This window comes from Pseudomonas fluorescens (genome assembly GCF_902497995.1).
Classification (GTDB): Bacteria; Pseudomonadota; Gammaproteobacteria; order Pseudomonadales; family Pseudomonadaceae; genus Aquipseudomonas; species Aquipseudomonas fluorescens_BK.
In genome coordinates, this window is record NZ_CABVII010000029.1 from 1 (window position 1) to 57671 (window position 57671).

At 56.0% G+C, this 57671-nt stretch carries 49 protein-coding genes, 1 rRNA gene and 11 pseudogenes (1 of these 61 running past the window's edge); 36 read left to right on the forward strand and 25 right to left on the reverse strand.

Translation table 11 applies throughout. The features are described 5' to 3' along the window. The 4 genes from rrf to recD form a co-directional block, all read left to right on the forward strand. Positions 1-103: ribosomal RNA gene (gene rrf, locus F8N80_RS26335) — 5S ribosomal RNA — on the forward strand; the annotation flags it as partial. 149 nt (positions 104-252) lie between these two features. Continuing rightward, positions 253-3705, forward strand: coding sequence for an exodeoxyribonuclease V subunit gamma (gene recC, locus F8N80_RS26340; RefSeq protein WP_150785011.1), 3453 nt, complete (start codon positions 253-255; stop codon positions 3703-3705). Beyond that, entirely contained in the window at positions 3702-7391 is a 3690-nt protein-coding gene (gene recB, locus F8N80_RS26345) for an exodeoxyribonuclease V subunit beta (protein WP_150785012.1), read from the forward strand. Before recC ends, recB begins: the two co-directional genes overlap by 4 nt. Continuing rightward, positions 7388-9493, forward strand: coding sequence for an exodeoxyribonuclease V subunit alpha (gene recD / locus F8N80_RS26350; RefSeq protein ID WP_150785013.1), 2106 nt, complete (start codon positions 7388-7390; stop codon positions 9491-9493). Before recB ends, recD begins: the two co-directional genes overlap by 4 nt. 34 nt (positions 9494-9527) lie before the next feature. On the opposite strand, the pseudogene F8N80_RS26355 reads toward recD, so the two are convergent. After that, a pseudogene (locus F8N80_RS26355) lies at positions 9528-9665 on the reverse strand (LysR family transcriptional regulator); the annotation flags it as partial. Between the two features lie 43 nt (positions 9666-9708). On the opposite strand from F8N80_RS26355, the gene F8N80_RS26360 reads away from it, so the two are divergent. The 9 genes and pseudogenes from F8N80_RS26360 to F8N80_RS26400 all read left to right on the forward strand — a co-directional run bounded on the left by F8N80_RS26360 (position 9709) and on the right by F8N80_RS26400 (position 18937). Then, the gene (locus F8N80_RS26360; RefSeq protein WP_224790762.1) at positions 9709-11106 is read left to right on the forward strand and encodes a tyrosine-type recombinase/integrase; all 1398 of its coding nucleotides are present in this window, start codon (positions 9709-9711) and stop codon (positions 11104-11106) included. Between the two features lie 146 nt (positions 11107-11252). Further along, positions 11253-11489: pseudogene (locus tag F8N80_RS26365) on the forward strand (site-specific integrase); the annotation flags it as partial. A 160-nt stretch (positions 11490-11649) separates the two neighbouring features. Then, the gene (locus F8N80_RS26370; RefSeq protein ID WP_150785014.1) at positions 11650-12357 is read left to right on the forward strand and encodes a recombinase family protein; all 708 of its coding nucleotides are present in this window, start codon (positions 11650-11652) and stop codon (positions 12355-12357) included. A gap of 531 nt (positions 12358-12888) precedes the next feature. Next, positions 12889-13443, forward strand: a complete 555-nt coding sequence (locus F8N80_RS26375) for a phage antirepressor KilAC domain-containing protein (RefSeq protein ID WP_150785015.1) — start codon at positions 12889-12891, stop codon at positions 13441-13443. Between the two features lie 313 nt (positions 13444-13756). Next, positions 13757-14398 (forward strand): ATP-dependent Clp protease proteolytic subunit, encoded by a 642-nt coding sequence (locus F8N80_RS26380; RefSeq protein WP_150785016.1) that lies wholly within the window; start codon positions 13757-13759, stop codon positions 14396-14398. A 57-nt stretch (positions 14399-14455) separates the two neighbouring features. Beyond that, complete coding sequence (locus F8N80_RS31265; RefSeq protein WP_191632985.1) at positions 14456-15262, forward strand: KilA-N domain-containing protein; 807 nt, start codon at positions 14456-14458, stop codon at positions 15260-15262. A gap of 248 nt (positions 15263-15510) precedes the next feature. Continuing rightward, the gene (locus F8N80_RS26390; protein ID WP_150785017.1) at positions 15511-16386 is read left to right on the forward strand and encodes a helix-turn-helix domain-containing protein; all 876 of its coding nucleotides are present in this window, start codon (positions 15511-15513) and stop codon (positions 16384-16386) included. A 1003-nt stretch (positions 16387-17389) separates the two neighbouring features. Beyond that, complete coding sequence (locus F8N80_RS26395) at positions 17390-17830, forward strand: hypothetical protein (RefSeq protein WP_150785018.1); 441 nt, start codon at positions 17390-17392, stop codon at positions 17828-17830. A 480-nt stretch (positions 17831-18310) separates the two neighbouring features. Next, entirely contained in the window at positions 18311-18937 is a 627-nt protein-coding gene (locus F8N80_RS26400; protein WP_150785019.1) for a recombinase family protein, read from the forward strand. 593 nt (positions 18938-19530) lie between these two features. Here the strand turns inward: F8N80_RS26400 and F8N80_RS26405 are convergent. Then, the gene (locus tag F8N80_RS26405; RefSeq protein ID WP_150785020.1) at positions 19531-20787 is read right to left on the reverse strand and encodes an esterase/lipase family protein; all 1257 of its coding nucleotides are present in this window, start codon (positions 20785-20787) and stop codon (positions 19531-19533) included. A 315-nt stretch (positions 20788-21102) separates the two neighbouring features. On the opposite strand from F8N80_RS26405, the gene F8N80_RS26410 reads away from it, so the two are divergent. From F8N80_RS26410 to F8N80_RS26440, 6 genes are all read left to right on the forward strand, one after another. Beyond that, positions 21103-21318: a hypothetical protein gene (locus F8N80_RS26410; RefSeq protein WP_150785021.1), complete on the forward strand. Its 216-nt coding sequence runs from the start codon at positions 21103-21105 to the stop codon at positions 21316-21318. An 807-nt stretch (positions 21319-22125) separates the two neighbouring features. After that, positions 22126-22668 (forward strand): hypothetical protein, encoded by a 543-nt coding sequence (locus F8N80_RS26420; protein WP_150785022.1) that lies wholly within the window; start codon positions 22126-22128, stop codon positions 22666-22668. A gap of 139 nt (positions 22669-22807) precedes the next feature. Then, entirely contained in the window at positions 22808-23212 is a 405-nt protein-coding gene (locus tag F8N80_RS26425) for a hypothetical protein (RefSeq protein ID WP_224790763.1), read from the forward strand. A gap of 405 nt (positions 23213-23617) precedes the next feature. Next, positions 23618-23836, forward strand: coding sequence for a hypothetical protein (locus tag F8N80_RS26430; protein WP_150785023.1), 219 nt, complete (start codon positions 23618-23620; stop codon positions 23834-23836). Between the two features lie 227 nt (positions 23837-24063). Then, a complete protein-coding gene (locus F8N80_RS26435) occupies positions 24064-25380 on the forward strand; it encodes a serine/threonine-protein kinase (protein ID WP_150785024.1) in 1317 nt (438 codons plus the stop codon). 2 nt (positions 25381-25382) lie between these two features. Beyond that, a complete protein-coding gene (locus F8N80_RS26440) occupies positions 25383-26075 on the forward strand; it encodes a PP2C family protein-serine/threonine phosphatase (RefSeq protein ID WP_191632986.1) in 693 nt (230 codons plus the stop codon). Between the two features lie 733 nt (positions 26076-26808). Here F8N80_RS26440 and F8N80_RS26450 read toward each other — a convergent pair. From F8N80_RS26450 to F8N80_RS26465, 4 genes are all read right to left on the reverse strand, one after another. After that, positions 26809-28761: a hypothetical protein gene (locus F8N80_RS26450; protein ID WP_150785027.1), complete on the reverse strand. Its 1953-nt coding sequence runs from the start codon at positions 28759-28761 to the stop codon at positions 26809-26811. A gap of 35 nt (positions 28762-28796) precedes the next feature. Beyond that, the gene (locus tag F8N80_RS26455) at positions 28797-29147 is read right to left on the reverse strand and encodes a hypothetical protein (protein WP_150785028.1); all 351 of its coding nucleotides are present in this window, start codon (positions 29145-29147) and stop codon (positions 28797-28799) included. Positions 29148-29339: 192 nt separating this feature from the next. Further along, positions 29340-29681 carry a hypothetical protein gene (locus F8N80_RS26460; protein WP_224790764.1) on the reverse strand — a complete coding sequence of 114 codons (342 nt, stop codon included), beginning with the start codon at positions 29679-29681 and terminating at the stop codon, positions 29340-29342. Between the two features lie 398 nt (positions 29682-30079). After that, a complete protein-coding gene (locus F8N80_RS26465; RefSeq protein ID WP_150748563.1) occupies positions 30080-31027 on the reverse strand; it encodes a LysR family transcriptional regulator in 948 nt (315 codons plus the stop codon). A gap of 162 nt (positions 31028-31189) precedes the next feature. Between F8N80_RS26465 and F8N80_RS26470 the strand changes: the two genes are divergently transcribed. Beyond that, positions 31190-32716 carry a CoA-acylating methylmalonate-semialdehyde dehydrogenase gene (locus F8N80_RS26470; RefSeq protein WP_150748564.1) on the forward strand — a complete coding sequence of 509 codons (1527 nt, stop codon included), beginning with the start codon at positions 31190-31192 and terminating at the stop codon, positions 32714-32716. Positions 32717-32726: 10 nt separating this feature from the next. Beyond that, the gene (gene mmsB, locus F8N80_RS26475) at positions 32727-33614 is read left to right on the forward strand and encodes a 3-hydroxyisobutyrate dehydrogenase (RefSeq protein ID WP_150785029.1); all 888 of its coding nucleotides are present in this window, start codon (positions 32727-32729) and stop codon (positions 33612-33614) included. Between the two features lie 180 nt (positions 33615-33794). Here the strand turns inward: mmsB and F8N80_RS26480 are convergent, their stop codons facing one another. Next, entirely contained in the window at positions 33795-34139 is a 345-nt protein-coding gene (locus tag F8N80_RS26480) for a cupin domain-containing protein (RefSeq protein WP_150785030.1), read from the reverse strand. A gap of 237 nt (positions 34140-34376) precedes the next feature. Further along, positions 34377-35261, reverse strand: coding sequence for a LysR substrate-binding domain-containing protein (locus F8N80_RS26485; protein ID WP_150785031.1), 885 nt, complete (start codon positions 35259-35261; stop codon positions 34377-34379). Positions 35262-35497: 236 nt separating this feature from the next. Here F8N80_RS26485 and F8N80_RS26490 point away from each other — a divergent pair, with 236 nt between their 5' ends. Continuing rightward, positions 35498-36262, forward strand: a complete 765-nt coding sequence (locus F8N80_RS26490) for a sulfite exporter TauE/SafE family protein (protein WP_150785032.1) — start codon at positions 35498-35500, stop codon at positions 36260-36262. Here F8N80_RS26490 and F8N80_RS26495 read toward each other — a convergent pair. After that, positions 36252-36566: a putative quinol monooxygenase gene (locus F8N80_RS26495; protein WP_150748567.1), complete on the reverse strand. Its 315-nt coding sequence runs from the start codon at positions 36564-36566 to the stop codon at positions 36252-36254. The two genes, F8N80_RS26490 and F8N80_RS26495, sit on opposite strands and share 11 nt — an antisense overlap. Positions 36567-36727: 161 nt before the next feature. Between F8N80_RS26495 and F8N80_RS26500 the strand changes: the two genes are divergently transcribed. The 6 genes from F8N80_RS26500 (at position 36728) to F8N80_RS26525 (ending at position 41682) form a co-directional block, all read left to right on the forward strand. Beyond that, on the forward strand, positions 36728-37318 hold the full coding sequence (locus tag F8N80_RS26500) for an NAD(P)H-dependent oxidoreductase (protein WP_150785033.1): 591 nt from the start codon (positions 36728-36730) through the stop codon (positions 37316-37318). A 57-nt stretch (positions 37319-37375) separates the two neighbouring features. Next, the gene (locus tag F8N80_RS26505; protein ID WP_150785034.1) at positions 37376-38287 is read left to right on the forward strand and encodes a LysR family transcriptional regulator; all 912 of its coding nucleotides are present in this window, start codon (positions 37376-37378) and stop codon (positions 38285-38287) included. Positions 38288-38390: 103 nt separating this feature from the next. After that, positions 38391-39284, forward strand: coding sequence for an NAD-dependent epimerase/dehydratase family protein (locus tag F8N80_RS26510; RefSeq protein WP_150785035.1), 894 nt, complete (start codon positions 38391-38393; stop codon positions 39282-39284). A gap of 219 nt (positions 39285-39503) precedes the next feature. Continuing rightward, the gene (locus F8N80_RS26515; RefSeq protein WP_150785036.1) at positions 39504-40949 is read left to right on the forward strand and encodes a SulP family inorganic anion transporter; all 1446 of its coding nucleotides are present in this window, start codon (positions 39504-39506) and stop codon (positions 40947-40949) included. Between the two features lie 71 nt (positions 40950-41020). Further along, on the forward strand, positions 41021-41266 hold the full coding sequence (locus tag F8N80_RS26520; RefSeq protein WP_150748572.1) for a FitA-like ribbon-helix-helix domain-containing protein: 246 nt from the start codon (positions 41021-41023) through the stop codon (positions 41264-41266). After that, positions 41263-41682 carry a type II toxin-antitoxin system VapC family toxin gene (locus tag F8N80_RS26525; RefSeq protein ID WP_150748573.1) on the forward strand — a complete coding sequence of 140 codons (420 nt, stop codon included), beginning with the start codon at positions 41263-41265 and terminating at the stop codon, positions 41680-41682. The genes F8N80_RS26520 and F8N80_RS26525 overlap by 4 nt, the downstream gene beginning before the upstream one ends. Before the next feature lie 49 nt (positions 41683-41731). Here F8N80_RS26525 and F8N80_RS26530 read toward each other — a convergent pair. After that, a pseudogene (locus tag F8N80_RS26530) lies at positions 41732-41911 on the reverse strand (hypothetical protein); the annotation flags it as partial. A 320-nt stretch (positions 41912-42231) separates the two neighbouring features. Between F8N80_RS26530 and F8N80_RS26535 the strand changes: the two are divergent. After that, positions 42232-42903 carry a histidine phosphatase family protein gene (locus F8N80_RS26535; protein ID WP_150748574.1) on the forward strand — a complete coding sequence of 224 codons (672 nt, stop codon included), beginning with the start codon at positions 42232-42234 and terminating at the stop codon, positions 42901-42903. A gap of 26 nt (positions 42904-42929) precedes the next feature. Beyond that, a complete protein-coding gene (locus tag F8N80_RS26540; RefSeq protein WP_150748575.1) occupies positions 42930-43760 on the forward strand; it encodes a phosphatase PAP2 family protein in 831 nt (276 codons plus the stop codon). Between the two features lie 136 nt (positions 43761-43896). On the opposite strand, the pseudogene F8N80_RS26545 reads toward F8N80_RS26540, so the two are convergent. Beyond that, positions 43897-44091, reverse strand: a pseudogene (locus F8N80_RS26545) (DUF6124 family protein); the annotation flags it as partial. A 526-nt stretch (positions 44092-44617) separates the two neighbouring features. Between F8N80_RS26545 and F8N80_RS31270 the strand changes: the two are divergent. From F8N80_RS31270 to F8N80_RS26555, 3 genes are all read left to right on the forward strand, one after another. Then, positions 44618-44758, forward strand: a complete 141-nt coding sequence (locus F8N80_RS31270; protein ID WP_191632987.1) for a hypothetical protein — start codon at positions 44618-44620, stop codon at positions 44756-44758. Positions 44759-44923: 165 nt separating this feature from the next. Beyond that, complete coding sequence (locus F8N80_RS26550) at positions 44924-45172, forward strand: helix-turn-helix transcriptional regulator (protein ID WP_150748577.1); 249 nt, start codon at positions 44924-44926, stop codon at positions 45170-45172. Next, positions 45173-46372 (forward strand): type II toxin-antitoxin system HipA family toxin, encoded by a 1200-nt coding sequence (locus tag F8N80_RS26555; protein ID WP_150785037.1) that lies wholly within the window; start codon positions 45173-45175, stop codon positions 46370-46372. It abuts the gene before it with no gap. 163 nt (positions 46373-46535) lie between these two features. Here the strand turns inward: F8N80_RS26555 and F8N80_RS26560 are convergent, their stop codons facing one another. The 9 genes and pseudogenes from F8N80_RS26560 to F8N80_RS26600 form a co-directional block, all read right to left on the reverse strand. Further along, a complete protein-coding gene (locus tag F8N80_RS26560; RefSeq protein ID WP_150785038.1) occupies positions 46536-47144 on the reverse strand; it encodes a hypothetical protein in 609 nt (202 codons plus the stop codon). Positions 47145-47175: 31 nt separating this feature from the next. After that, positions 47176-47274 (reverse strand): annotated as a pseudogene (locus tag F8N80_RS26565) (IS66 family transposase); the annotation flags it as partial. Positions 47275-47511: 237 nt separating this feature from the next. Next, the gene (locus tag F8N80_RS26570; RefSeq protein ID WP_150785039.1) at positions 47512-48207 is read right to left on the reverse strand and encodes a hypothetical protein; all 696 of its coding nucleotides are present in this window, start codon (positions 48205-48207) and stop codon (positions 47512-47514) included. Between the two features lie 87 nt (positions 48208-48294). Beyond that, a pseudogene (locus F8N80_RS26575) lies at positions 48295-48519 on the reverse strand (isochorismatase family protein); the annotation flags it as partial. 148 nt (positions 48520-48667) lie between these two features. After that, complete coding sequence (locus F8N80_RS26580; RefSeq protein WP_150785040.1) at positions 48668-48916, reverse strand: hypothetical protein; 249 nt, start codon at positions 48914-48916, stop codon at positions 48668-48670. A 36-nt stretch (positions 48917-48952) separates the two neighbouring features. Continuing rightward, a complete protein-coding gene (locus F8N80_RS26585; protein WP_150785041.1) occupies positions 48953-49336 on the reverse strand; it encodes a DUF6124 family protein in 384 nt (127 codons plus the stop codon). Between the two features lie 336 nt (positions 49337-49672). Continuing rightward, a pseudogene (locus F8N80_RS26590) lies at positions 49673-49882 on the reverse strand (isochorismatase family protein); the annotation flags it as partial. Between the two features lie 85 nt (positions 49883-49967). Continuing rightward, the gene (locus tag F8N80_RS31275; protein WP_191632988.1) at positions 49968-50138 is read right to left on the reverse strand and encodes a hypothetical protein; all 171 of its coding nucleotides are present in this window, start codon (positions 50136-50138) and stop codon (positions 49968-49970) included. Between the two features lie 332 nt (positions 50139-50470). After that, positions 50471-50931, reverse strand: a pseudogene (locus F8N80_RS26600) (isochorismatase family protein). Positions 50932-51386: 455 nt separating this feature from the next. Between F8N80_RS26600 and F8N80_RS31765 the strand changes: the two are divergent. After that, a pseudogene (locus F8N80_RS31765) lies at positions 51387-51545 on the forward strand (GFA family protein); the annotation flags it as partial. A gap of 103 nt (positions 51546-51648) precedes the next feature. On the opposite strand, the pseudogene F8N80_RS26610 reads toward F8N80_RS31765, so the two are convergent. The 5 genes and pseudogenes from F8N80_RS26610 to F8N80_RS26630 form a co-directional block, all read right to left on the reverse strand. After that, positions 51649-51798, reverse strand: a pseudogene (locus tag F8N80_RS26610) (transposase domain-containing protein); the annotation flags it as partial. A 39-nt stretch (positions 51799-51837) separates the two neighbouring features. After that, positions 51838-52062, reverse strand: a pseudogene (locus F8N80_RS26615) (recombination directionality factor); the annotation flags it as partial. Then, positions 52063-53232: a Na+/H+ antiporter NhaA gene (gene nhaA, locus F8N80_RS26620; protein WP_150785042.1), complete on the reverse strand. Its 1170-nt coding sequence runs from the start codon at positions 53230-53232 to the stop codon at positions 52063-52065. A 157-nt stretch (positions 53233-53389) separates the two neighbouring features. Then, the gene (locus F8N80_RS26625) at positions 53390-54448 is read right to left on the reverse strand and encodes an AbrB family transcriptional regulator (RefSeq protein WP_150785043.1); all 1059 of its coding nucleotides are present in this window, start codon (positions 54446-54448) and stop codon (positions 53390-53392) included. A 39-nt stretch (positions 54449-54487) separates the two neighbouring features. Further along, positions 54488-55708 carry an OprD family porin gene (locus F8N80_RS26630; protein WP_150785059.1) on the reverse strand — a complete coding sequence of 407 codons (1221 nt, stop codon included), beginning with the start codon at positions 55706-55708 and terminating at the stop codon, positions 54488-54490. A gap of 328 nt (positions 55709-56036) precedes the next feature. Here F8N80_RS26630 and F8N80_RS26635 point away from each other — a divergent pair, with 328 nt between their 5' ends. Continuing rightward, positions 56037-57014 carry a TAXI family TRAP transporter solute-binding subunit gene (locus F8N80_RS26635; protein ID WP_191632990.1) on the forward strand — a complete coding sequence of 326 codons (978 nt, stop codon included), beginning with the start codon at positions 56037-56039 and terminating at the stop codon, positions 57012-57014. A 68-nt stretch (positions 57015-57082) separates the two neighbouring features. After that, a protein-coding gene (locus F8N80_RS26640) for a TRAP transporter permease (RefSeq protein ID WP_150785045.1) crosses the window boundary here: on the forward strand, positions 57083-57671 show its 5' portion. It continues 1289 nt past the right edge of the window; 589 of the gene's 1878 nt are visible here — the first part of the coding sequence; the start codon lies at positions 57083-57085; its stop codon lies off the right edge, out of view.

The window sequence follows — 57671 nt, forward strand, 5'->3', positions numbered from 1 at the left end:
GAGCATTGGAACCACCTGATCCCATCCCGAACTCAGCAGTGAAACGATGCATCGCCGATGGTAGTGTGGGGTTTCCCCATGTGAGAGTAGGTCATCGTCAAGATTAAATTCCGAAACCCCTATCTGCGCATGCAGGTAGGGGTTTTGTTTTTGTCCGCAGGAAAGCCGCTGTAGGAGCAAGCTCGCTCCTACACACGTCGCCTTCAATGCTAAAGTCCATTCCTCGATTTTGCTTTCCCCAAGGAAGCCTTTATGCCGGACGCGACGTCCCTCAGTGCTGGTTTTATGGTGGTTCACGGCAACCGCCTGGACGAGTTGCGCAGTCTGGTGGTCAGCTGGATGCGGCGCTACCCGCTGGCTCCCCTGGAAAATGAAATCGCCCTGGTGCAGAGCAACGGCATCGCCCAATGGTTGAAGCTGGCACTGGCCGAAGACCCGGAAGATGACGACATGGGTGGCTGTGGCATCGCCGCCGCCATCGACGTGCAGTTACCGGGCAGCTTCATGTGGCAGCTTTATCGCATGGTCCTTGGCCGTAACGAAATCCCGGTCAAATCCCTGCTCGACAAAGCCCCACTGACTTGGCGTCTGATGCGCCTGCTGCCGCAATTGATCGATCAATCGCACTTCGAGCCCCTGCAGCGCTTCCTGGCCAATGACAGCGATTTACGCAAGCGCTACCAGTTGGCCGAGCGACTGGCGGATTTGTTCGACCAATACCAGGTATACCGGGCCGACTGGCTCGAAGACTGGGCCGAAGGCCGACATCAATTACGCAACGGCAGAGGCGAAACCAAACCCCTGACCCCGGCCAACTGCTGGCAGGCAGAGTTGTGGCGTGCATTGTTGCTGGATGTGGGGGAAAAAGGCATGGCGCAAAGCCGCGCCGGTGTCCATCAGCGGTTTATCGAACGCATCAACAGCCTCGATGTGGCCCCTGGCGGGCTGCCTTCCCGGGTGATCGTTTTCGGGATTTCCTCGCTGCCGGCTCAAGCCCTGGAAGCCCTGGCCGGCCTGTCTCGTTTCAGCCAGGTTTTGCTTTGCGTGCATAATCCCTGTCGTCACCATTGGGCAGACATCGTCGCCGATAAAGACCTGTTGCGACATCAGTACAAGCGTCAGGCGCGCAAGAGCGGCATGCCGGTTGTGCTCGATCCGCAAACCCTGCATCAGCATGCCCACCCGCTACTGGCGGCATGGGGCAAGCAGGGGCGGGACTATATCAATCTGCTCGACAGCTACGATGATCCCAACAGCTATCGTTCGGCCTTTCGTGATGGGCGCATTGATCTGTTCAGCGACAGCCAACCGCAGAACATGCTCAACCAGCTGCAGGACGACATTCTTGAATTACGTCCCCTGAACGAGACTCGCGAGCGTTGGCCGGCGCTCGATCCGGACAAGGACGAATCGATCCGTTTTCACATTGCCCACAGCGCACAGCGCGAAGTGGAGATCCTCCACGATCAATTGCTCGCGCGCTTCAGCGCCGACCCGAACCTAAGGCCGCGCGACGTGATCGTGATGGTCCCGGATATCGACAGCTACGCACCGCATATTCGAGCGGTATTTGGTCAGCTTGATCGCCATGATCCGCGCTTTATTCCCTTCACGCTTGCAGACCAGGGCCAACGTGGCCGTGATCCGCTATTGATCGCTGTCGAACACCTGCTCAAATTGCCTGACAGTCGTTTCCCGGTGAGCGAAATCCTCGATCTGCTGGACGTTCCGGCACTGCGCGCACGCTTTGCGGTGGAGGAGCGTGACCTGCCAACTCTGCACCGTTGGATCGAAGGCGCGGGCATTCGCTGGGGCATGAACGCCGAGCAACGTGCGGGTCTCGGTCTGCCGGCGGAGCTGGAGCAGAACAGTTGGCGCTTCGGCCTGCGGCGGATGCTGCTCGGTTATGCTGTGGGCAGCGGCGGTGCCTGCGAGGGCATCGAGCCCTACGATGAGATCGGCGGTCTGGATGCCGCGCTCATCGGTCCGTTGGTCGCACTGCTGGATGCGCTGGAGATCGCCCACCAGGAACTCTCTCGGCCTGCTCCCCCCAAGCAGTGGGGCATGCGATTGCAAGCGCTGGTGCAGTTGTTCTTCCAGGCCAGCAACGAGCATGACGACTACTTGCTGTCCCAGCTCGAAGTGTTGCGTGAAACCTGGCTTGAGACCTGTGAATCAGTTGGCTTGCGCGACGAGTTATCCCTGACCGTCGTCCGTGAAGCCTGGCTGGCCGGGCTGGATCAAGGGCGCTTGTCCCAGCGGTTCCTGGCCGGTGCGGTCAACTTCTGCACCTTGATGCCCATGCGCGCGATCCCGTTCAAGCTGGTCTGCCTGTTGGGCATGAACGACGGCGATTACCCGCGGGCGCAACCGCCCCTGGACTTCGACCTGATGGGCAGCGATTACCGCCCCGGCGATCGCTCCCGGCGCGAAGATGACCGCTATCTGCTGCTGGAGGCTCTGCTGTCGGCGCGTGACCAACTGTATATCAGCTGGGTCGGCCGCAGCATTCGGGATAACAGCGAGCGGCCTGCATCGGTGCTGATTGGCCAGCTGCGTGACCATCTGGCTAGCGGCTGGCGATTGCACGAAGCGGACGAAAACCTGCTTGAGGCCATGACTCAGGAACACCCGTTGCAACCCTTTAGCGCCCGTTATTTCCACGAAGGCGATGAGCTGTTCAGCTATGCCAACGAATGGCAGGTGCTCCATCAAGCGAGCGAGCCCGAGACTGAGATCGAGGTCCTCGATGCCTACCTTCAGGAAGAGCCACTGAGCCTCGGTCAATTGCAGGATTTCCTGCGCAATCCTGTACGACATTTCTTTAGCCAGCGCCTCAAGGTGTTCTTCGAAGCGGCAGACGCACCCCTGGCCGATGAAGAGCCCTTTGTACTCGACGCGCTGCAACGCTACAGCCTCAGCGACAAGCTTCTCGAAGCGGCGCTGGGACAGCCGGATCACACCGATCAGGCGCTGGAGGCGCAGGCCAGGCGCCTGCAGCACAGCGGGTTACTGCCCATGGCCGGTTTTGGTGAATGTCTGCAGCGAGAATTGATCGAGCCATTGCCGGATCTGCTGCAGCGCTACCGGCAACTCCTGGCGTTATGGCCTACACCGCTCACCAGCGCGCTGCCGGTGAATCTGGAGCTTCAAGGCCTGCGCCTGGAAGGTTGGCTCAGCGGCCTGCATCAGCGTGCAGACGGTGGTTTGCTTTCGGTCACGACGATCCCCAACAGTATCGGTTCGATCAAGTCGCGCAAATGGCATCGCCTGACGCGGCCATGGGTCAACCATCTGGTGGCCTGCGCCAGTGGCATGGCGTTGACCACGGCGTTGGTGGCCAGCGATGAAAGTCTGCTGCTCGCTCCGATGGAGCAGGGTGCAGCCTCGCGGATTCTGGGCGACCTGTTGCTGGCCTGGCAAACCGGTATGCGCCAACCGCTGCCGATTGCGGTGAAAACAGCCTTCGCCTGGCTGGGTCAGACCGATCCGGTCAAAGCCCGGGCCGCTGCGCGCAAGGCCTATGAAGGCGATGGCCTGACCACGGATGGCGAGCGCCGTGAAAGCCCGGCGCTGGGTCGTCAATTCGCCGACTACGACATGCTGATGGCCGACGAGACTTTTCCCGATTGGTGCGACGCCTTGTATCGGCCACTGCTTGAAGCCCCCTGGCGTTCACTGACCAGCGAGGAAGCGCGCTCATGACCACGAAAACATCGCTGGCCCTGGCCTTCCCGCTGCGTGGCAGCCAACTGATCGAAGCCAGCGCCGGGACCGGCAAGACCTTCACCATTTCCGCCCTCTACCTGCGCCTGGTCCTTGGCCACGGCGGGGAACCGAGCGGGTTCGGACGTGAGCTGTTACCTCCGCACATCCTGGTCGTGACCTTCACCGATGCGGCCACCAAAGAGCTGCGCGAACGTATTCGCACGCGTCTGGCCGAGGCTGCACGGTTCTTCCGCGAGGAAACCCCGGCGCCGGATGCGCTGATTGCCGAGCTGCGTGATCAGTACCTGCCCGAGCAGTGGTCCGGATGCGCAAACCGCCTGGATATCGCCGCCCAGTGGATGGACGAAGCCGCCGTCTCGACTATCCACAGTTGGTGCCAGCGCATGTTGCGCGAACACGCGTTCGACAGTGGCAGCCTGTTTACCCAGACCCTGGAAACCGATCACAGTGATTTGTTGGGTGAGGTCCTGCGCGATTACTGGCGAATGTTCTGCTACCCGATGCAAGGCGATGCGCTGAACTGGGTTCGCAGCAACTGGGGCGGCCCGGCGGCATTGTTGCCGCGAGTACGCGGGTTGTTCGCCAGCGAGCGTGACAATGTCGAGGGTAGAGCGCCTGCCGAGCTGATCGCGCAATGCCTGGTGGAACGACGGGCCGCCTTGCTTGAACTGAAGATGCCCTGGCGCCAGTGGGCGGACGAGTTGCTTGCCCTCTGTCATCAGGGCGTTGCAAGCAAGAGCGTCGACGGGCGCAAGATGCAGGCGCGTTACTTCGAGCCCTGGTTCGAAAAAATCAAGGCCTGGGCCGAAGACGAATCCCTCGAACAACTGGATATCGGCACCGGCTTCACCCGCCTGACGCCCGATGGCATGGCTGAAGCATGGAAGGGTGAGCCGCCCCGTCATCCCGGCCTGGAGGCGATGCCCGGCCTCAAGTTCAGCCTCGATGGATTGCCGACGCCCGATGCAGCGGTTCTGCAACATGCCGCCCAATGGGTGGGGGCACGGTTCGAGGAAGAGAAACGTCGTCGCGCGGAAATGGGCTTCGACGACATGCTGCTGCGCCTCGATGCAGCCTTGCAATCCGAGGGCGGCGAGCGCCTGGCTACCTTGATCCGCGAGCAGTTTCCGGTGGCGTTGATCGACGAGTTCCAGGACACCGACCCGGTGCAATACCGGATCTTCGAAAGCATCTATCGCATCGAAGACAACAACCCGCAAAGCGGCCTGTTTCTGATCGGCGACCCGAAGCAGGCGATCTATGCCTTCCGGGGTGCCGACATCTATACCTACCTGCGCGCTCGCCAGGCCACCGCTGGCCGCCTGCATACCCTGGGCACCAACTTCCGCTCCAGTCATGGCATGGTCAGTGCGGTCAACCATGTGTTCGAGCGTGCCGAGTCGCGCGAGTCCGGGCAGGGCGCTTTCCTGTTTCGTGAAAAGAACGGCGAGAACCCGGTGCCGTTCCTGCCCGTCGAATCCCAGGGACGCAAAGAAGCGCTGCACATCGAAGGCCGGGTTGTCCCCGCCCTGAATGTCTGGCACCTGTCTGCCGAACAGCCCCTCTCCGGTGCGGTGTACCGGCAACAACTGGCCGCCGCTTGCGCCAGTGAAATCACGGCGTTGCTCAACGGCGGGCAACAAGGTCGTGCGGGCTTCATACAGGACGGCAAAGACTTTCGGGGCCTGTTGCCGGCTGATATCGCGATCCTGGTGCGCGACGGCAAGGAAGCCCAGGCCGTGCGCGCCGAACTCTCGGCCCGGGGCGTGCGCAGTGTTTACCTGTCGGACAAGGACTCGGTGTTCGCCGCCCAGGAAGCCCACGACCTGTTGACCTGGCTCAAGGCGTGCGCCGAGCCGGATGTCGAGCGTCCACTGCGGGCTGCGCTGGCGTGCATCACGCTGAACCTGTCCCTGGCTGAACTTGAGCGGTTGAATCAGGACGAACTGGCCTGGGAAGCTCGGGTCATGCAGTTTCGCGGTTATCGCGAGCTGTGGCGCAAGCAGGGTGTGTTGCCCATGCTGCGGCGCTTGCTGCATGACTTCCGCTTGCCCCAGGCATTGATCGCGCGCAGCGATGGCGAGCGCGTGTTGACCAACCTGTTGCACCTGTCCGAGCTGCTGCAACAGGCGGCTGCCGAACTCGATGGCGAGCAGGCGCTGATCCGGCATTTGTCCGAGCACCTGGCGTTGTCCGGCCAGGCGGGCGAAGAGCAGATCCTGCGCCTGGAGAGCGATGAACAACTGGTCAAGGTCGTGACCATTCACAAGTCCAAGGGGCTTGAGTACCCCTTGGTGTTCCTGCCGTTCATTTGTTCGGCGAAACCGGTGGATGGCAGCCGGCTGCCACTGCATTACCACGACGCCAGCGGCAAGGCCCAGGTGACCTTGAAGCCGACGGCCGAGTTGATTGCCCTGGCCGACGATGAGCGCCTGGCCGAGGATCTGCGGTTGCTCTATGTGGCCCTGACCCGGGCGCAACATGCTTGCTGGCTCGGGGTGAGCGACCTCAAGCGCGGCAATAACAACAGCTCGGTGCTGCACCTTTCGGCATTGGGTTATCTGCTGGGGAGCGGTTCGCCATTGGCTGAGTCGGCCGGGTTGAAGCGTTGGCTGGAATACCTGCAGCAGGATTGCCCGGCACTGAGCTATGGTGAAATGCCTGAAGCAAGCGCCGAGCATTACCATCCGCCACACAACGAAGCGGCACTGCTCGCTGCGCTAATCCCTAAGCGCAAGGCCAGTGAAAACTGGTGGATCGCCTCTTACAGTGCCTTGCGCATTGGCGAGAGACTGAGCGAGGGCAGTGACGAAGCCCCCGAGAGTCCTCAAGCGCAAAAACTCTTCGACGACGAACGCCTAGATCCGCAAGCACCACGAGAAGTGATTGCCGGCGGCGCGGACATCCATCGATTCCCCCGTGGCCCCGGCCCCGGTACTTTCCTTCATGGCTTGCTGGAGTGGGCGGGAGACGAAGGTTTTGCCGTCACACCGCAAGCTGTGGAAGACGCCATTGCGCGTCGCTGTAACCGTCGCGGCTGGGAAGGTTGGATCACCGCCCTGAGTGACTGGCTGCAGCATCTGCTCAAATCCCCGCTGCCTGTGGGTGCCGGGCAGTCGCCGGTGATTTTCGGCCAACTGAACCAATACCGCGTCGAGATGGAGTTCTGGTTCGCCAGCCACAAGGTGGATGTACTCAAGCTCGATGAGCTCGTGCGCCAATACACCCACAACGGTGTGGCACGGGTGGCGGCCGAATCGGTGTTGCTCAACGGCATGTTCAAGGGCTTCATCGACCTGACATTCGAGCACGACGGCCGCTACTACGTCGCCGACTACAAATCCAACTGGCTGGGTGTCGATGACATGGCCTACACCGAGCAGGCCATGGAGCAGTCGATCCTCGACAACCGTTACGACCTGCAATACGTGCTGTACCTGCTGGCCTTGCATCGTCAGCTCAAGGCGCGGCTTGCCGATTACGATTACGACCGGCATGTCGGCGGTGCGTTGTACCTGTTCCTGCGGGGTACGCGCGCATCCAGCCAGGGCGTGTACTTCGCCCGTCCGCCAAAAGAACTGATCGAGCGCCTGGACCGGATGTTCCAGGGCAAGCCAGAGCCCAAGGCAGAACCGGCCTGGGAACAGGGAGTACTGCTATGAGTCGCACCTTCGCCGATTTGCTACCCACGCCATTGGCCGCCGAAAGCCTGGCAGACCTGGCCCCCTTGAGTCGCGCCGATGACTTGTTGCTGTTGCTCACGCGCTGGGTCGAACGCGGCTGGTTGCGGGCGCTGGACAAGGCCTTCGTGGCCTTTCTGCATGAGCTCGCGCCCAATGATGATCCCTTGGTACTGCTGGCCGCGGCATTGACCAGTCACCAACTGGGGCACGGCCATGTTTGCCTGGATCTGTTCGAGACGCTGAAAGAGCCGGACTTCGCCCTCTCACTGCCGCCCGAAGGCGATCTGCAAAGTGACGCGATGCTGTTGCCGTCGCAATTGCTTGAGGCGCTGGACGCCGCTCACTGGTGCAAGGTGCTGGCTGCCAGCAACTTGGTCGCATTGGCGGTCGACGCTCGTGAAGCCGCGCAGCAGAGGCCCTTGGTGCTATCGGGCAAACGCCTGTACCTGCGTCGCTACTGGGCTTACGAACGGCGTATCGATCACTCGTTGCGCCAGCGCTTGGCGGAACACGAAACCACCCCGGACGACTTGTCCCAACGCCTGACCGGCCTGTTCGGTCCTGCCCGGGCCGACGAAGTGATCGACTGGCAAAAGCTCGCCTGCGCCCTGGCCACCCGCAGTGCCTTCAGCATCGTCACCGGCGGCCCGGGAACCGGCAAAACCACGACGGTCGTGCGCTTGCTGGCCCTGCTGCAGGCGCCGGCGGTGGAGGCAGGCAAACCCTTGCGCATCCGTCTCGCCGCCCCCACCGGCAAAGCCGCGGCGCGGCTGACCGAGTCCATCAGTGCCCAGGTTCGCACCCTGGAAGTCAATGAAGCGATACGGGAAAAAATCCCGTCGGACGTCACTACCGTGCACCGCCTGCTCGGCAGCCGTCCCGGTACGCGACATTTCCGGCATCACGCGGGTAATCGCCTGCCGCTGGATGTGCTGGTGGTGGACGAAGCCTCGATGATCGACCTGGAAATGATGGCCAACCTGCTGGACGCGATGCCGGCCCATGCCCGATTGGTGCTGTTGGGTGACAAGGACCAGTTGGCGTCGGTGGAGGCCGGTGCCGTGCTCGGCGATCTGTGCCGCGATGCCGAGGCCGGTTGGTACAGCCCGCAGACCCGGCAGTGGCTGGAGTCGGTCAGTGGCGAACGTCTGGACGCCAGCGGTTTGCAGGAAGACATCAATGGGACTCATCCACTCGCCCAGCAAGTAGTGATGCTGCGCCACTCGCGGCGGTTCGGCGAGGGCAGCGGCATTGGCCAACTGGCGCGTTGGGTGAACCAGCAGCACCCGGAACACGCGCGCAAGCTCTTGGCAGCGCGCAGTCACGACGACGTGTTTAGCCTGTCCCTCAAGGGTGAGCAGGATCGGGCGCTGGAGCGCCTGCTGCTTGAGGGGCATGGCGACGGGCCGCAGGGTTATCGGCATTACCTGACCTTGCTGCGCAGCCAGCGGCCAGCGCTCGACAGGCCCCTGCATGATCAATCCTGGATCGACTGGGCCCGTAGCGTGTTGCAAGCCTTCGACGCGTTCCAGTTGTTGTGCGCAGTACGCAAGGGGCCCTGGGGTGTGGAAGGCTTGAATCAACGAGTGACCGCCGCGCTGCTCAAGGCGCGGCTCATCGACAGTGACCACCAATGGTACGAAGGCCGCCCGGTGCTCATGACCCGTAACGACTATGGCCTGGGCTTGATGAACGGCGATATCGGCATCACGCTCAAGTTGCCGGAGCGTGATGGACCCGAGGCCGGGAAGCGGGTGCTGCGTGTGGCGTTCCCACGCAATGACGGGCAGGGCGGCGTGCGCTTTGTCCTGCCGAGCCGGCTCAATGATGTCGAAACCGTGTACGCCATGACCGTGCACAAATCCCAGGGTTCGGAATTCGCCCACACGGCGTTGATTCTGCCGGACGCCCTCAACCCGGTCCTCACCAAAGAGCTGATCTATACCGGAATCACCCGGGCAAAGCACTGGTTCACCTTGATCGAACCCCGTGCCGGGGTGTTCGAAGAGGCGGTGCGGCGCAAGGTCAAGCGCTTGAGCGGGTTGATGCTGGAGCTGGAAGAGCCGCCCTTGGCCGGGTGATTGAAGGGGAGCGGAAACACTGTGCGAACGCCGACTAATCGGCGAACAACATTTTCCGGCTCTCCCCCATCAACAGACCCTGATTCCGTTCTGTGACCGCGCGGATGTAATCCCACAGCAAGGTGATCCGCTTGAGCTTGCGCAGGTCTTCGCGGCAGTACATCCAGAACTTCAAGGAAAACAGGTTAACCCAATGAATACAGGGGCTAACCGCTATGAGCATCCTTGAAGTTCGATCTGCTGTTACAAACACCGTTACAAATCTCGCTCGTCCTGTGAAGCCGACCACAAGGCTCGCCAAGCCGTATTACTTCAGGCGTAACGGGATTTACTACATGCGTCTCAGGGCCACGGGCAGCACCACTGAGTTTGCTTCAGTTTCCCTCAAGACCAGTAACAGGCGGGATGCATTGGACGCTTCAGAACATCTTTTGGGGTTCGTTAGGGCGTTCCATTTGGATAATGCTGATGCTTCGTGGAGCAAGCTGAAAGAACATTTCCGTGTTGTATCGGTGGAGCTGTTTGAGGCTCGACGTGATGCCAGCGTTATGCAGGTGTGGGGCGGATTGCATGATGGCCACTCAGGCTTGGTGGGCGGCTCTTTGCGACCAATGAAGCCAGTAGCGGACGTCCCAGTATCGATATCTGTATTGGCCCCAGCGATGACCTTTGAGATTCTCTCGGGCCTCTACTTGGCTGACCGTGGACAGGACCAGAAGGCGTCGACCCTGAAGGAAACCAAGATTTGCCACGGGACAATCTCTGCGGCTCTCGGTGGACTGGACATGCGGACTCACTCACGGGCTGACCTCGTGGCCCTGCGTGATCGATTTTCAGATGGCCGTATACCTTCAACGGTCAATAAGCTGATCGTGAAGCTGTCAGCAGTCCTCGCGTGGTCAGTTGAAAATGGTCACATACCCAAGTCATTCGACAAGAAGCTGAAGCTCACCAAGGGGCTTGAGTCGACCCGTAAGGCGTTTACACAGGATCAGGTAGTCAAGCTGGTGTCTTACTGCAATACGCTTCCTGAAACCTCGTGGAAACGCTGGCTTCTGAGTCTGGGGGCTATCACTGGCGGGCGCCTGAACGAAATATCCCAGTTGACCACGAGTGACGTCTTGACCCTGGAGGCGGGAATCGTTGCGATCCACATCAATGAGGCGGGGGAGGGAAAGTCAATCAAGAACAAGCGAAGTGAACGATTGGTGCCGTTGACTGATTGTGCCTACGGGTTCGACCTCGCTGCCTTCTTACGATACGTCGAGGCGTGCAAACTTAGTAAGTCGGAGGCGTTGGCGCAGATTGGCTACAAGACAGCGGGCGATTGGGCAAACCGACAAGCGATCCCTGCGGCCCTTGGTGACTCCTACGGTCCCGGTCTAGTGTTCCATTCGCTCCGACATTCACTGGCGTCCCTCATGCAAATCAAGGGTATCCCTACCGTCCACGCCCAAGCCGTCATGGGGCACGCATCGGGAACCGTAACCTATGATACCTACGGTTCTGGTGTGCCTGCTGAGGTCATCGCGGAAATGCTGAGCGGGCTGTTCTCGAACCAGACTGCGTCAAGGCCACCTAACGCCGAGGTACTACTACTCAACAACGTGTGACGAGACGCTGACCCGTCACCAACAAAGCACCCGCAGACGGAAACTACCCGTCAACGCCGTGATACGACCGGCAATGAGCCGTGGCTGGCAGCGTCATCCAGAATCTATATAAAGGAAGGGCAGGGGGCGGTGATTGGCGGGAGTCAGCACCGTCGAAGTGGTTCGGTCGATACAAGACGAAGCTGGGCGTCACCGACCCGAGAAAGGCATTTCACAGTTTTCGGCACACGCTCATCGACGATCTGCGGGATGCGGGGGTACAGGATTCACTTATCAAGCGGATAGCCGGACACGAAGACGCGGCGGTGACGTTCAGCTACGGTAGCCGCAGCCCGTTGAAGGCCATGGCAGAGGCCATCCAATCCATCAAGTTGTACCGATAGGATCGTCTCACCGCGAGCCCCGTCGAAACTGTACAAAAAACGACCACTTTACATTTCTGAAAATCGCCTAAGAAATGTTTGACGTTTCTCCTAGATCTGTTTATAGTCCACCTCATCAACAACGCAGCAGTCGTAAGCGACTTGGACGGAGGCAGGAAAAATGAAGATAGTCAGTTATATACGTGTGTCCGGGTCTCCTTACGACGAAAGCGCACTGAGTCTCGATACCCAACGCGAGTATATAGCCCGAGCTGCTGAGCAGAATGGCTGGGATATTGTGAGCGAGTTTGTAGACGTGGCAGCTAGTAAGGTAGCTATTGGAAAACGTCTAGAAGGCGCTAAGGCATTGGTCATGTGTAAGCGATTGGGTGCACCATTGGTAGTGGCCAAGCTCGACAGGCTTTCTCGGTCAGCTCACCACATAGCCCAGTTGATGAAAGAGTTGGAGTTCAAGGTGGCAACTATGTCACACGCCACTGCTTATGAGCTACATCTTTACGCAACACTAGTAGAGCACGAACGCAAGTTCATATATAAAGGCTTAAGAGATGCCCAACCCCTTCCTCAACAAATTGTTGGTCTAGAGCTGCACCCTTCGTTTTTGGAAGAGCATCCACATTATGCTACGTTTCGGATTGGCCGAACATCCGAGAATAGACAGCTAGCAGCGGTCGCAGTCTCCAATCGGGTTAAAGTGTTTCACTCTGAAGTGCGGCCTCACATACAAGCCTGCCTTGACACAGGTTTGACAACATTGAGTGATGTCGCAAACTGTCTTAATGGCAAAGGGATCAAAACTTCTCGCGGGGGCTTGTGGTCATCTACTCAAGTTAAGCGAGTAATGGAAGCACTAAATTTAAAATTATAATTCCTACTCCACTTACAGCAACACAGCAACTCATCAGATTTATCGCACACCGTATTACCACAGCTCTCTGCCGAACCCGAAAATACAGGGAACTGCACAGGGTTTTCGTCGTAGCCGGGATTCCGCAATTTCAAGCTTCGCCCTAACTTAAATTACGCGAGTAAACAACATGCCATGATTGCAAGATAAGACTGTGCCCGTGATACACCTCAACCAACGATGGAGAGCAACAACATGACTTAAGAGAATCGCCTCCGCGAATATGGCTGAGCATAGAGCCATTAGATCAGTTCGATTCCCACTCTCTACTAATACGACGGAATTTAAGTTTTTGTGATGGCACCTCTTTGCCTATAAAAACCTTGTGCAACCGACAAGAGAATATACTTATGACTTAGCATTCACACGAAAAGGTACTCACCTCGCCAGTACTAGAATTGCGCGAGGAAACCGTAAACATTACCGCCCATTATTATCGCTAGAGTTCTATCGACGGGCACTTGCACCCTAATTTTAAGAAGTTAATAATATATGAAAATGCAAAAAACATACTCCAGCACTGCACACACCAAAACTGATAGCGGCATCATCATGGCTAACGGGAGCCCCTTCGCTCGTCACTTGCGGAAGGCATCGGTTAATTACAGCGGAGACACTATTCCGAGCAATCTAACTGACGTCTTGAAGCTCGCTAGCATGCTGGAAAAGGAACGGCTCAAACTGGAACACGAAGCTGGAGTACTGAAGCAGCAATTTAAAGAAAACGCCGAAAAGGTAGCCTTCTACGACGAAGTGGCTGCAACCGGACATCTGTTCGATATTGATGAAGCGGCAAAGATCATGGGCACGGGGCGGACTCGGTTACTTAAATACCTTCGAAAACATCGAGTGCTAATGAGCAGCACCCACCGGTTTAACCGCCCTTACCAGAAGCATCTCGATGCCGGTCAATTCGAGGTAAAGTATCTGCAATACATGAATCGTAACACCGGCGAGCTGAAGCTAAAGTCGATGCCTTTTCTCACTGGCAAAGGATTAATCTGGCTTCAGCAGTTCATCGCCAAGCATGGTCGAACAGGACTGTAACAACTTCGCCTGCTGATAGATGGCCAGTGAGTTCCGGCTCAGGCCGCACTTCAACTGATAGCGTTAGTAACATGGACGTAAGCAGCCCGTGACGACCTTATGCACCGATCTGGACGAAGTACACCTTGAAGGTGGCTGGTGACTTCATGCCGGCCATTCTCTAGCGCTTGAAGTGGCTACATCTTTAGCAAGAAACAAGCTCGTTAGTTCTCACGCTCGCGAGTGAAATGAAAAAACATAAGTCCAGTCAACGCGCTACATATGTGGCGGCTGGAAAATACTACCTAAAATTCGAAATCGTACGAGATAACCAATGAAATACTACGCCAGCAACAACGTTATTGAGCTTGAGAGCAACCACTACCCAATGAACATAATTACCAAGACGCGAAGTTCGACGCAATATGCAATACCAATTACCGGCCCTATTGGCGAGATTTACGAGTATGCCGAATTAGTTCGTGTATTGGTATGCGCAACGGAAGAGGATGAGGTTTATATCCGGCTATCATCCCCTGGCGGAAGCTTGGAAACTTGCGACTACTTATGCCGACGCATGGATGAGTGCGAGGCGAAGATTACCGTCGAGATCGGATTTGCCTGTGCTTCTGCTGCCTCGGCTATAGCTCTCCAAGCCGATGAATGGGTGATATATAGCAGTAGCACGATGATGATTCACTCTTGCTCTTATTCTCCAGGGCACGGAAAAGAGTCGGATATTCGGGGAGTAGCAAGTTTCGTTGAGCGAGTGAACTATGAATGGGTAGATCGAACTTACCAAGGTTTTCTGGTCGAGGAAGAGTTTGTTGACGTTCTAGATAATGGCAAGGATCTGTACTTCTTTGCAGACGACCTCCGTGAACGTATGCCGCTATACAAGGCGTACCGCAAAGAACGCAAAGCAAGAGAAGTAGAAGCAATACTGCAGTATTGGAAAAGCCAACACGCAGCCTAAAGTAACAGCGTTGACATTCGTTGACGCTCTATTCGCCCAGGAGGGCATTAGTAAAAAATGAGTAACATTGTACATTTGACTGACTACCAGAACAAAGAAGTCCTAATTGGTGATATCACCATAGGGCAGGACGATGAAGGACGCTATTGCCTGAACGATGTCCACAAGGCGAGCGGTGAGGATCAGAAGCACCGGCCCAAGTACTGGCTAGAAAATGGTCAAACACAAGCCCTGATTTCTGAGGCTGAAAAGGGCGGAATTCCGCCTGTTAGCGTGATGCTTGGACGACACGGCGGAAGCTACGCTGTGAAGGAGCTGATCTACGCCTATGCGATGTGGATCAGTCCCGAGTACCACCTGAAGGTGATCCGTGCTTACGACCGGTTGGTTACTGACGGTGTGGCTGTCCACGAGAACGCTGCCCAAGATGTTCTGGACAACCCTCAGAAGTACATTCAAACGTTAAAGTGGCAGGCTCAGGCCCTGGTGGATGAGAATGCTTATTTGAAAGAGCAACTACGAGCAGTCGCACCGAAAGTTAAGTTGTTCGATAAGTTTATCGATTCCACGGGTGTAACGACGTTTCAACAGTTTTGTACCAGTCTGAACCTGCATCAGCGGAAGATTAAGCTTTGGCTACGTGATATCGGCTGGCTGCGAGCTGACCAGTTCGAAGTTAATCCGCTTCCAACTGCGAAGGCTGTTGACCACGGTTACTGTGTCGTGAAGAGCGTTGTAACGGAATACGGTCACAGGAAGCAGCAAATCAAGTTCACTGCGAAGGCTGAAGCTTATGTTGAGCTGAAGGCTCCAGACTCTGTGCGAAAGCCTATCGTTGAGAGCAAAGAAAAAATGGCTGCATAGCACCTACTTAACGCGATACAGTTGAATACAAACCGGGGTACTAGCTTGCTCCGGGGAGTAAAGGCCTGGAACTGTATAAAAAGAAGTAGGCAGAACTCGAAGCACTTCTTATACAAACTGATGCCCTTTGGTTTCACTGAGCAGAGCGAATTTCGTGCTGTCTACAATAAGGGTCACGCGTTCCCAACCGACAATAGCCGGAACACACCGAGGGTTTTCCTATGAAATGAACTACCAGGAAGAACATTATGAACATGAGCACTACTATATACGCAAGTAACGAATGCCCAATCCAGCAACTTCGCATGAAGGTGGCATCAGCACGCACTACGGCCATCGGGGACATTATCTACGATAAGTTCACCAAAGAATATTATGGCACCTATATCAGGACGCCATATTTACAAGAGCCAGCCCCGGAAAATTCTGGAGAGGCTTGCCGCGTTAAGGGCAACTGGTACATTGCCGAGGATGGCAGTCCCCTGCCCCCGGAATGCAAACAAACCCCATCTGAATATCTTGCTCCGGTTGTTGAACTGATCCCGACGCAACCTATTGAACAGGCCGAGCAAAAGTCCAAGGCTGGGAAAAAACCTCAAGTCATTAACAACCCGCTGGCCGCTGCATTGAGTACACTCAGGCTGGAAGGCAGACCCATGCCATGGCTGGACGACATTGCTTTCGGGGCTATCTATACCGGACCAGGTTTGATAAATGGCAAACACAGTGTTTCCCTTGCTGATGTGAAGAAGGTGCTGCACCTTCCGGTGTTAGCAGTAGCAACAGCAGCGGAATGCCTTTGCAACCATGACATGCAGCCGATGAGCACGCGTCAGCTACAGAGAGTGGTAGAAGCCGCGAGAACCGCACTGCGTGGCATTGCACTGCACCTTGAACGCCACCCAGACATTCTACGATCCGTTGATGTGGATATTGACTTCGACAAGCTCTGGGCAATCAACGACGAACAGACTAAGCCAGTTGCCATCGCACAGCACCCTAAGAAGCAGCAGGCGCTGGAGATGATAAGGGCGGGAGTTCCAACCAAGACCACCGCAAGGGAACTAGGCATATCCAAGAATACGGTCAAGAATTGGGGCCACGAGGCACGGCAGCAGGGGTAGTGGCAGGGGGTCAATGATCGTTGATTAGCGACAGATATATAGAGAGTGAAACTCGCCATGTCCAGCATGGTGAGTGAACGAATCGCCAAAGCGGAGCTTTCAGATTAACTACCTATATAATATAATCAACTTGTGACGTTACCGTCACGGACAATAACTTGTGCCTGAGGCACGGATTATAACTTTATTGTATAAAGAGGGGCAGAAGGGGCATGACCCCGCCCCCTGCTCTTGCCTTAAACGCTAAAGATTTACACTGCTATATATAACTCGTAACGGTACGTTACAGACAATCCTTACAGTAAAGCAGAAGATATTGGGAAGCTTCTTGTCTCCTTCCCAACTACAATAACGATACCAAAAGACATAAGATACCAACTTCTTCAAATAGCAATCTCTAAGTAGTGGTGGGGTTCTGCACCACCCTCTTCTTGTTTTTTCTTTGCTAGACTATAACTTGAACAATAATACTTCGTGACGTGCCGTCACAATATACCTGCATAGTCAAAGCAAAAATTTTGGGCTTCCTGCCCCTGCTCCCACTAACTATATATTATGCCGTGAGGCAAGATAGCAACGCTATTCAGTAGGGGTGGAGTGGTGCTGCACCACCCTGCCTTTATAGTGATAATAACCCTGGGATGTAATACTTCGTGACGAAGCGTCACCATATATTCACATAGAGTTAGGATCTACAGTATTAGGGGCTTGTACTTCTGCCCCCACTTGCCGGAAGGCAGCCTTACCAATTCCAGGCATCCACCATGCCGTTAGGCATAAGATAACCACCCGAAGGTTACGGGATGGTAGATGTTCTTCCTGTGAGGCGGGAGTGTTGCAAGCCCGTCAACATCACCGGAACCAACTCCGCTTCACGCGAGTCGGCGTTCCATTTGAACGTTACCCGACGTATCTGGAGTTTCCACCAGTAGTGGCTGAGCCGTTGTCACTGGTTGCGTAGGGCCGAGGTAGGCTCACGCTACTTGTCAATAAGGAGTATGAAATGAGAATGACGAAAAACAAGGTGCGGGTGCTTGAAGCTCTCGCTTACATCGATACCTGGAACAACGTATTCCCACCCCACACTGCCGCAAGTGTTCAACGGACACTAAAAGAAGACTTGGAGTACGGCGACTTCGACTTAGCCAACTTGACCCGAACCTTGAAGGCTCTTGTGGTTCAAGGCTTGGCTAAATGCACCGTCGAATCCGTGGATGTTTCTGGTGATACTTTTGGTTGTATCGACCGGAGGTACGAGCGGGAGATGACGCAGTATTGGCCAGCTGACCTGGACTTGGCAGCGATGGAAGTGAAGTATCGAGGTACGCCAGAAGAGCAAGAATTGAACTGGCATAATGCCTTCCAGAGAATGGGTGGTCTGCCCATACTCACAATGGAAGAGTTCCGAGCTTACAATGCACGTAAGGCGGCAGCCCTCGGATAACTAGTCTGGAACTAACTGGGTATCTATTCTCTTACAGGCGTCGGTAACACCCCTATACCACCCTGCACCCCGCGAAACCCCCGGTTTATGGCGCATTGCCACTACAGGTGCTAAGCCAGCCTCTCTTTTCGTGCAACTTTTCACAGCCCACAGTTCTGTGGAGTCCTCGGTTGGGTCTCATTTCCAGAAATGACGCCCCCCAACGTGCCACAGCAGCGGCTGAGTAATTCCAGCTTCTGCATTGCAGGGCCTTGGATTTGGTATGCCCAGTAGTGGACAAACCCCAGCAGCCACACCACGGAGCCCTGACTTTACAGGGCTGGCCTCTGTGTCATTACGGGTACGCATCAGGCACCACAGAAAAGCTGTACGAAAAGTAGCCAAAACACCCCGTTAAAGAGGGTAAATATAATAGTTGACACACCCTACGTGCTACACCACTATGTAACACACCCTAATTAATACACAGCAGGCTCTGCCATGTTCATCCGTGCTTACCTTCGCGCTTCAACTTCCGAGCAGAATGCATCCCGTGCCAAAGAAGCCCTTGTAGCGTTCGCGGCGGAACAGGGCCACAAGATTGCAGCCTTCTACATAGAGAACGAGAGTGGGACGAAGCTGGAGCGGCCTGAGTTGTTCCGTCTGCTGGAAGACACCCATGAAGGCGACGTGCTGCTGATCGAAGGCGTTGACCGCCTGTCCCGACTTACCCAGCCAGACTGGGACTTGTTAAAAGCCCGGATTGCAGTCAAGCGGGTAACGGTCGTATCGCTCGACTTGTCTACCAGTCACGCAGCCTTGAAGCCCACCCAGGGGATGGACGACTTCACCAAAGGAATGATTGCAGCCGTCAATGGTATGTTGCTCGACATGCTAGCCGTGGTGGCCCGTAAGGACTATGAAGACCGTCGCCGCCGTCAGGCTGAGGGGATCGCTAACGGCAAGGTCATTGGCGCGTATAAAGGTCGTCAGGTGGATACAGCACTTCGCGACCGCATCGCGATACTGCTGAATGACGGCAAGAGCATTCGCGGAGTAGCCCACATGCTGGAGTGCAGCACGACTACAGTTCAAAGGGTTAAGGCTGCCCTTAGTTCAAAACTGTAAGCTCCTGTAGAGACGTATAGGTCACGCCAGTACTGCGACCTTTATCATCCCAGGATATTCTGTTTTTAGCTGCTGTAACGCCTCGTGGATCGCTCCAAGGGGTTAGGAACCGACCGTCATAGTGCGAAGTTTCAGCAATTCTCCAGATACCGGCTCTGATATTCCCGCTACCGGATCGCGACCGATAGTTGCCCAAGGCAAATGCCGGTTTTGAAAATTGGGGTATCACTGGATCTGGAAAAGTGGCTTACGACCGACGGAGAACGGCGAGGAGCAACCATTTTCGTTGTAGCAGTTGCAGAAGACTGCGTCCGATAGCGATATGGTATTGCGACATGACTCAATCTCCGGCTGCTGCTTCAATTGCGACATCAGCCTTGGGTCGACAGCGGTCATGACTTAGATCCAGTGTGCCTAATGGTCTCCCTTGTCCGCCGGCTTTTACCTGAATACCTTCAAATAGAGTGTCCGTAGTGTGATGTCGGTGGACTAGTTCGGTGTATTCCGGCTGCGCCAGACTGGTATTTTGAAGACTTCGTTCCGCATCCCCCAGAAAACATGATAATTAGCGTTTCTGAGAAAATTTCGAAATTTCAAAGAATACCTCCGGACGATCGTGGCCTAATACTCCACTCACTTTCAATTCGCAACCGTAAATTCGAAAGCCGGTCGCTTAAATTGTCAGCCGAAATAAAACCACTGAAATTGAAATACCGCGCCAACGCCGGCCTAGCAAAAGCAGGCATTCGAGAAAGGCCTTCTGCCAAACTACCGGCGGCCGTAATCAAAATAAATATGGGTTTATATGTATTGCCGCGCCCATGCGAACGGGCCAATTGGATTAAATCAACTATACTTTCGGGATCCCGTTCATCTATATCTATAAAAAACAAATAACATTTATCATCACGCATAAGTCCATTATTACTCACCCCAAGCGATAATCGAGTGGCGTCCTCTTCTACAAATTGAATGTCTATCCAAATATCCTGAGCCACAAGGGCGTCCTTTATTTTCGAAAACAAATCCGTATAACCTGGAACCAAAAAAACACGCACAGGTTTGTTTGGGCGCAGAAATGCGGAAACGGTCTCCCGCACAAGCTTACTAACGCTTTGATACACAAGGTCGTTGCGTTCCAGGGGCTTGCATATTGACAGGTGATTACCGTCAACCCCAATGGGAACACATCCCACGATTCCAGGGTTAGCACTAACAGAGTCGACCACGACTGTTGGTCCAGTTTTACTCGTCTCGTGGTATGCGGCCACTGTAATTGACATACGGGCAACGTTTTGGCGAAACCACTCTCCTAGATTCTGCAGATAAGCACTACCGTGCGCCATCTCTTTAGTGACATTGCTCGGCAAGCTAAGGAAGGACAATCTTGACGCCAGATCTGATAATGAGGCTCCAGTATGGGGAGTAGCAAGAAAAACGATCGCTCGGGTATTACTTACCAATGGGCGCCATTTCTCTATATTCATAGTATCCGCTGTCTGAAGAAGCTGTTTAACCATTAACCCCCCCAAGCTGTGGGCAATAAAAATAGTAGGCCTCGCACCAATTCCATGAGCAGTCAAGTACTCTAAAATATTTCGGGATCGCTCAAGAATCCCCATAGATGAAGAATTGGAACTCCACATTGTCACTGATGCGGGATATCCTAAGCTGAATACGCGCACATTTTCTATATCGGCTGACAACCAAGACGGCCAAAAATCTTCAGCCTTTCCCGGCGGGTGCCATGTATCCAGATAGTTACCGCCAACACCGTGCACAAACAACACATCTGCAACGATTTCAGCCTCAGTCTTCGCATCTACTTGATATAACGATACTGAACTCATCGCCTTCTCCACGAATTAATATTCAACGACTTAACGGGCTCACTACAAATATATCTTCGCTTCTCAAGATCTCAACCCGATCGATACGGTCTGAGTATAGGTGACAAACCTACGAGCGATGCCTGCGGTCCACCAAGGGTAGATTTGGGTCGTCTTCTGCGGGTCATGGTCAAAAAGCGTGCTGGTCAAATCCGGTCCAGAACACTGGCCAGATCGAATGCAAACAATTGGACATGCCTGAGTAATTACTCACCCAGCCCTAGCCACCGGCAAGATGAACTAGGATTCCCGCACCATCACTCAAGGACGATAGCTATGTTAGATAACCCAGAAGCCAGCATCGCCACAGCGGACGTGCTGACCCTGTTGCTGCACAACCAGTACGCATTGGCCGCTGGACTCGAAGAACTGGCCTTGTGGGTCAAAGCCAATGGCTCAAACGGGACCTACGAAAACGCTATCGCAGTGTTTGAAACCCTCGATACGAATGCATCCGCCATCGCCGCTGGAATTATGAAGCTGAGGCAATAGGCGTTATCAAAGCTAGACCTGATGGCAACCATGACCCGCTTAGATCAACAGATGCGGGTACAGCGGATTCGGGAAGATCTGGAGAACAAGCGTGCAGCTGATCCTGATTGGAAGCCAGCTGGCAAAGGGCGTAACCAGGCGAAGTAGGGCAAGGTAGCGGGCTTGCTTAAGCGGAATGGCAACTTCGTGGAAGAAATCGCCAAGATTGCCGACGTGGGTATTGCAACCGTGTACCGCATCAGGAGGGAACTGACTCTGTAAGCCCCATCAGCATGACATCAGCCGCCTACGGGCGGTTTTTCGTACCCGTGATATTCTGAATTTGTAGCCGCTGACGCCGAGGTGGCCCGGGAATGGCTCTTAACCTCGACCCAGCCTATGCGGGGAATCCGACGATCCATTCTCCGCCCTGATATTCGGCCATGGATTTACGAGCAGTGTTAGATCCAGGGCAGGTGTATATTTTGAAAAGTATGGGTGTCAGCAGATTTCTATGAGTGGCTTACGACCGACAGAGAACGGCTAATAACGGACGCTTCCAAGCCGCGACTGAACAACACGAAAACCATCATAGGCTCCACCGCGTACCCCTTTACGACCGCTCTCTGACTTTCCGTGAACATCACGCCGGGTCTACTGATACCCTTATCAGGAGGCTTCGCCCTGACTCTCTCCAGATCGAACACGATTATCGTACAATCCTGACAGTGAGCCCGCATACCTCAGCGTGAACTACTCATCATGGATGCGAAGCGGTCTTTGATGAACGCATTCAGGCATCGAAAGCGCGTTTCAATAGGAGAAACCATGGCCCATGAAGAAACCGAGGCGCAGCCCGATGGCACGGCTGGAAGTCATCCGCACCAAAGCGTGATTGATGAATTGAAAGCCGCAGGTGTTCGCATCACGGGCTCTGAAAATTCCCACAAGCTCTTGTACAAACTATGCAAGCTCAAGGGTTTGCAAATGAATGGCTCTGCGACCACAGCCGCGAAGAATGGTGGATTAAAACGAAACAAGGTCATCACCCAGGCACGGGAACTGCTTCGCGAGTACATGACCACGGGTCTCATCGTTCTGCCTGAACACATCAAGGCCAAGGGCTCCAATAACAAATACAAGCATGATGGAGAGGCCGAGGCGAACCGGAATTTCAATGGCCATGGATGGAAAGCACCCAACCCGCCATTGCCAAAGCGCGCCATTCCAGCAATAACCCTTGGCGGCATCCAGTCTGGCCAGAAACAAGTCCGTAAGGCCATCAGCAATGCCAGTAAAATGGTTGTCATTGAGGCTTACGCTAAGGAACACAAATGCACAATTGCACAGGCGATGGTCGCTCTGATGTGATTGAGTGTGCCTGCACTACGCATCCAGCCGCATAGCACATGGAGCCCAGGCAGACCACAGCCCCTTTATTGGGGCAAAGCCCATAGGGGACGCCCATTTTCGCGTCCGCGAAATCAGACAGAAACCAAAGGAGTACACAGTGGACCTTTTTGAAGAAGACAAGCGTTTGACTCTCAAACCGGTGAGGGCATTCAGCGACTTGCTGCTGAAAGCCTTCGCCAATGGGTCATGTACTTGCATCCGCTGCAGCGAAACCAACGGCAGCCAGGAGGGCTACGAGTACTTGCATACTTTTGAGATCGATGGAGTCGTGCTCAACCGCCGCTTTGCTATTTCTTCATATTCTGACGTGCGTGGCGCTCTGTCCAAGGCTTGGCAGGCGTACTTCAAAACTGAATTACCTGAAGACGGACCGGCCGATATGGAGGCCATTTCAGTCCTGGTGCAAGGAGAGGCTTCCCGCCGTTTGCGGCCCATGCTCTACGCGGCTGATGTGGTAAGGGATATCGAAGACGTTCCACACTTTTCTGCAGGAATGTTTTGACGGGTGCCTAACTAATAACTGGAAAGAACCAGCCATGCAGATCGAGCGCCCAAACATGCGTCACCAAAATGGCTTGCTGGCTGAACAGCGCCGAGAGTGTGCGAACAACGTTCCTTTGCCCTGCATTGCAAAACGGACATGGACCCCTCGCCGGGTGGTCGAGCTGAACGCAGGCCTAGCAAGTCTGCACGACAGTCACAGCGTTATCAGACGACCGGGCAATTACCGATCGCTTTGGGTCGTCCTCTGCGGGTCATTACCAGGAGCCGTGTTGGTCAAATCCGGTCCAAAGGACTGGTCAGGTCGAACGCAAACAATTGGGCCGGCTTGAGCAATTACCCACCCAGCCTCAGCCAGCGGCAAGATGAGCTAGGATTCCCGCACCATCACTCAAGGACGATAGCCATGTCAGATAACTCAGAAGCCAACATCGTCATAGCGGACGCACTGACTTTGCTCCTGCACAACCAGCACGCCACAGGTGCTGCCATAGAGGAGATCACCAAGTGGCTCTCTGAGAATGGAGTAAAGAGTGTTGCCGCTAACGCAACGGCGGCAATGGAAACGCTGGACACGAATGCTCAAGGCATCACAGACGCCATTATGCGACTACGGCGTTCATAGCCCCGATTTAGCGCGGGAAAAAGGCTAGACGATACGGACCAGCCACCAGCGAACGGCGAAGATAATTTACCACGGGTGCAGCACCGTAGCCTGAGCTACCGTTTGACCTGCTTTCTAGCCCCTTCTACCATCCTAGGAAATGTCGGGCGAGTTGATTTTTCGGTACCATCCCCTCATGATCTGACCTCTCAGATACGCGGCATTCTTTCCAAGCAAGGACAGCAAATATGCAAACTGTAAGGCAAATTGGGCGGGGCGGCTTTGGCAATGTCGACCTAGTGACAGATCCAAACGGAGTGCAGTTTGCTAGGAAAACATTTAGCATCAATCAAGGGGGAGATTTCCCTCCTGAACTCGCTGAAAATGTCAAACGTCGCTTCATCAGAGAAGCGCAGGTACAAGCTGCACTGAGTCACAAAAACATAATGCCCGTTATTGATTCAAGTCTCGGAAGCAGTCCTCCTTCTTTTATAATGCCCTTGGCGGAAGCATCTCTCGATAAGGACATTCAGATCGACCGCCAATTGGGAGGGCGGGCCATAGAAGCAGTGATGGACATTCTAGCGGGGCTAGAGGAGCTCCACTCGCTTGATATAAAGCACCGAGATTTAAAGCCCCAGAATGTTTTACGGCTTCGCTCAACAGACGGGGACAGATACGTAATAAGTGATTTTGGTCTGATTTCCGTAAAGGATACGCAGTTGTCCGTACTAACTCAAACGGGCATGCGGATGGGGTCGGACTACTATACAGCTCCTGAAGTTACAACCGATTTAAAGCTGGCATCTTTCAGATCGGATATATATTCCGTCGGCTGTATACTTCACGATCTATTTGGGACCGATGACCGTATTCCTTGTTTCGAAATTTCCGAATCTGGACCTTATTCTGAAATAATGCGTTGCTGTACAAGACGAGAGCCATCGCGCCGATTTGGATCTGTTTCGGATCTCCGAGAAGCAATTTTGTCACTTGGTCAGATTCATATCACTGCCTCCGAACCCCAAGTGGCCGACTTTATAACGGTGCTTATGGGCACGGCGGCCATGCCAGCAGCAACTTGGAAGAAAATCGTTGAGAAAGTGGAGGACGGTTACCCATCTACTGATGTGAAATCATTGTTGCAAGTTATTCCTTTGCATAGAATCAGTGAATTGATTACTATGGACTCAGCTCTGGCTGGTCGCCTCGGAACTGTATATGGGGCTTGGGTGAAAGAATCGAGTTTCAACTTCGAAACCTGCGATGGTATCGCCAATCGCCTACAAGAGTTTATGCAGTGCCCCGACTTTTCCTGCCAAGCTGAGATCATGCTTGCGCTTTTAATAATGGGTACTAGCCATAATCGCTGGTACGTTGAGCGTAAGTTTGCGGCTCTATGCAGTTCGTCAATGGATCCTGATCTTGCACGCCGCATTGCACTTGAGATAAGAGTTCTTGGTGTAAAAGCCTGCCAGGCAGTAAAGCATTTGGAAGGCAGTATTGGCATATCCCGCAACACGTTTCACCCTACAGTTCTATCAACGTTAAATCAGGTCTGTTAAGCGTGCAAATATTTGCTTTTAGTGACAAGGGTCCTCGTACCAATAATCAGGACTCATTTTGCGTCGAGACTAAAGGCATCGAGACGATTGCATGTGTAGCAGATGGTGTCGGCGGAAATCAAGGAGGCGAAATTGCCTCCCAGCTAGCAGTAGATTCATTTAAGGAATCTTTTGTCGCTGGGCTGCAATTGACCGCCTGCCTAGAGGCTGCACATCGCAGTATAAATGAACAAGCAGCTCTCGATCCAGCACTTCACGGTATGGCGACGACTTTTACGGCTATACATTGGGATGGGGGCATTTTGAAAGGTGTGCATACGGGTGATTCACGGGCATACCTTCTGAGAGATTTTGGATTAAAACAACTAACTAAAGATCACACTGAAGTTGCAAGGCTGGTCGCCGAAGGGAAAATTTCGAAAGAGGATTCCGTCCATTACCCGAGAAAGAACGTACTCACAAGCGCACTTGGTACGCACAAGAGCTTGTTAATTGATGAATTCAGCTTCGAGGTGGAAGCTGGCGACCGCCTGCTTCTTATTACGGACGGAATTCATGGCGTCGTAACTAAAAAGTGCTTGGTAAGCCTTTCCATTGCACATGCTGACTTTATTGAATTTTGCGAAGAAGTTATAAAGAAGGTTAACTATATCACTGCAACCGACAACTTTACTTTGGTTGGGTTGGAGTTTTGATATTTGTTAGTTCTGTGTATGTAAGGAGTTCATGAGCTCAATAGTACCGGGCAGCAAATGAGAATTTTTTCTGCAGTTTCCCTGGAGTATCGCAGGTCGGCCGCATTAAACATACTGCCATAGCCTCTGCCAATGCTAGGGCTTCCACGCGGATTTTGGCCACCTCCGCTTCGGCTCCAGAGCACTATTATGATGGATTCTGCATCAGATCATGAGACATAATCTTACCATCAAGCTCGATCCACCAATCCTTATCGAATTGCCTCAAGGCTCCGCCCACGAAGACCGCGTCTCTGTTGAACGACTTGATATCTCGTGGACTGTCTTCCGGGTTCCTCGCTAGACACATCACCAAGTAGCACTGCGCTCCTTGCCGAATCCTTTCGATATGGCTGCACCTTTCGTTGTATCCGAAGTTGCTACTATCCCCGCCGTATTTTTCCAAGTGGGTTAATTGGACAAAGCGCGTCCCGTCATGCGTTTCGCACTTGTCTTGCCACACACGTAGGAATACAGCTCCATCAGCCCTCACGGCACCCCAAGATTGCCGCACCATACGGAGTGGAGCCCCCAAAGCGGAAAAAAATTGCGTAATGGACCGTTCGCTCATTGTCTTGCCTCCAGACGAACAGAGCTGATCATTGCGAAGTATGCAGCTCGGGCTTATGGGTGCTGGGGAGTTCGATGCTGGTTCATTAAAACGACAAACCGATGGCCGTAATAGTGAAATCAATCAGTAGCCGTGCGACTCGCGGTACTTCTGGCACTTGTGGTACTCGATCCAGTCGACCACATCGTAAGGAAGGTAAAGCTGCTGCCTGGCGCGGGAGATCGCGATGTACACGGCACAGATCCGCTGATCGAACTCATAGGCATCCTTGAACTTCACATTGGTGAGCAGCTCGCGCGTCAGCAGGACCCGGTCGAACTCCATACCTCCCGCTGTTTCTGCCATCATTAGCGTGCAGCTATTGCCGGGACGGCCAATCAACCGGGTCACGCCAGCAACATTGAAGCCTTTCTCCAGCTTGTCCTCGACCCAGAGAAACGACTCATCGAACTGGTTGGCATCACGCACCTGTTGCCAGTCTGCCATCTCGCTAAAATACGGATGCAGCCCATCAGCGCTGTTCTCGGCACCATAGTATTCTGGTTTGAACAGCGCGATGGCTGAGGTCATGAAATGTTTAAGATCCGACTCCGCCTCTTTGTCCGGGAAACTGAACGGACAGTTGGCATCTTGCAGCTCGATCATCCACTTCATCGTGTCCCAGCGGGACGCAGTCAGCACTACGCAGCCCTCCGGCGGCACGAAACCCTGCGGATAGTGCTCAATACCGACGTCTGCATCACGAGCACCTTCGAAGGGGACCTTGCTCTTCTCCGAGTGCAGGTAGATCAACGGGTTGACCAGACGCTCGACATTGCGGCCTGAGCGAACGGAGTAGCTAATATCGCTTTGCCGTACCCCACGCTTTCTTTTGACCATCTCGCCACTGGCCTGCTGATACTCATCACCTAGGGTAATCAATACCTGGCGCCCCCTCTCTATGATCTGTAGCAGCGATGCGGGAACATCCTGGCTTTCGTCAATGAGGACGTGCGTATAACGAGCAGGCACCACGCAGCCCGCCAGGCTTGCCCGCTTTATCAGCAATAATACTTCGAACCCGGTCCGACTGCCCCATGCCGGGTTTGCCTCAAGGTAAGACCACAGCCGGCTCGAATACTCAAGAAGTACCCTGGCATCCAGGTTGGTTAAGGCTTGCTTGAAATGGGGTAGATGCTTGGCCGCTAAGCTGTGATCCCTGGAGTGGCAATAGCGCTCAAGCACCCTAAGGCAGGCGTCAATTGTCGTCTGTGCATCTTGGCCACGAAAACCGAGGATATTCAGCTCCTGCGAGAGTGCCAGCTTGCTCGGCCCCCCGGCCGGCTTACTCGCGGGCCGAGGCTTGGGACCGTGCAATAGCGCTTTTGCAAAGGTCTCGAAAGTCGTGCCCGTCTTCCTGTCGCGCCCCCCACCCATACGATTGCGAAGAGTCGCCAGTTTTTCAGGCGTGTATGCCAGAACCAACGTCCCTCCGGGTCGCAGACACTCCATCAAGGCACCTATCAGGTGGCTTTTACCTATCCCCGCGTAACCTTGAACATGCAGATCTTCGTCCAGATTGGCGCGAAAGGTTCTGACCAGCTTGTCTTGTGCAGGAGTCAACCAGTGCTCGCGGTGCTTGGGCGTCACCATCTGCTGGCTGAACGGGTTGTTGCTCAAATGGTGGCGAACCTTGTACCCGACATCCCACTTGCCATCGGGTAGCAGGTAATCCCGCGTCGAAACTTCATCGGCTAGAAGAAAACGCAGATTCAAGCTTTTGATGACGTTTAGGCCGAAGTACAACTTCCGTGGATCGAACAGCCGCTGCGCCTCTGACAACAACCCTACAGCCGCTGACTGTCGGGAATCGACGGCCCACGCAATGAGTTTGGACAGAACGATCTCTGCCGCACCTGCATTGAGATCTTTTTCTGCCGCTTGAGCCAGATTCTGGATAACCAACATCGCCGCCAGCTCTGGATCCGTTAGGACGCCAAGCGCTTTTGCACCATCGGCAAGCAACAAGCCCGCACAGGTTTCATCTGTAATGGGCAAGAACACAGGGCTAGATAAATCAAAATGTTCCGGATGCATATAAACTCGCAACTAGGGGAGGACACGCCACGGGGTCAATCCTGGCCATACTCTTCATCAGTTTCGGGATCATCCGCCTCCCATGATGCCAGCTTATCAATGACGCGCGCGACGCCATCTCGGACCGGCAGGATACTGCGGACATCGTTGAACCAACCCAAATCGACCAACCTAGAGCGGACCAGTGGTATAGGCACACCGAGACTGGCACTCAAGTCCGCAAGGACCCTGTGGGCAGTGTCGATGTTGTATTGCTCATGGTCAACATAGATGACCCCATGCCCACGCCACTTGACGTCATAATGCACAAGTAGCGGCGCCAGATGCTCCGCCAGCGTTTCCTTTGCCATCCAGTAAGAAATCTCTTCACCGTTTGAGTCACTCATAGCTATCCTCGTCGTTAACGCGAATCTGTATGCTCGCCATCACGATAGTCACTACGATGGCCGCTACCCCTGCTTTTCATGTCCGCCGGCTCGCTTTGCGAGTCAGTAGCAGTCGGTGCTGACTGTCTGGCCGTAGGCCGTGGAAGTGCAATGTGTTTGCTTAGGTACCAAGTAGGGTTGCGGAGCTGGCTGCTAGTACTGATGGTTTTGTGAATTCAGCATCTGCACAAGACGTTGGCGCTTTTCCTTCTCGGCATTTGCTTGCAGATCTGTAGTGGTCTTGTCCAACTGCACACGACAGTTCACGTAAGCGTCTGAACCCGGCGTAGCACCGTAGGACTGGCACTGTGCATCGTCTTTGGATGCTTGCAGTTCTTTCGCGGCTGCGAGGTTGTTCAAGTTCTCTTGTCTGTTCGCGTAGCCCTTGGTGTCAGGTGGGCAGTCGTCCCGTGCTATTCCCATCGAGCAGTCCAGCGGGTGGTTAGCACATCCAGCCAGCGCCAGCACTGCTACCGCTCCAATCCATACCTTCATGCTGAATTCCTTGCGATTGATCAGGGCATATTACCGGGTGTAGTGGCTGGCTGCCATTACGGTGCACGTTCGCTCTGGAGCGAGGTCTTGCCTTTGGTGTGATCACCAACGCATACCCCATCCGCAACGTCTCCTGTTCACGTTCACGGCTGTACATGTCACTCAGGGTTCACCTAAGCCATTCGTATTCAACCTTCAACGTTGCCAGTTCAGTCGAGCTATGCCCGATGCATAACTATCAGCTTGGCGATGTTCTGGTGGGCCCTACGCAAGTCCCTCCGCGCCTCTAAAAGTCGGTGTCGCGGTGTTACAAATTGCGTACCAACCGCTGTTACAAATCCTTGGCAAAGGCCTGCTGACCTCGGTACGATTCCGCTACCTGATTCCTTGAAGAACAGTCAATCGGCGAACAACATTTTCCGGCTCTCCCCCATCAACAGACCCTGATTCCGTTCTGTGACCGCGCGGATGTAATCCCACAACAAGGTGATCCGCTTGAGCTTGCGCAGGTCCTCGCGGCAGTACATCCAGAATTGTCGGGTGATCGTGATCTCTTGCGGCAACACTGGCAGCAAGCGCGAATCCTGAGCGGCCAGGAAGCACGGCAGAATCGCCAGTGACCGTCCTTGCTGCGCCGCGACGAATTGCGCGATCACACTGGTGCTGCGCAAGTTGGCGCTGGCGCCGGGCAGCACGTTGGCCAGGTACAACAGCTCCGAGCTGAACGCCAGATCGTCGACATAACTGATGAATGAATGTTTACCCAGGTCTGCCGGGCGGCGGATCGGTGGGTGCTGGTCCAGATAGTCCTGGGTCGCATAGAGCTGCAATCGGTAGTCGCAGAGTTTGCAGCAGACGTACGGGCCATGCTCGGGTCGCTCCAGGGCGATCACGATGTCGGCCTCGCGCTTGGACAGGCTGATGAAGTGCGGCAGTGGCAGGATGTCGACCGAGATCGCCGGGTAGGCGTCGACGAAATGGCTCAGTTGCGGGGTGATGAAAAAGCTGCCGAAACCTTCGGTGCAGCCCATGCGCACATGGCCGGATAACGCCACTCCAGATCCTGATACCTGCTCGCAGGCCATGTGCAAGGTGCTTTCTATCGACTCGGCGTAACCGAGCAGCCGTTGACCTTCGGCGGTCAGGACGAACCCGCTGGTTCGGGATTTCTCGAACAGCAAGGTGCCCAGCGCCGCTTCCAGCGAATTGATGCGCCGCGACACGGTGGTGTAGTCCACCGCCAGGCGCTTGGCCGCGGTGCTGGCCTTGCGGGTGCGGGCGACTTCGAGGAAAAACTTGAGGTCATCCCAATTCAGCGAACCTAAGGACGTGATGTTTTTTTGCATGATGGACCGGCTTTTATGTGCGTTCTTATTAGAAGTTTGCACATCTATACTCCAAAAACAGTCCGACAACCAATTCGCGACACACGTCTTATCGCAAGGCGGCTGTTTCGCCTTGGCTCCCTCGATACTTCTCTAGATAACAACAACGTCCAGGAGACCAGCATGAACGCATCGCTCACGCCAAACGACACTACCGTTCAAAAGGTCAAGCTGTTGATCGACGGCGAGTGGGTCGAATCCCAGACCACCGAATGGCACGACATCATCAACCCGGCCACCCAGCAAGTGCTGGCCAAGGTTCCGTTCGCCACCGCGCAGGAAGTGGACGCCGCGATCAGCGCCGCCCAACGCGCCTTCCAGACCTGGAAGCTGACGCCGATCGGCGCGCGGATGCGCATCATGCTCAAGCTCCAGGCGCTGATTCGCGAGCACTCCAAGCGCATCGCCGTGGTGCTCAGCAACGAACAGGGCAAAACCATCGCCGACGCTGAAGGCGACATCTTCCGCGGTCTGGAAGTGGTCGAGCACGCCTGCTCCATCGGCAGCCTGCAAATGGGTGAGTTCGCCGAGAACGTCGCCGGCGGCGTCGATACCTACACCCTGCGTCAGCCGATCGGCGTGTGCGCCGGCATCACCCCGTTCAACTTCCCGGCGATGATTCCGCTGTGGATGTTCCCGATGGCCATCGCCTGCGGCAACACCTTCGTCCTCAAGCCGTCCGAACAGGACCCGATGTCGACCATGCTGCTGGTGGAACTGGCGATCGAAGCCGGCGTGCCGGCGGGCGTGCTCAACGTCGTGCACGGTGGCAAGGACGTGGTGGATGCGCTGTGCACTCACAAGGATATCAAGGCTGTGTCCTTCGTCGGTTCGACGGCCGTCGGTACTCACGTCTATGACCTGGCCGGCAAACACGGCAAGCGCGTGCAATCGATGATGGGCGCGAAGAACCACGCCGTGGTGCTGCCGGATGCCAATCGCGTACAAGCGCTCAATGCATTGGTCGGCGCCGGTTTTGGTGCCGCCGGTCAACGTTGCATGGCCACGTCTGTGGTGGTGTTGGTGGGCGCGGCCAAGCAATGGTTGCCCGACCTGAAAGCGCTGGCGCAGAAACTCACGGTGAATGCCGGCAGCGAGCCGGGCACTGACGTCGGCCCGGTGATTTCCAAAAAAGCCAAGGCGCGGATTCTCGATCTGATCGAAAGCGGCATCAAGGAAGGCGCCAAGCTTGAGCTGGACGGTCGCGACGTTACCGTTCCAGGTTTCGAGAAGGGCAACTTTGTCGGCCCGACCCTGTTCTCCGGTGTGACGCCCGAGATGCAGATCTACACCCAGGAAATCTTCGGCCCGGTGCTGGTGGTGCTGGAAGTCGATACCCTCGATGAGGCCATCGCACTGGTCAATGCCAACCCGTTCGGCAACGGCACGGGGTTGTTCACCCAGAGCGGTGCGGCGGCGCGTAAATTCCAGACCGAAATCGACGTTGGCCAGGTCGGCATCAACATCCCGATTCCTGTGCCGGTGCCGTTCTTCAGCTTCACCGGTTCGCGCGGTTCCAAACTTGGCGACCTCGGCCCGTATGGCAAGCAAGTGGTGCAGTTCTACACTCAGACCAAGACCGTCACCAGTCGCTGGTTCGATGACGACAGCGTCAACGACGGTGTGAACACCACCATCCACTTGCGTTAAGGAGCCGGACATGAAAATCGCTTTTATCGGTCTCGGCAACATGGGTGCGCCGATGGCGCGCAACCTGATCAAGGCTGGCCATTCGTTGCGGTTGGTCGACCTGAACAAAACCGTGCTGGCAGAGCTGGAGCAGTTGGGTGGCAGCATCAGCGCTTCGGCGCGTGAAGCGGCTCAAGACGCCGAACTGGTGATCACCATGCTGCCTGCCGCGGTGCATGTGCGCAGCGTCTGGCTGGGTGAAGACGGCGTGCTGGCGGGTATCGCCACGGGCGTGCCGGCCGTGGATTGCAGCACCATCGATCCGCAGACGGTCCGTGATGTGGCCGCAGCCGCCGCCAAACAAGGCGTGGCCATGGCCGATGCACCGGTCTCCGGCGGCACGGGCGGTGCCGCGGCCGGGACCCTGACCTTCATGGTGGGTGCCAGCCCTGAACTGTTCGCCACCCTGCAACCGGTGCTGGCGCAGATGGGCCGCAACATCGTCCATTGCGGCGAAGTCGGCACCGGGCAAATCGCCAAGATCTGCAACAACCTGCTGCTGGGGATTTCCATGGTCGGCGTCAGCGAAGCCATGGCGCTGGGCGAAGCGCTGGGGATCGACAGCACCGTACTGGCAGGCGTCATCAACAGCTCCACCGGACGTTGCTGGAGTTCGGAGATGTACAACCCGTGGCCGGGCATCGTCGAAACGGCACCGGCCTCGCGCGGCTATACCGGCGGTTTCGGTGCCGAACTGATGCTCAAGGATCTGGGACTGGCCACTGAAGCGGCACGTCAGGCCCACCAACCGGTGGTGCTTGGCGCGGTGGCGCAGCAGTTGTATCAGGCGATGAGTCAGCGTGGGGAAGGGGGCAAGGACTTCTCGGCGATCATCAACAGCTATCGCAAACCCCAGTAAAACCTGTGTAAACCATGTGGGAGCGAGACCGGCTTGCCGGCGAAGGGGCCGAGACAGTCAACATTGATGTTGACTGATCCACCGCTTTCGCGAGCAAGCCGGTCTCGCTCCCACAGGTACAGCGTCCACCTACAGGTATTTACCGGGAGATCACGTCGGGTGATCTCCCGGTTTTTTACATCAGGCAAACACGAAATACTTGCGCACGGTCTCAACCACTTCCCACGTGCCTTTCATCCCCGGCTCGATGACGAAAATATCACCGGCGCGCAGATGGATCGGCTCCTTTCCCTCTGGGGTGATAATGCAGTACCCCTCGCGGAAATCGCAGTATTCCCACTTCACGTATTCCACGTACCACTTGCCCGGCGTGCAGATCCAGGTGCCCATGATCTTGCTGCCGTCTTCGCTGGTGTAGGCATTGAGGTTGACGGTGTGCGGGTCGCCTTCGAGTTTTTCCCATTTGCAGGCGTCGAGCACCGGCAGTGGGTGGGTGTCGCGAAGAACGGTAATGGATGCGATCATGTGGACTCCGGGTCTTGAGCTATAAGAAGTAGCGTTCGAGAGCTGAAGACGCACCCTATAGCGTCGGTTCGCCGGTCAGTTGTCTGGGGTCGACATCGAACTGTCCAGAAACGCGCCATACCCTCAAAGACTGTCCAGCGGGCAATCGATCCGGGCCTGCAGGAGACTGCCTGGGTCTGGCGCAAGTCCGCTTCCAGTGATTGAACCTGTTGATAGTCTTCACGCAGCGCCTGCCCCTCAGGGGAGAGTCAAGGCATGCAGCAAGGCCTTGGCGTAACCGGGCAACGCGGCAAAGTCCCGGGCGCAGAGCAGGAGCTTGCGCTGGGCCCAAGGTTCTTGCAGGGCCAGGCACTTGAAGGGCGTTTCGCTGGGCCAGCGTTCGACCGCCGCAAGGGGCACGATCGCCAACCCCGCGCCACGGGCGACCATGCGCATCACCCCGTCGAAGCCGTCGGCGCGGATCCGGATCAGCAAGCGTACGCCTGCGTGCAGTGCCTGTTCTTCAAGGTATATCGCCAAGGCGCTATTGGCGTTCAGGCCGACGTAATCGTGGTGCATCGTGTCGCTGAAGCTCACGGATCCGGCGTCGGCCAAGGGATGATCGCGCGGCATGATCAGCACCAGTGGATCGTCGCGGAACGGGCGGGTCTGCAGGTCGTCTGTGTCTACGGCGTCGGACACGATACCGAGGTCTGCCGCGCCCTGGCGCAAGGCGTGGGTGATGCGGGTGCTGGGCAGTTCTTGCAGGTCGATGTCGAGGTTGGGGTGGCCGCGCAGGAAATCCGCAAGCAACTCAGGCAGGTACTCGGTGATCGCGGTGGTATTGCACAACAGGCGCACCTGGCCTTTGACGCCTTTGGCATAGTCGGCCAGGTCCTGCTGCAGGCGTTCGGCTTGTTGCAGTAAAACGCGAGCGTGTTGCGCCAAGGCCTTGCCGGCGGGTGTGGGGGTGACACCGCGGCGACCGCGCTGCAGAAACTCGATCCCCAGCGAAGCTTCCATGGCGCGGATGCGTGCGCTGGCTGCTGCCAGGGATAGATGACTGCGGGCAGCGCCGGCGGTGATGTTGCCGCAGTCGAGGATGTTGAGGTAGAGGCGCAGGTCGGTGAGGTCGAAGTGCATCTTTACAGCCTCTGGATGTTTGTTGTCTGGGCGGGCGCCTTCGCGGGCAAGCCTCGCTCCTACGGTGGATCTGCGTCGTACGCCACGTCTGTGGTCATGCGAATCCACTGTAGGAGCGAGGCTTGCCCGCGAAGGCGCCCGCAGCCGCACCGAAAATTCAAGCCTCTTTTAAAGCAAGAGGCAGCCTCAGTATATGACAGATTTCCAAGCGGCCAATTAAGGCTGACGATTGCCTCATGAATACTCTCGCCGCGTTCTACCAAAACCTCGGCCTGGCCCTGTCGTTAATGGTCATCGCCACCTTCCTGCTGGCCGGCATGATCAAGGGCGTCATCGGCCTCGGCCTGCCCACCATCGCCATGGGTCTGCTGGGTCTGGCTATGGCGCCGTCACAGGCTGCTGCACTGTTGATCATTCCCGCGACCCTCACCAACGTCTGGCAACTGGCCTTCGGCGGGCATTTACGGGGGCTGGTCAAACGGTTGTGGCCGATGCTGCTGGCAATCTTCATCGGCACGGGTGCCGGCACACTGTGGATCGGCATGGCGGGTGGTCACTGGGTGGTGCGGGGACTGGGGGCAGCGTTGTTGCTGTACGCGTCGAGCGGTTTGTTCCTGCCGCCCTTGCGCGCCAGCGGTAGCAGCGAGCGCTGGCTCGGTCCGCTTTGCGGCCTGGTGACGGGCGTTATCACTGCGGCCACCGGGGTCTTCGTGATTCCGGCGGTACCGTATCTGCAAGCGCTGGGTTTGAGCAAGGATGAACTGGTGCAGGCGCTGGGCCTGTCATTCACCGTCTCGACCCTGGCGTTGGCCGCCGGCCTGGCATGGCGCGGCGCCCTCGGCGGTGGCGAGTTGAGTGCGTCGTTGCTGGCGCTGATCCCGGCGGTGCTCGGCATGTTACTGGGGCAGTGGCTGCGCCAGCGGATCAGCGCCATGCTGTTCAAGCGAGTGTTCTTCATCGGCCTCGGCGTGCTCGGCGGCCACTTGCTGATCAGCGGGTAGCGGACGACGGACTGAGCATGTCGATGGCGCGGATCTCGAAATCCCGTTCCAGGTACTCCTCGCGCTGCTCGAGGAACTGCTTCATGTGCGGCAGGTTCGAGTGCACGTCCAGGTGAGCCTGGGACTGCCAGATCTCGTAGAAGATAAACAGCGTCGGGTCCTGTTTGTCGCGCAGCATGTGGTACTCGATGCAACCGGGTTCGGCGCGACTCGCTTGCACATATGCGCTGAAAAACGCTGCAAAGGCATCTGATTTTTCCGGGCGGGTCTTGGCGTGCAGAATGAAGCCTTGCATTTTACTCATCAGGAATGTCCTCAAGTTCAGAATAGGCACCGAGCTTAAGGCAACAATCGCTTATCGATTCGTGCGTATTGGTCAAATTAGTTTTGTGAATTCAGCGCTTATTCCGCGCGAGGCAGATCGATACTCTGCCGCCATCGAATTCCAACCTTGCGAGACCTCTCATGAAAAAAGTCCTGTTGCTCAATGGCGGCAAAAAGTTCGCCCACTCCGATGGCCGCTACAACGCCACCCTGCATGACGCTGCGCTGAGCGTGCTGGATCGCGGCGGCGTGGATGTGAAAGCCACTTTCATCGACGAGGGCTACGACGTCGCCGAAGAAGTCGCCAAATTCCTCTGGGCCGACGTGATCATTTATCAGATGCCCGGTTGGTGGATGGGCGCGCCCTGGACCGTCAAGAAATACATCGATGAAGTCTTCACCGAAGGCCACGGCAGCCTCTACGCCAGCGACGGCCGTACCCGTTCCGATGCCTCGCAAAAGTACGGCAGCGGCGGTCTGTTACAGGGTAAGCAGTACATGCTGTCGCTGACCTGGAACGCGCCGCAGCAAGCGTTCGACGACCCCACCGACTTCTTCGAAGCCAAGGGCGTGGACGCGGTGTACTTCCCGTTTCACAAGGCCAACGAATTCCTCGGCATGAGCGGCTTGCCGACCTTCCTGAGCGTTGACGTGATGAAACGCCCGAACATCGACGCCGATGTCGCGCGTTACGAGCAGCATTTGACCGAGGTGTTCGGCCTGCCGGCTTGAGGTTCCTTTTGCCCCGCATCCAGCTACTATCAAGCCAGTTTTGAATGAGGGGCATCCGTGAAAGCCAGATCCGATGAATTGCAGATTTTCGTCTGCGTGATCGAGTGCGGGTCGATTTCGGCCGCGGCCGAGCAGGTCGGGCAAACGCCTTCGGCGGTCAGTCGCACCTTGTCTCGGCTGGAGGCCAAGCTCGATACCACCCTGATCAACCGCACCACGCGGCGCATGGATCTGACCGAGGAGGGCAAGTACTTCTTCGAGCACGCCAAGCTGATTCTCGATCAGATGGACGAACTTGAAGAGCGCCTGTCCTCACGCCAGCAAACCCCGTCCGGGCGCCTGCGGATCAACGCCGCGTCGCCGTTCATGCTGCATGCCATCGTGCCGTATATCGATGAGTTCCGCAGGCTCTATCCGGACATCCAGCTCGAACTCAACAGCAACGACCTGATCATCGACCTGCTCGAGCAAAGCACCGACATCGCCATCCGCATCGGCACGCTGGCCGACTCGACCTTGCACGCCCGCTCCCTGGGATGCAGTCCGCTGCACATCGTCGCCAGCCCGGCGTACCTTGAAAAACACGGCGTACCGGTTGCAGTGGCGGATTTGTCCGGGCACACGCTACTGGGCTTTACCCAGAATGAAGGCCTCAACCAGTGGCCGCTGCGTTATGTGCACGGTGATCGCTGGCCGATCCAGGCGTCGATCAGCGCCTCGAGCGGCGAGACGATCCGGCACCTGGCGCTGGCAGGCCAGGGTATCGCCAGCCTGTCGCATTTCATGACGATCGAGGACATCCGCGCCGGGCGGCTGCAGGTGCTGCTGGCGGAATTCAACAGCTGCTATCGTCAGCCGATCAACGCGGTGTACTACCGTAACTCGCAACTGGCCCTGCGCATCCAGTGCTTCCTGGACTTCATCCAGGGCAAATTGGCGGATTACGCGATAGCGGACTTCAAGGGCTGATTCGTGATCCCTGCGCAAGAGTGAATTGGGCAACGCCGCCTGTTTCCCCAGGCATCGCTGCTCGATACTGGCTACATCACTTACTGACGCAGGGAGTTTCTCCATGAACGTATTCGTTACCGGCGCTGCCGGTTTTATTGGCGGCTCCATCGCCACCGGTCTGGTCCGGGCAGGTCACAAGGTTACCGGCCTGGTGCGTAGCACCGAACAAGCCAATGAGCTGAGCGCACTGGGCATCACCCCGGTGATCGGCACGCTTGACGACAGCGCACTGCTGGCCGAACAGGCCCGCGCTGCCGATGCCGTCATCAATGCCGCCAGCAGCGACCATCGCGGCGCAGTGGAAGCTTTGCTCGATGCGCTGCGCGGTTCCAACAAAGTGTTCCTGCATACCAGCGGGTCGAGCATCGTCGGCGATGCGTCGGGCGGTAAATCCAGCGACGTCGTCTATTACGAAGACAGCCTGCCGGAGCCGACGGTCGACAAGGCTGCGCGCGTGGCCATCGATAACCTGATCCTCGCCGCTGCCAAAGACGGAGTGAACTCGGCAGTGATCTGCAACACCCTGATCTACGGTCACAGTCTGGGCGTCAAACGCGACAGCGTGCAGTTGCCGCGCTTGCTCAAACAGGCACGCAAAAGTGGTGTGGTCCGGCATGTCGGCCCGGGTCAGAATATCTGGTCCAACGTGCACATCGAGGACGTGGTGTCCCTGTACCTGCTGGCGCTGACCAAAAACGTACCGGGCACCTTCTACTTCGTCGAAAGCGGTGAGGCGTCGTTCATCGACATGACGACTGCGATCGCCGAAGCGTTGAAGCTGGGTGCGCCGCAAGACTGGCCGCTGACAGAGGCCGAAGCCGAGTGGGGTTATGAAATGGCCAACTATGGCCTGGGGTCCAACAGCCGGGTTCGCGGCAAGCATGCGCGTGAACTGCTGGGCTGGGTGCCGAAGCGGACTTCGGTGGTTGAGTGGATTCGGGACGAGATGGTGTGAGTTCGCTCTAGACCGCGTCATCGTTCATCGCGGGCAAGCCACGCTCCCACAGGTATTGTGTCGTTCACGAAATTGGGGGACGACACAGAACCGGTGGGAGCGGGCTTGCTCGCGAAGGCGTTTTCAGCAGCCCGACAACTGGCCGGGCTGCTCTCAATTCCGTAACATCCGCACCCTATTTTCCGGCCATTCCCCCACGGCCAATATTTTGGGTAAACCATGAAACCAAAACGTCTGCGCGCCGATGTCCTGGCCGGACTCACCACCTCTTTCGCCTTGCTCCCCGAATGCATCGCCTTCGCCCTGGTTGCTCACCTCAATCCATTGATGGGCCTATACGGCGCGTTCATCATCTGCACCCTGACCGCGCTCTTCGGCGGGCGGCCGGGCATGGTCTCCGGCGCCGCCGGATCGATGGCGGTGGTGATCGTCGCGCTGGTGGTACAGCACGGTGTGCAGTACTTGCTGGCCACCGTGCTGTTGGGTGGCCTGATCATGCTGGCGTTCGGTCTGCTGCGACTCGGCAAACTGGTTCGCATGGTGCCGCACCCGGTGATGCTGGGCTTCGTCAACGGCCTGGCGATCATCATTGCCCTGGCCCAGCTGGAGCACTTCAAGAGCGGTGACGCCTGGCTGAGCGGGGCGCCGCTGTACCTGATGGCGGGGCTGGTGGTGCTGACGATGGCCATCGTCTACCTGCTGCCGCGGTTAACCCGTGCCGTGCCGCCGGCGCTGGTGGCGATTTTGAGCGTGGGCCTCGCGGTGTATCTGCTCGGCCTGCCAACCCGCACCCTGGGCGACATGGCACACATTGCCGGCGGCTTGCCGAGCTTTGCGCTGCCGGACATCCCCTGGAACCTGCAAACCCTGCACATCATCGCGCCTTACGCGATTTTGATGGCGCTGGTCGGCCTGCTGGAAACCCTGCTGACCCTGAACCTCACCGACGAGATCACCGAAAGCCGTGGCTACCCGGATCGCGAATGCGTCGCGCTGGGGGCGGCCAACATGGTTTCCGGTGTGTTCGGCGGCATGGGCGGCTGCGCGATGATCGGCCAGACCGTGATCAACCTCAGCTCCGGTGGTCGTGGCCGACTGTCCGGGGTGGTGGCCGGTGTGCTGATTCTGGTGTTCATCTTGTTTCTGTCGCCGCTGATCGAGCGCATCCCGCTGGCGGCACTGGTCGGGGTGATGTTCGTGGTGTCGCAGCAGACGTTCGCCTGGGCTTCGTTGCGGGTGGTGAACAAAGTGCCGCTGAACGATGTGTTGGTGATCATCGCCGTCACGGTGATTACGGTGTTCACCGATCTGGCCACTGCCGTACTCTGCGGGATCATCATCGCGGCGCTCAACTTCGCCTGGCAACAAGCCCGCGAGCTCTACGCCGACGCTCATCTCGAAGCCGACGGCAGCAAGCTGTATCACCTGCATGGCACGCTGTTCTTCGCCTCGACTGCACCTTTCCTCAATCAGTTCGACCCTGCCAACGACCCTGCGCACGTGACCCTGGACTGTCGTCACCTGAGATTCGTCGACTACTCGGCGATCGCCGCGCTGAAAACCCTGCGAGAGCGCTATGCCAGGGCCGGCAAGCATCTGCACGTGTTTCACCTGTCGGAGCGCTGCAAGCAAATGCTCAAGCGGGCAGGGGGCGAGCTGGGCTGATTTGACGGCTGAGTTGATTATTATGTGCTAGCCTGCAATCAATGATTTCATTGATTGCAGGAGGTGGCGTCATGGCCAGTATCACCATTCGTAATCTGGACGACACAATTAAAGAACAGCTGCGCATTGCCGCCGCTCACAATGGGCACTCCATGGAAGAAGAGGTCCGCCTGATTCTTGGGCGAGCGCTGGCTACCGTTGACCGAGCTGGAGGGCTTGGTAGCCGGATCCGCAATAGATTCAGGGATGTCGGTGGCGTGGACCTCGATTTGCCCCTGCGTTCAGAGAAAGCGACAGCAGTGGATTTCTCTGAATGATAGTGCTCGATACCAATATTCTTTCCGAGTTTATGCGGGCCGAACCTGAGGCTCGAGTAGTGGCCTGGATTGACCGGCAGCCAGCGATGGATCTGGCGATCAGCGCAGTGACAGTGGCAGAAATACTTCATGGAATTGCCCGCTTACCTTACGGAAAGCGCAAGCAAAAACTTGAAGCTCATGCGATGGAGATGTTCGAAGAGGATTTCGCCGGAAGGATATTGCCTTTTGATGTTCATGCCGCCGTCGAGTACGCGACGCTGGTAGCGGGTTGCGAAGCACAGGGGCGAGCGGCGTCCATGGCTGATGCGCAAATTGCTGCAATATGCCGGACTCACGGCGCACCGATCGCCACCCGCAATGTTCGGGATTTCGAGTTCCCCGGGATTGAGGTGATCAATCCGTGGGAAACCTGACACGGGAAGATGATCGTTCCCACCATAGCGTGGGAACGATCAGGTGCTTTTAAAGCCGAAAGTGGCTGACCATCATCTGCAACTGATTGCCCAATCGCGCCAGTTCCACACTGGACGCAGCGGTTTCGTCGCTGGCGGCGGCAGTCTGTTCAGATACGTCGCGCACGTTGATGATGCTGCGGCTGATCTCTTCGGCCACGGCGCTTTGCTGCTCGGCGGCGGCCGCGAGCTTCGCCGTCAGCGGCAGCCGCTGCCTGGGAGGCTTCTTCAGCGTTGCGCGCGACCTCCTGCACCGTGGCGCCAGCAAGGTTAGGTAGCTGGTTTGTATCGGCAGCATGCCTGGTAACTGAAGATCAAAAGATCGCAGCCTCGTTTCACTCGTCAGCTCAGAACGCGCACCCTGTAGGCGCTGTCGAGCGAAGCGAGGCTATGATCTCTTGATGTTGTTCTTAAGCTTTTTTTCACAACCCTTTCACTCCCAGCCAACGCGCGCCTCTCTACCCTCGCGGCATCGTATGACAACGTTGCATGCCAGCGGGGCGGCTTGATGTGGAATTGAGACTGAGTCTGTTCGGGATTAAACGCACTTTCGATCTGAGCCGTTTGGCCCGCTATCGCAACGGGGCTGTGGTGCTGGCCTCGGCGCTGTTGGTGATGCCGTTGACGGTATTTCTGTTGCGACCCGCCGCCGTGCCGGACCTGGCCGACGGTAATGTGGCCGGCGCCCGTGCGTTGGCGGCCGGCTGGGCCAAAGGTGACATGATCGTGCTGGTGCGCCACGTCGAGCGTTGCGATCACTCCTCGGCAGCCTGCCTGAGCGGCAATGACGGCATCACCGATCGTTCCCGTAGCGTGGCAGTGGCGCTCGGTACACAGTTCCAGCAACTGGGCTTGAGCAAGGCCGACATCTACAACAGCCCGGTGCTTCGTACCGCTCAGACCGCCGGCTATATGTTCAATAAGGTCAGTTTCGGTGAAGACTGGTTGATCAATTGCAAGGGCACCATGCTGCGCGATGCCCTGGCGCACAAAAAGGCCGGGCGCAACCTGATACTGGTGACCCACAGTGAATGCATGTCGCAACTCCTGAAAGACCTCGAGTTGCCAAGCTCGACCCTGGGTTACGGCGCTTCCTTGTTCATTTTGGCCGAATCGTTACAGGCACCGCGCATGCTCGGTTTCATCGAAGCCTCGGACTGGCGCTCGGTGACCGGCGAATGACTTCACTTTCTCGATCAGGTCGCTCAATGCTGACTTCCTCCCGCTCGCGTTTCTACTGGGTGAACTTCGGTATCCCGCTGACTTGTGCGGTCGTGGTTTTCCTGCTGTTCGACCTCACCAGAATCGACATCGCCTTCAACGATCTTTTTTATGACCCGGTGACGCAGACGTTTCCGTTGGATCATGTGCATTTGTTCGAAAAGATCACCCACAAATGGGCGCGGATCATTCCGAACTGGACCGGCGAGATAGCCATCCTCGGCGCCTTGCTGTCGTTTCTCTGGCCGCGTCTGAACGCTGAAAAGCATTCGAAAATCATCGCGTTTCTGGAAAAGATCAAGGCCGCGCCGGTGCTGCGATTTGCCAGCAGGCATCGGCGTGATTTCCTGTATGTGGTGTTCGCGTTTTCCATCAGCACGGGCGTCATCCACTACCTCAAGGGCCATACCAGTGTGTATTGTCCGATCGAAACGACCCAGTACGGGGGCAAGGTTGAACACAAGGAGTGGTACCAGAATTTCGATCTGCTGAACGTTGCAGGCAGTGGGCGTTGCTGGCCGGGGGGTCATGCCTCGGGTGGTTTTACGATGCTGGCGTTGTACTTCATCGCGCGCCGCTACCGCTGGCGCCATTCCAAAGCGGTGCTGTACGGCTCGCTGGCGCTCGGTTTCGTCTACGGCACGACGCGGGTTCTGCAAGGCTGGCACTACATGTCCCACACCTTTTGGGCCGGGATCTTCGTGTGGCTGGCGTGTTTGCTGACGGCGCTGGCGTTCTATGGGCGAGCGCGGCTGGAATTGCCGGTTTTGCAGGCTGAAGAATCGGCGTTGGTGGCTCAGACTCAGCCCGTCAATTGAGATGGATTTTCGCGGGCAAGCCCGCTCCTACAAGGGATCTGCGGCGAACGAGAAGTCCGGGTTCGGCAGCGATCAAGTGTGGGAGCGGGTTTGCCCGCGATGAACGATAACGCGGTTCACCTGACTGAACGCCTGCCTACCCCTGCGGATCGACGTTATCCAATGCCCGGTTCACGGCCAATTCCGCCAGCATGATGATCTGCGCAATGGCCAGTGCGGTGTTGCGCTGCGGACCGCTCAGGTAGGTGGCGAAATCATTGGCCATGACGTTGGCTGAAGCCAAAGACTCGCAGGCGTTGGCGAGCAGGGTTTCAGTGTCCATGTCCGGGACGACCATGAAGAGGCTATTGGGGCGGTAGGGCCTGGCGGTTTCGAAGGGGGATCGGGGGTCAATTTATCCATGTGAGAACTCCTACTGAAATGGGAGCCATCACTTGCCGGATCTCAAGCGGCGAAGAGGTGGCAGCTATGTGCAGTGTGAGATCACCGGTAGTAGGCACCCGGCCAGACCGAAGTCTGCCCGCACACAGCCGCCATAACGCATTCCTGGCAGCGGATAAGCTGGCGCCAATTATGAAGGCACTGGCGCTAGATGCATACTTTTTGCCGGGATCTCACACCCGATCACTGAGTATTCAGCGACTGCCAAAGGTTATTGAGCGGGCTTCCGACCGACAACCTGAAAGACCTGTGGGATTTTTCTTCTGGTTTTCTTCGTACGTAGGACATGTCACGCAGGACACCGAGACCAGCCCTGGTCAGGTGTTTCATGACGATCAGTGGAAAAACTCAAACCACCAAGGGCAGGGTCACTAGGCGTGATTTGCGTCAGAGGAAGGCAGTTATCGGATTACCGAATGAAGCTGACCATTCAAAAAGACAAAAAAAAGCCCGCGGGAGGGCGGGCAAACCGTAGTTTCTTGAAGAGCGAGCGCAATGTACCGGTTGCCGAGGCTCGGCGGGGTGAAGAAAAATTCATCTGTGCGGCCCTCCCATAACCAGGCGCGCTTGCCCATCCGCTACCTCTGAGGTCAGGGGTTGTACTTTTAGCTGACGGCCGAAAGGCTGAATCACCGATGACGTTGCAACAGAAGAGCGATTCGGAGATCGCTTAAATGTTCAGTATGCGATACATTTGATTGTAAATGTAATGGTAAGCGAACATGGACTACACTCTATTGGCCTCGCGGCTCGGCAAACAAATACGCGAAAAACGTATGAATCGTGGTCACACGCAAGCAACACTGGCCGAGCTCGCAGGGTTGACGCGGCAGAAAGTCATTGCCGTCGAGAAGGGCTCCCTTACTGTGAGCATGGTGGCGTATGCGCGTGTATTAGGCGCATTGGATTGTGAGTTCACCGTTGTTCCAGCGGCCATGCCGACCCTTGAAGAACTTGAAGAACTGTTCTGAATGAAAATGACCTCACTTTTCGTCAGCACTCCTGAAGGGCGCAGCGGCCGGATCTTCACCAGCGCGGCGGACTTCATTTTCCGCTACGACGAAGATGCATTGCCGGAGATGGCAATCAGTTTGTCGATGCCTGTGCGACCTGAGGAGTTCCGCCGACGAGACCTGCACCCAATCTTTCAGATGAATCTGCCGGAAGGGTATGTGCTGGAACAGTTACGTAATCGCCTGGCCAAGACCGTGAACGTCGATCCCATGCTGTTGCTTGCGCTTTCCGGTAGCAGCTCACCCATCGGCAGGGTCCAGGTGCGTTCGCAAGCCGTAGATGCCCTGCTTGGAGAACAGACATTTCCCGGAGAACGACTCGAAGAGATTCTGACGTGGGACGGTGCGGAAGATATCTTTGCCGACCTGCTTGATCGCTACATCCTGCGGGCCGGTATTTCAGGTGTCCAACCCAAGGTGTTGGTGCCTGAACAGCAGGAGACCGACTTGCCACGAGTCACTTCGAAAACCTCGGACCTGATCATCAAGAGTGGCCGTGACGAGTTCCCTGGCCTGGCGATCAACGAGTTCCTTTGCATGTCGATTGCCAAGGAGGCGGGCATTCCCGTCCCTGAATTTTACCTTTCCGACAACGCCAGATTGTTTGTCATGCGCCGCTTTGATCGAGACGCTCAACTCAACCCGATCGGCTTCGAGGACATGGCGGCACTCATGGGGTTGTCGGCCGATCAGAAATACAGCAAAAGCTACGCGGCAATCGCCAAGGTTATTCGGCTGTTTTGCCCTGCGCAGTACCTGCGGTCCTCACTGGATCAGCTTTTCGATAGCGTTGCCCTGAGCTGCATCGTCGGAAACGGCGATGCGCATCTCAAGAACTATGGGTTGCTCTACTCGGAGCCTACGCAACGCGATGCTCGCCTGGCGCCGGCTTATGACATCGTCAATACCACTGCTTACATCCCGGATGATGTTCTTGCGTTGGATCTGGCAGGCAACAAATCATTGTTTGCTTCTCGCCAAGGGTTGCTGGAGTTCGCGCAGACATGTGAGATTGAACAGCCTGAATTGCGCATTCAGAAGATTCTGGCAGCACTTGAAGCGGTCCTTGAGCGTTATCCCCAGCATCGGGAACAGGCACCTCATGTGGTCAGTGCGATTCAAAAAGCAGCGGCGCCATTTGCCCTGACTTTTGGATAGCGACGTTGCAGGGGCGGCTCTACATAAGTGGACCTCAATGCCGACAGACAGGAATTCAAGGCACTGTGGAACTGGATCAATCGCAAGGCGGCCTACAGCGTCAACTTCGATTCAGCGGAACTGACTGAGAAAGCAAGGCCGCAGATAAGCTGAAGCGCCACATTTACAATTCCGCGTGGAGCGAAGCGATCATTTGATCAAAGGCCTCCACCGCATACCTTCCATCAAGGTTTTCCAAAGCTGGCATTTCTGAAGGGAAGCCGAATCTCACTCTGCCTGGAAGTACCTTGTCGAGGGCTGAGTACCAGTCCAAAAGAGCAGTTTGGAGGCGCACGTGTAGCTCGAATTTGCCCCTTCGGCGGGTCGAGTCTGCCTGAGCGCGCTGTCGCGCAAGCTGTGGATCGATCCGGCCAACAATGTAACAGTCGGCAAAACCGATCCGCCCTTGTGCGATAGTTTCTCTTGTGGCCGCCAATTCCAATCGCCAGTCGTGTTCGCTTGCCTCACCGATCTGCCAGAGGCTCCAAATGTAGTGGAGCTTGAGGGGGTCGCTATCGCACAGAGCCCACGAATATTTTTCTTCCATGATGAGTGCCGCCTGCCAGCGATCTACGTTTCGCTCGGCCCAGAAAGTTGCCGCTCCGACTGGATCTTTCAGACGATCCGGCTCGTCCTCAATACGTCCATGTTCAGGAATGACATGTTGTCCTCCATATCTTGCGCACCAGGTGGTTTTCCCGCTGGCGCTGATACCATCGACAACCAAAATCATCGTTCTGACTACTCCATAAATTACGTCATTCTGCCGCCCGTTTACCGCTGCGTAGCGATCCGGCAAACAACCCGTTCGAACGGCCAAGCGCCCTGGGCCGGATCTGGTTCTCGACCTGGTTGTCGTCGGTATGCGTCTGCCCAACACTTCTTACTTAGTGATCAGCGTCTGTCCGGGAGCAGGAACTCTACTTCGTAGATTCCCCGTGCCGCACGGATGGTCACAGGGTGTGTGACTGGCCTCAGGTCACTCACTCCGAGGGGGTCGGTGACTTCGCAGCGCTTGGATAAATCGAGGGTGTCGGTTGCCAAATCCGGCGAGGAGTCCGGTGGACTGGGACTGAGTTTTTTCCCTCCAAAAAATTGTCTCAGTATTGCGTCACCTGAAAAACCCTCAACACCCACCCGGCCTCCCCTGGGATCAACCTGTACTGAACCTGCCGCATTTTTCCCGTCCGCTCCGCACCGGCGTCAGCATCTTCATAGACCGGAAACCGCTGCACCAACGCATTTTCCATCAGAGCAAACTCATCCTCGCCTTGGTAACCCTCTGCAATTTTCGGGTTGTCACTGACAGGTGGCAGATAAATCTCGCTGAGCGACTTCTTGCGGTTAGCGGAGTAGGCAACGAGCTCACCCGCCATCCCGCGCCCCGGTGATCTGACGAAGACGTAAATCTCGGGTGAGCCGTCGCGATCAAGGTCCGCGACCTGCGCCCGAACGATGTTGCCGGCAAGGGGGTGAGCCACCTTCGAGTTATCGATTTCCAGCCCTTGGGGTGCGATGTAGAGCACACGGTTTCCATCGACCAACGCCGTCGTCACATGAAAACGAATGCCCTGCAAATCGAGTGTTTGGTCGAATGGCTGGATGCTGTCCCTGACCTCATCGACAAGGCTCGACGAAAGGTTTTGCGCTGTGAGCGGGCCTTTGATGGATTGGGTGACCGTCACGGCTTCGGCGCCGTTATTGAAAGGGATTTCGACACTAGGTGCGACTTCGGCGGTGGCGTGTGCAGCCAAAGAAACCATGGCAGCGAAGGCGGCTGAAATCCAGGCAATCATGTTCATCTTCCTGAATGCTTCTGTTCGGTGTTGTTGTCCACCAGATGAAACAGCAGCATAGATGGTGTAGCGGCAAGTACCTCGACTCTAACGTTGCAGCAGTTCATCTAAGGTCACGGTGTGCTTGAAATGATGTTCCCAAAGCCTGACTCCTAAACCACCGGTGCGATCCAGCGATGACCCCACCGTCAAATCCGTAATCAACGTCGGCTGCAACCCCGCATCGAATAATGCAAACCCGGCCGCCAGGCAGCAGGTTTCGGTTTGCAGGCCGCACACCAATACCCGTTCCACCTTCAGGCTTTGCAAATACTCGACAAAAAGGGGGGACGGATCTATTTAGTGCCACCACTTTTTTGTCTGTCACCTTTGTCATTCAAGATGTAAGGCTGCGAAACCAGATAAAACAATCATAAAAAATGCGCGACCTCAGTGAGGTCGCCCATTTTCTTTTCTACGTCTATATCTGCGTTTTCAATCGCCGCCCAACGACGTCCAACAAATCGCAGCCGTCGCGCAGTGAGGTGACCAACACCCGCGCCAGTTCACTGTGAACGTTTTCGTTTACGGTGAAGCTCTCCAGCAATTGGGTTGCTGTGCGGATGCGGTAGGCCGCGGTTTCGTGCAAAACGTCCAGCGGCGCTTCGGTGTCGATCAACAGCGATGGAATGCTGCAATCGATGCCGGTAACCGGCATGTATCGATCCATGGCACAAACCTCCAGTTGGTAAAAAGACATGGCCACTCAGGGATGGCTGGTGGACTGGGTCTCTGGCAAGCCATCGGGTGGGTCCAGGTTGTCCAGCGCCCGGTTTACTAACAGTTCGGCCACCACCGCCAACTGCTGAATCGCCAATGCCACGTTGCGGCGAGAGCTTTCCAGTTCGCAGGCAAGGTCCGTGCTCATGACGTTGAGCGAGGCCAGGGTTTCGCAGGCGTGAGCGAGCAGGGAGGGTGTGTCGATGTTGGGGAGGATGGTGAAGACGTGGCTGACGGGGTCGGGGAGACGTGGGTTGCGCAGGCGGGCGCTCACGAGGGGTTCGGTGGCTTCGCAGAGCTTGGATAAATTGGGGGTATTGGTTGCCAAATCCGGCGAGGAGTCCGGTGGATTGGGACTGTGTTTTTTCATGGTCTAATTCCTGGTTTGTCATAGGAACTGCCATTCCCCTGCTGTCAAACAGGGAAGGTGGCAGCTGTACGTAGGTTGACAGACCGGAAACACAGGAAAAAACGGTGCATCCAAAGATGCCCCACGCACAGCCGCCATGAAAAAACTGCAAGCGCGCAAGCATGCCGTTTTATTAGGTAGAGTGGAAGGTTCCGGTTTTCAGCCTGTCAAAGCCGATCGCTGATTTGCAGCGACACCGGAAGGCTATCTGCGAAGAGCAGCGTTCGCTAGTTCATGGAAGGCGATGCGTCTTGCAGGAAATTTCCTAGGATGGAGAGCAGGGGCGCCACGATTGAGCTGCAACCCCGCATCGAATAACGCAAACCCGGCTGCCATGCAGCAGGTTTCGGTTTGCAGGCCGCACACCAATACTCGTTCCACCTTCAGGCTTTGCAAATACTCGATGGTTTGCGGCGATGGCGCGTAGCCGTGTTTGATGAAGATTCGGTCGGCCTGGATCAGGCTGTCGTCGTCTGGTGCGGGGTGCCAGCCGAGTTGTTTCTGGAAGAGGGGGCCGTACGGAGTTGACAAGCCTATGTTCGATTTCTGAGCAAAAAAAACCGGCGCTTGACCGGTTTTTTTGTCTAAATAGTCAGTTAGCTCGTTTGGTTTCAGCTTCCATCATCACAAGGTTTTGCTGCTTGGTAGCTTCAGTCAGCACTTCGCTGTAGACACGCTTTTTCTGATTCGACTTAGCATTGCGAATGAAATCAGCAAAGGGACTCTTGGCGCCCTTAGAGAAGCCTAGCTTGATCGAAATCATTGATGCGCTCCTGATCCTGACCCGAGCTCGACCATTAATTCAGCTCGTATGTGTCGCTCAGGGATTCGACTCGGACGTCTGGCTATGGCTTTCTTGTTCGACCTGGCAAAGGAAATCGCTTCATCTTGCATGAGCTGTTCATCAGGAGTCATCGTCATTCCTTTGGTATGAAAAAATCAAAAGTGAAGCGCAAATGGGTGACCGAATCTTTGTGAAGGAAAGCATACAGATTTACTAATCGCGCTCCAGTGTCTGACGGGCGCCACGAGTTGAAGGAAATTTCCTAGGACCGAACCTTGTGCTTGGTATGCCAGCATTCCGCTCTAATATTGTTACAGTTCGTCCAATGTCACGGTGTGCTTGAAATGATGCTCCCAAAGCCTGACTCCCAAACCACCGGTGCGATCCAGCGATGACCCCACCGTCAAATCCGTAATCAACGTCGGCTGCAACCCCGCATCGAATAACGCAAACCCGGCCGCCAGGCAGCAGGTTTCGGTTTGCAGGCCGCACACCAGTACCCGTTCCACCTTCAGGCTTTAGAAATACTCGATGGTTTGCGGCGACGGGGCGTAGCCGTGCTTGATGAAGATTCGGTCGGCCTGGATCAGGCTGTCGTCGTCTGGTGCGGGTGCCAGCCGAGTTGTTTGTGGAAGGGGGTTTTGGATTCGTCGTGGCGTTCGACGGTGGCGGCGCTGGGGAGGGTGCCGATCAGTGTGCGGATGCCGTCGATGAGCCATTGGGGTGGGGTGAAGCTGGGTTGGACGTCGATGATGAGGAGGGCTTGGTGCATGAGCGTCTCCGGAGAGGCGGTTGCGGCGACGTTTGCAGCTTTGGCCGCTGGGGATTTGGGGTGGTCTGGCTGGACTCTTCGCGGGCAAGCCCGCTCCCACAGGGTACGGGTTGGCTCCCGGAATACCGAACCCCAGATGCAACGAAGCCCGCGCTGGGCGGGCTTCGTTGGCTTCGATTGGTGGGCCGGGGTAATTTGAATCCGCTTAGTAAGCTATTGATTTATAAAATTAATATCGATTTTGATTTTTGGTTGGAATACCAATTGGAATACTGCACTTTACTTGACCACCCGTTTGCATTCGATCTGACCAGCACGTTTCATAACCATGATTGGCAGTGAACGGCCATAGCTGCCGGGGGCGACAGGTAGAGATCGGCCAGGAGCAGTCATTCGACACTCCCCGTGCCAACCGTTTAAATTGACCCATTTAGTTACCAGGCTGCCTTAAAAAAATGACCGGCACTTTCCAAGGCAGCTGTCTCTGCGGCGCCGTCAGTTACGAAATCAAACCACGCCCCAAAGTGCTTCCACATTGCCATTGCAACTAATGCCGTAAAAGTCATGGGGCAGCGTTTGCCAGCTATGGCAGCGTGCTGCGAACTGACCTGCATAAGGTTGCGTAATGAAACGGAGCGCCAAATGACTGCGGATATTTTTATCCATTTTCATTTCAACTAGAGGTTGACCTAAGCGCCCACCCGACACTTTACGTGATCAGGTGGGCGCCCATCTATGCGGCAGCAACCCTATAGTTTCTCTCGCACGGTGCGTCGGCAGCCGCGTGAGCACGTCCTTCAGATACGCATACGGATCAAGCCCATTCATCCGTGCAGACTGGATAAAACTCATATTAGTCGCCGCCTTTATTTCTGGAACTCGGAAGGTGACTTCCCCAGACTCTTACATATGTTTGCAGGTTTCGCCATTGACCACGCATAACGATCGTCCGGATTGCCGGTCGAACAGGGTGTAGTCGGCCCGAAAATTCAGCTCCGGCTCGTTGAACAATAGACGTACTGGAATGCTGCGCAGCTTGTCTTCCTTACCCTGGCGCAGTTCTTCGTTAAGTGGATGTAGTAACCGGCCATCCCGGCTTTGCACTTGGGACGTGATCGTGAATTGATCGTCTTAACGACTCCTTCGTAGCACTGATAGTCCAATAATCGCAGAAAGGGTTGAAGCAATCAGAACACCCACTTTCACCTCATCGAATACATGCGGGGAGTTTGGAAACGCTAAAGCGCCAATGAATAGGCTCATGGTGAAGCCTATGCCGCACAGTGCTGCTACTCCGTAGAGTTGAACCCAATTGCTGCCCTGCGGCAGTTTGGCAAGTCCAAAACGGATGGCGAGCGCAGCCGATGCGTAGACCCCCACCTGTTTCCCTATTACGAGCCCTAAGGCAACGCCAAGAGGAGCCGGCTCTACGAGGTTATTCACCGTGATGCCGGAAAGCGACACTCCTGCATTGGCGAATCCAAAGATAGGTACCACTGCGAAGGCTACCCAGGGGTGCAGTTTTTGTTCAAGGTACAAAAGGGGCGAGCGCGCCGCCTCATCAGGTTGGCCCAGAGGAATACAAAGGGCGAGTGCGACACCCGCCAATGTGGCATGTACCCCCGATTGAAGCATGAAGAACCACAACAAAGCCCCCGTGATGAGGTAAGGCAAAAGTTTCCTCACACCCAACTTATTCATCCCTGCCAATACCAGCAGAGCGCCCAATGCTGCGAGTAGCATGGGCACCGAGAGACCACTTGTGTAGAACAAAGCAATGATCAGCACTGCTCCCAAATCATCCAGTATCGCGAGCGCAGAAAGGAAGATCTTTAGCGATACCGGCACCCTTTTTCCGAGCAACGACAACACACCGAGAGCGAATGCAATATCGGTAGCAGAAGGGATGGCCCAGCCGTCAATGGTCTCGGAATTGCCCTGGTTAATCGCCACGTAAATCAGCGCCGGTACGGCCATTCCGCCCAAGGCCGCAAAGCCCGGTAGCGATCTTTGCGCCCAGGACGCGAGTTGCCCGACCAGCATCTCGCGCTTGATCTCAAGCCCGACCAGCATAAAAAAAATGGCCATCAAGCCATCGTTTATCCACTGCTCCAGCGACAGCCCCGCAAACTGTGTGTGAAGTGCTGCGAAATAGTCTTTTGCCAGAGGCGAATTAGCGACAGTCAGCGCGGTGATTGCCGCTGCCATCAACACAAGACCTCCTGCAGATTCAGTGGCGAAAAATCGGCTGATGAACGCAAATGCATTCGGGGATTCGGAACGGCGGATAGACGTAGGCATTGAAACTCCACTTCAGCGCAATGACCCAACCTGAGCTTCCGCTAGGTTCAATCACGGTGTGAACGATCGGATTTCTTGGATCAGTTGCAGCATCGACCCCGTTCGAAGCCCCCATCATCGGACGCCAGCTTCTGAGGATCGAAGTTATAAACAGTGTTCAACGAGACACGCGGGCATTCCACCTCATGATCAGATGGGCGCAAAAAGATCCGCTCAGTACCACGCCGATGAGCCTCAAAGTTTGCAATGCGACCACGAAGCTGGCGTCCGAACCCGTTTCCACGGCAATGATTGCCATGGCGTCCAGCCCCCCTGGACTCGTAGCCAGGAATACCGAGAGGAAGTCCTTTCCAAACAGGTAGCTCAGCGGCCAGGCTAATGCGGTACACAGCAGTATGAGCGCCACGTTGGCAACGACGATCACCGGAATCAACCTGGCGACGTGCTTGACCGTCGCGCGGTCGAAACGCAACCCGATATAGCTCCCGATGACGCCATAGGCGAGTGTGACGAGTGTGCCGCTCAGGGTGATGTCCAACCACCCAAAGAGTTGTAAGGCACTCCCGACGATAACGGTAGTCAGCAACGCGCCGGCGGGGAGCAAGTTGCCGCTCAACGCGCCAAGGAAGGCGATGGCAAGGCTCATTCCAAGGCCGATCCAAGTGAAAGGGAGCTCAGCAACGATGGGCGCGAGATGAGGGTGACTGGACCCTACAAATAGCGTGGAAATCCAAGCGCCCAGCATGACCACACAAACAACTCGCACATATTGCATGCAGGCCACCAGACGTCCGTCCGAGCCATTTTCCTCCGCCATCGCTATCATAGCCGACGCAGCCCCGGGAGCGGTTCCCCATGCTGAAGCGTCTGCAGGTATGGGGCTGAAACAAGCCAATCCGAGGCCGACCACGGCGCTTAACAATATGGTGATCGCAGTGACCAGCAGCATCAGGTGCCAGTCCTCACTCAACGCCAGAAGCACCCCGAGCGTCACTGACTTGGCGACCATTAACCCGACAATTCCCTGACCTGATCGGAACATCAGTCGCGGCACTCGAATACGAGTGCCGGCGACGCCCATGCAGATAGCAACGGCTAAAGGACCAAGAAGTAGAGCCGCGGGCAATCCCGCCTGATGCAGGACATAACCTGCAAGCCCGCCACCCCCGACTAATACCGCCCACTGCAGCCCAATCGGAAATTTTGCGAGTTCCATGAAGGAAGATCTCTTCACGTGATTCTCCCGAGGCTGCGTTTACAGGAGCGAAATGGTGTACCCGATGATGAAACGGCTCTCATCGAGATCGCGCGAGAAGCCAGAGCGATAAGATGCGTTGCGATAGCGTACTGAAAGGTTTTTCAACATCCCGTTCTGAAATACATAGCTGATTTCAGAGTTGCGTTCCCATTCGTTTCCGTCGCCGGCAGCGCCCTTTACTTTGGCATTCGTGCCGCTGATATAACGAGTCATCACACTCAGGCCAGGTATGCCGATGCTCGCGAAATCGTAGTCATACCGGACTTGCCAGGAACGCTCTTTAGCTTCGGCGAAATCGTTGATCTGGGAAAAGTTGATCAGGTAGGGATCAGTGCCATCGACGTAAGCGAAGCCAGTGTCGCCAGACATCAGTTGCCAGCCCAGACCCAGGCCATGCCCGCTCTGTTTATAGGACAGCATGCCGTTGAAAGCCTGGTTGTCGATCTCGCCTCCAGCACTTCTGCCGTAATCGCTGCTCGTAAAAAATCGAATGTCTGCATTCAGCGTGCCCTCACCGAGCTTGCGCCCGTATTTGAGACCCGCGAAGTGCTGACGATAGACGTCGTCCAGTTCAGCGGCGAAGTAGCTCAGGCTGAGTCTGTCGCTCAACTGTGCCTCAACACCGACCAGGTTAAGATAGTCAGCGGCCACAGCGCCGCTGAACCGTTTGTTTTTATTGTTTAACTGAAGGTCTTGCTCGTCTGTGGAGTTACGTTGTTTGACGTTGGATAACTGGCCGCCTGTTAACGACAGCTTGCTGATTTCTGTCGAGGTGATCATTGCGCCTTCAAACGTCTGCGGGACGATGCGCCCATCGTTGTGCTTGAGCACAGGCAGTGTTGGGGTGAAGGTGCCGACCTTTAGATCGGTCTTGGAAATGCGCATTTTCGCGGTCAAGCCCAAGGAGGAGAATTCGTCGTCGGCCCGCCCGTCACTGCCGGTTGGCAGCATTCCGGTATCGACCCGGTCTGGAGAGGAATCCAGTTTGACACCGAGAAGGCCTAGCGTATCCAGGCCAAACCCAACGGTCCCTTCTGTGTAGCCTGATTCCACCTTGAGTAAAAATCCCTGGGCCCACTCATCACGTTTCGACTGTCCTGAATCTTCTCGAAAGTCGCGATTGAAGTACATGTTGCGAAGTTGGAGAGACGCCTTGCTGTCTTCGATAAAGTCAGCGGAGGCTAAAGGCGCCCAAGCGGCAACTGAGAATACGAGCATGGCTGGAGCAGGCGATAAATAGGCTGGGTATTTCAACGCGGACACCTTTTTTGTTATTCGAATTTTATGTAGGGAAGGGCTGGATCCCGTTTTGCTTTAGCCTAATGGGGTGGGCCGTCTGCCAGCTTTCAAATAACTCATCTGCGTATGACTTTTGGTAAAACCGCTATTTCGGCGCTTCGTTATGATGGGATCACGAGAAGCCCAGCCGGGTTGCCACGCTATCTTCTAGCGCAGGCTACTGGGTGCCCCTGAGCAGTAAAGATTCAAGCTGTGGGTGCAGGGGTTCATGAAGGGCATCGTTCAAATACAAGCATCGAGGTCTGAAATGCAGAACAACAAGAACAAGAACGACAAATCGAAACTGAAGACACTGGCTGTTATGGGCTGCGCGAGTTTGCTGCTCGCTATGGCTTCCGCGAATGCTGCGCAATTGTCGATTGCGACGGGCGGTACGACCGGTGTCTTCTATGCGTACGGTGGCGCGCTGGCCAATGTCGTGAGCAAAAAAAATCCGGACATTTCCATGGTCGCTGAGTCCACCGGGGGGACGGTGGAAAATATCAAGATGCTGGCCAAGGGGCAGGCGGATCTGGCGACCGTGTCGGCCGACGTCGTGTATGAGGCGTACACCAACTTCAAGAAGTCCAAACATTTCCGGGAAAAGGTCGAGATGTATGGCCTGTTCAATATGTACCAGCAACCTCATCACATCGTCACTTTGAAAAACAGCGCAGTGAAGGGGCTCGCTGATATTCGCGAGAGACGCGTGGTAGTCGGAGCTCCTGGCTCCGGGACTGAAGTGAAAACGCGGATGATGCTTGAATCTGTGGGTATCACTTATAAAGACTTCAAGCCTGAGTTCCTGACTTTTGGTGAAGGCGTCGAGGCGCTGCAGGATGGCACCGTGGAAGCTGTCTTCCTCGGGGTTAACTATCCTGCGCCGGCGATCATGAGTTTGGCGATGACCAACCCGATCGAGCTGTTGTCCCTGACCGATGATCAGGTCAGCACCATACGCAAGGACTATCCGTTCCTCGACCGGGTCGTCATCCCTGCGAACACCTATAAAGGTGTCCCTCACGACGCGCAAACGGTATCGGTACAGACCCTGGTGGTTGCGGGCACGAAATTGTCCGAAGAAGAGGCCTACCAGATCGTCAAGACAATGTTCGAAAACAAGCCAGAGTTGGAAGGTATCAACCACGCGTTCAAGCTGACCACGTTGCAAAACGCATCCAATACAGCGGTGCCGCTGCACCCGGGTGCGGCTCGCTATTACCGCGAGGCAGGCGTTCTGCAGTGATAAATGGAGGAGCGTGCGCCTCCTCTGATTGATTGTTTTTGCCGGTGTTCTGGTAGAGGAAAAGTATCATGACGTCTAGGAAAACCTTGGGAGCGACGATTATCGTCCTCTCCCTGTTGTTCACCGCTTTCCAGGTCTACACAGCCAGCACTGGCCTGATGACCGCGTTGCTCCAGCGCAGTATCCATCTGTCTTTCGTCTTGGCTTTGGTATTTTTGTTCTTCCCTGCATTCAAGGATTCCAAAAGCACTTTCCTGATTGACATTCCGTTGGTGCTGGCCGCTCTCGCCAGTGGCATCTACTTGTATGTCTCCTTCGATGACCTGGTCTATCGCATAGGTGATCCGACAGGCATCGATCTCATCATCGGCGGCATGACATTGGTGGTATTGCTCGAGGCAACCCGCCGCACCGTCGGTTGGGTGATGACCCTGCTGGCTCTGATTGCCCTGGTTTACAGCTACTTCGGTCGTTATCTGCCCGAGCCGTTTGGTCATTCCGGTCGTGACGTGGAGCGTATTGTCACTCAGATGTTCTACTCGACCGAGGGGATCTATGGCGTACCGTTGGGTGTGGCCGCGACCTACGTGTTTCTGTTCATTTTGTTCGGTTCCTTCATGGAAAAGTGCGGAGTGGGCAGCCTCTTCATTAACCTGG

What these genes read in the sequence shown, in the direction of transcription:
- recC (WP_150785011.1), top strand. Translation starts at nt 253, where the DNA reads ATGCCGGACGCGACGTCCCTCAGTGCTGGTTTTATGGTGGTTCACGGC.
- recB (WP_150785012.1), top strand. Translation starts at nt 3,702, where the DNA reads ATGACCACGAAAACATCGCTGGCCCTGGCCTTCCCGCTGCGTGGCAGC.
- recD (WP_150785013.1), top strand. Translation starts at nt 7,388, where the DNA reads ATGAGTCGCACCTTCGCCGATTTGCTACCCACGCCATTGGCCGCCGAA.
- F8N80_RS26360 (WP_224790762.1), top strand. Translation starts at nt 9,709, where the DNA reads ATGAGCATCCTTGAAGTTCGATCTGCTGTTACAAACACCGTTACAAAT.
- F8N80_RS26370 (WP_150785014.1), top strand. Translation starts at nt 11,650, where the DNA reads ATGAAGATAGTCAGTTATATACGTGTGTCCGGGTCTCCTTACGACGAA.
- F8N80_RS26375 (WP_150785015.1), top strand. Translation starts at nt 12,889, where the DNA reads ATGAAAATGCAAAAAACATACTCCAGCACTGCACACACCAAAACTGAT.
- F8N80_RS26380 (WP_150785016.1), top strand. Translation starts at nt 13,757, where the DNA reads ATGAAATACTACGCCAGCAACAACGTTATTGAGCTTGAGAGCAACCAC.
- F8N80_RS31265 (WP_191632985.1), top strand. Translation starts at nt 14,456, where the DNA reads ATGAGTAACATTGTACATTTGACTGACTACCAGAACAAAGAAGTCCTA.
- F8N80_RS26390 (WP_150785017.1), top strand. Translation starts at nt 15,511, where the DNA reads ATGAACATGAGCACTACTATATACGCAAGTAACGAATGCCCAATCCAG.
- F8N80_RS26395 (WP_150785018.1), top strand. Translation starts at nt 17,390, where the DNA reads ATGAGAATGACGAAAAACAAGGTGCGGGTGCTTGAAGCTCTCGCTTAC.
- F8N80_RS26400 (WP_150785019.1), top strand. Translation starts at nt 18,311, where the DNA reads ATGTTCATCCGTGCTTACCTTCGCGCTTCAACTTCCGAGCAGAATGCA.
- F8N80_RS26405 (WP_150785020.1), bottom strand. Translation starts at nt 20,787, where the DNA reads ATGAGTTCAGTATCGTTATATCAAGTAGATGCGAAGACTGAGGCTGAA.
- F8N80_RS26410 (WP_150785021.1), top strand. Translation starts at nt 21,103, where the DNA reads ATGTTAGATAACCCAGAAGCCAGCATCGCCACAGCGGACGTGCTGACC.
- F8N80_RS26420 (WP_150785022.1), top strand. Translation starts at nt 22,126, where the DNA reads ATGGCCCATGAAGAAACCGAGGCGCAGCCCGATGGCACGGCTGGAAGT.
- F8N80_RS26430 (WP_150785023.1), top strand. Translation starts at nt 23,618, where the DNA reads ATGTCAGATAACTCAGAAGCCAACATCGTCATAGCGGACGCACTGACT.
- F8N80_RS26435 (WP_150785024.1), top strand. Translation starts at nt 24,064, where the DNA reads ATGCAAACTGTAAGGCAAATTGGGCGGGGCGGCTTTGGCAATGTCGAC.
- F8N80_RS26450 (WP_150785027.1), bottom strand. Translation starts at nt 28,761, where the DNA reads ATGCATCCGGAACATTTTGATTTATCTAGCCCTGTGTTCTTGCCCATT.
- F8N80_RS26455 (WP_150785028.1), bottom strand. Translation starts at nt 29,147, where the DNA reads ATGAGTGACTCAAACGGTGAAGAGATTTCTTACTGGATGGCAAAGGAA.
- F8N80_RS26460 (WP_224790764.1), bottom strand. Translation starts at nt 29,681, where the DNA reads ATGAAGGTATGGATTGGAGCGGTAGCAGTGCTGGCGCTGGCTGGATGT.
- F8N80_RS26465 (WP_150748563.1), bottom strand. Translation starts at nt 31,027, where the DNA reads ATGCAAAAAAACATCACGTCCTTAGGTTCGCTGAATTGGGATGACCTC.
- F8N80_RS26470 (WP_150748564.1), top strand. Translation starts at nt 31,190, where the DNA reads ATGAACGCATCGCTCACGCCAAACGACACTACCGTTCAAAAGGTCAAG.
- mmsB (WP_150785029.1), top strand. Translation starts at nt 32,727, where the DNA reads ATGAAAATCGCTTTTATCGGTCTCGGCAACATGGGTGCGCCGATGGCG.
- F8N80_RS26480 (WP_150785030.1), bottom strand. Translation starts at nt 34,139, where the DNA reads ATGATCGCATCCATTACCGTTCTTCGCGACACCCACCCACTGCCGGTG.
- F8N80_RS26485 (WP_150785031.1), bottom strand. Translation starts at nt 35,261, where the DNA reads ATGCACTTCGACCTCACCGACCTGCGCCTCTACCTCAACATCCTCGAC.
- F8N80_RS26490 (WP_150785032.1), top strand. Translation starts at nt 35,498, where the DNA reads ATGAATACTCTCGCCGCGTTCTACCAAAACCTCGGCCTGGCCCTGTCG.
- F8N80_RS26495 (WP_150748567.1), bottom strand. Translation starts at nt 36,566, where the DNA reads ATGAGTAAAATGCAAGGCTTCATTCTGCACGCCAAGACCCGCCCGGAA.
- F8N80_RS26500 (WP_150785033.1), top strand. Translation starts at nt 36,728, where the DNA reads ATGAAAAAAGTCCTGTTGCTCAATGGCGGCAAAAAGTTCGCCCACTCC.
- F8N80_RS26510 (WP_150785035.1), top strand. Translation starts at nt 38,391, where the DNA reads ATGAACGTATTCGTTACCGGCGCTGCCGGTTTTATTGGCGGCTCCATC.
- F8N80_RS26515 (WP_150785036.1), top strand. Translation starts at nt 39,504, where the DNA reads ATGAAACCAAAACGTCTGCGCGCCGATGTCCTGGCCGGACTCACCACC.
- F8N80_RS26520 (WP_150748572.1), top strand. Translation starts at nt 41,021, where the DNA reads ATGGCCAGTATCACCATTCGTAATCTGGACGACACAATTAAAGAACAG.
- F8N80_RS26525 (WP_150748573.1), top strand. Translation starts at nt 41,263, where the DNA reads ATGATAGTGCTCGATACCAATATTCTTTCCGAGTTTATGCGGGCCGAA.
- F8N80_RS26540 (WP_150748575.1), top strand. Translation starts at nt 42,930, where the DNA reads ATGCTGACTTCCTCCCGCTCGCGTTTCTACTGGGTGAACTTCGGTATC.
- F8N80_RS31270 (WP_191632987.1), top strand. Translation starts at nt 44,618, where the DNA reads ATGAAGCTGACCATTCAAAAAGACAAAAAAAAGCCCGCGGGAGGGCGG.
- F8N80_RS26550 (WP_150748577.1), top strand. Translation starts at nt 44,924, where the DNA reads ATGGACTACACTCTATTGGCCTCGCGGCTCGGCAAACAAATACGCGAA.
- F8N80_RS26555 (WP_150785037.1), top strand. Translation starts at nt 45,173, where the DNA reads ATGAAAATGACCTCACTTTTCGTCAGCACTCCTGAAGGGCGCAGCGGC.
- F8N80_RS26560 (WP_150785038.1), bottom strand. Translation starts at nt 47,144, where the DNA reads ATGATTTTGGTTGTCGATGGTATCAGCGCCAGCGGGAAAACCACCTGG.
- F8N80_RS26570 (WP_150785039.1), bottom strand. Translation starts at nt 48,207, where the DNA reads ATGATTGCCTGGATTTCAGCCGCCTTCGCTGCCATGGTTTCTTTGGCT.
- F8N80_RS26580 (WP_150785040.1), bottom strand. Translation starts at nt 48,916, where the DNA reads ATGGATCGATACATGCCGGTTACCGGCATCGATTGCAGCATTCCATCG.
- F8N80_RS26585 (WP_150785041.1), bottom strand. Translation starts at nt 49,336, where the DNA reads ATGAAAAAACACAGTCCCAATCCACCGGACTCCTCGCCGGATTTGGCA.
- F8N80_RS31275 (WP_191632988.1), bottom strand. Translation starts at nt 50,138, where the DNA reads ATGATTTCGATCAAGCTAGGCTTCTCTAAGGGCGCCAAGAGTCCCTTT.
- nhaA (WP_150785042.1), bottom strand. Translation starts at nt 53,232, where the DNA reads ATGCCTACGTCTATCCGCCGTTCCGAATCCCCGAATGCATTTGCGTTC.
- F8N80_RS26625 (WP_150785043.1), bottom strand. Translation starts at nt 54,448, where the DNA reads ATGGAACTCGCAAAATTTCCGATTGGGCTGCAGTGGGCGGTATTAGTC.
- F8N80_RS26630 (WP_150785059.1), bottom strand. Translation starts at nt 55,708, where the DNA reads ATGCTCGTATTCTCAGTTGCCGCTTGGGCGCCTTTAGCCTCCGCTGAC.
- F8N80_RS26635 (WP_191632990.1), top strand. Translation starts at nt 56,037, where the DNA reads ATGCAGAACAACAAGAACAAGAACGACAAATCGAAACTGAAGACACTG.